Origin of the sequence: Ponticoccus litoralis, assembly GCF_039769985.1 — a bacterium.
GTDB lineage: Bacteria > Pseudomonadota > Alphaproteobacteria > Rhodobacterales > Rhodobacteraceae > Ponticoccus > Ponticoccus litoralis.
This window is the reverse complement of the sequence record NZ_JBDNCH010000002.1, coordinates 3,818,286-3,874,965: the sequence shown is the minus strand read 5'-3', so window position 1 is coordinate 3,874,965 and position 56,680 is coordinate 3,818,286. Positions and strand designations below refer to the sequence as shown.

The 56,680-nt window shown below is 68.1% G+C and carries 45 protein-coding genes, 1 tRNA gene, 1 other RNA gene and 10 pseudogenes (2 of these 57 only partly in view); 30 read left to right on the top strand and 27 right to left on the bottom strand.

The features are described 5' to 3' along the window. Positions 1-614, bottom strand: a pseudogene (locus ABFB10_RS20275) (cache domain-containing protein) (it extends 806 nt beyond the left edge of the window). Positions 615-1,145: 531 nt separating this feature from the next. On the opposite strand from ABFB10_RS20275, the gene ABFB10_RS20270 reads away from it, so the two are divergent. The 3 genes from ABFB10_RS20270 to ABFB10_RS20260 all read left to right on the top strand — a co-directional run bounded on the left by ABFB10_RS20270 (position 1,146) and on the right by ABFB10_RS20260 (position 5,638). Then, positions 1,146-2,234 carry a TRAP transporter substrate-binding protein gene (locus ABFB10_RS20270; protein WP_347167891.1) on the top strand — a complete coding sequence of 363 codons (1,089 nt, stop codon included), beginning with the start codon at positions 1,146-1,148 and terminating at the stop codon, positions 2,232-2,234. A gap of 95 nt (positions 2,235-2,329) precedes the next feature. After that, a complete protein-coding gene (locus ABFB10_RS20265; protein ID WP_418593964.1) occupies positions 2,330-3,268 on the top strand; it encodes a TRAP transporter small permease subunit in 939 nt (312 codons plus the stop codon). A 12-nt stretch (positions 3,269-3,280) separates the two neighbouring features. Next, positions 3,281-5,638: a TRAP transporter large permease gene (locus ABFB10_RS20260; protein ID WP_347167890.1), complete on the top strand. Its 2,358-nt coding sequence runs from the start codon at positions 3,281-3,283 to the stop codon at positions 5,636-5,638. Positions 5,639-5,937: 299 nt separating this feature from the next. Here the strand turns inward: ABFB10_RS20260 and ABFB10_RS20255 are convergent, their stop codons facing one another. The 5 genes from ABFB10_RS20255 to ABFB10_RS20235 all read right to left on the bottom strand — a co-directional run bounded on the left by ABFB10_RS20255 (position 5,938) and on the right by ABFB10_RS20235 (position 9,212). Continuing rightward, positions 5,938-6,750 (bottom strand): arginyltransferase, encoded by an 813-nt coding sequence (locus ABFB10_RS20255; RefSeq protein WP_347167889.1) that lies wholly within the window; start codon positions 6,748-6,750, stop codon positions 5,938-5,940. 151 nt (positions 6,751-6,901) lie between these two features. Then, positions 6,902-7,354, bottom strand: a complete 453-nt coding sequence (locus ABFB10_RS20250; protein WP_347167888.1) for an RDD family protein — start codon at positions 7,352-7,354, stop codon at positions 6,902-6,904. A gap of 161 nt (positions 7,355-7,515) precedes the next feature. Further along, positions 7,516-7,944, bottom strand: coding sequence for a DUF2852 domain-containing protein (locus tag ABFB10_RS20245; protein ID WP_347167887.1), 429 nt, complete (start codon positions 7,942-7,944; stop codon positions 7,516-7,518). A 169-nt stretch (positions 7,945-8,113) separates the two neighbouring features. Beyond that, positions 8,114-8,623: a YbaK/EbsC family protein gene (locus tag ABFB10_RS20240; RefSeq protein WP_347167886.1), complete on the bottom strand. Its 510-nt coding sequence runs from the start codon at positions 8,621-8,623 to the stop codon at positions 8,114-8,116. Between the two features lie 10 nt (positions 8,624-8,633). Continuing rightward, on the bottom strand, positions 8,634-9,212 hold the full coding sequence (locus ABFB10_RS20235) for an NAD(P)H-dependent oxidoreductase (protein ID WP_347167885.1): 579 nt from the start codon (positions 9,210-9,212) through the stop codon (positions 8,634-8,636). A gap of 63 nt (positions 9,213-9,275) precedes the next feature. Between ABFB10_RS20235 and ABFB10_RS20230 the strand changes: the two are divergent. Together ABFB10_RS20230 and ABFB10_RS20225 are read left to right on the top strand one after the other, a co-directional pair. Next, positions 9,276-12,061 (top strand): annotated as a pseudogene (locus tag ABFB10_RS20230) ([protein-PII] uridylyltransferase family protein). Next, on the top strand, positions 12,051-12,317 hold the full coding sequence (locus tag ABFB10_RS20225; RefSeq protein WP_347167884.1) for a hypothetical protein: 267 nt from the start codon (positions 12,051-12,053) through the stop codon (positions 12,315-12,317). The pseudogene ABFB10_RS20230 and the gene ABFB10_RS20225 overlap by 11 nt, the downstream one beginning before the upstream one ends. A 70-nt stretch (positions 12,318-12,387) precedes the next feature. Here ABFB10_RS20225 and eda read toward each other — a convergent pair. Both eda and edd read right to left on the bottom strand, forming a co-directional pair. Next, positions 12,388-13,036: pseudogene (gene eda / locus ABFB10_RS20220) on the bottom strand (bifunctional 4-hydroxy-2-oxoglutarate aldolase/2-dehydro-3-deoxy-phosphogluconate aldolase). Between the two features lie 94 nt (positions 13,037-13,130). After that, positions 13,131-14,938, bottom strand: a pseudogene (gene edd / locus ABFB10_RS20215) (phosphogluconate dehydratase). A 180-nt stretch (positions 14,939-15,118) separates the two neighbouring features. Between edd and ABFB10_RS20210 the strand changes: the two are divergent. From ABFB10_RS20210 to ABFB10_RS20200, 3 genes and pseudogenes are all read left to right on the top strand, one after another. Continuing rightward, entirely contained in the window at positions 15,119-16,315 is a 1,197-nt protein-coding gene (locus tag ABFB10_RS20210; protein WP_347167883.1) for an RSP_2647 family RNA methyltransferase, read from the top strand. After that, positions 16,312-16,855 (top strand): annotated as a pseudogene (locus ABFB10_RS20205) (RSP_2648 family PIN domain-containing protein). Before ABFB10_RS20210 ends, ABFB10_RS20205 begins: the two are co-directional and overlap by 4 nt. A gap of 136 nt (positions 16,856-16,991) precedes the next feature. Next, positions 16,992-18,104: an ABC transporter ATP-binding protein gene (locus ABFB10_RS20200; protein ID WP_347168077.1), complete on the top strand. Its 1,113-nt coding sequence runs from the start codon at positions 16,992-16,994 to the stop codon at positions 18,102-18,104. Here the strand turns inward: ABFB10_RS20200 and ABFB10_RS20195 are convergent. The 16 genes and pseudogenes from ABFB10_RS20195 to ABFB10_RS20115 all read right to left on the bottom strand — a co-directional run bounded on the left by ABFB10_RS20195 (position 18,101) and on the right by ABFB10_RS20115 (position 29,130). Further along, the gene (locus tag ABFB10_RS20195; RefSeq protein WP_347167882.1) at positions 18,101-18,337 is read right to left on the bottom strand and encodes a ribbon-helix-helix domain-containing protein; all 237 of its coding nucleotides are present in this window, start codon (positions 18,335-18,337) and stop codon (positions 18,101-18,103) included. The two genes, ABFB10_RS20200 and ABFB10_RS20195, sit on opposite strands and share 4 nt — an antisense overlap. Next, the gene (locus ABFB10_RS20190; RefSeq protein ID WP_347167881.1) at positions 18,334-18,507 is read right to left on the bottom strand and encodes a DUF4169 family protein; all 174 of its coding nucleotides are present in this window, start codon (positions 18,505-18,507) and stop codon (positions 18,334-18,336) included. Before ABFB10_RS20190 ends, ABFB10_RS20195 begins: the two co-directional genes overlap by 4 nt. Before the next feature lie 175 nt (positions 18,508-18,682). Then, positions 18,683-20,083 carry a class II fumarate hydratase gene (gene fumC / locus ABFB10_RS20185; RefSeq protein ID WP_347167880.1) on the bottom strand — a complete coding sequence of 467 codons (1,401 nt, stop codon included), beginning with the start codon at positions 20,081-20,083 and terminating at the stop codon, positions 18,683-18,685. A gap of 265 nt (positions 20,084-20,348) precedes the next feature. Then, positions 20,349-20,822 carry an SspB family protein gene (locus tag ABFB10_RS20180; RefSeq protein WP_347167879.1) on the bottom strand — a complete coding sequence of 158 codons (474 nt, stop codon included), beginning with the start codon at positions 20,820-20,822 and terminating at the stop codon, positions 20,349-20,351. Positions 20,823-20,886: 64 nt separating this feature from the next. Continuing rightward, positions 20,887-22,127 (bottom strand): annotated as a pseudogene (chrA, locus tag ABFB10_RS24285) (chromate efflux transporter). A 62-nt stretch (positions 22,128-22,189) separates the two neighbouring features. Continuing rightward, positions 22,190-22,540, bottom strand: a complete 351-nt coding sequence (locus tag ABFB10_RS20165) for a DUF4345 family protein (RefSeq protein WP_206564812.1) — start codon at positions 22,538-22,540, stop codon at positions 22,190-22,192. Between the two features lie 222 nt (positions 22,541-22,762). After that, positions 22,763-23,111: a transfer-messenger RNA gene (ssrA, locus tag ABFB10_RS20160) on the bottom strand. 73 nt (positions 23,112-23,184) lie between these two features. Then, positions 23,185-23,412 (bottom strand): N-(5'-phosphoribosyl)anthranilate isomerase, encoded by a 228-nt coding sequence (locus ABFB10_RS20155; protein WP_347167876.1) that lies wholly within the window; start codon positions 23,410-23,412, stop codon positions 23,185-23,187. Positions 23,413-23,446: 34 nt separating this feature from the next. Further along, entirely contained in the window at positions 23,447-24,211 is a 765-nt protein-coding gene (locus ABFB10_RS20150; RefSeq protein WP_347167875.1) for a Phenylacetic acid catabolic protein, read from the bottom strand. Continuing rightward, the gene (locus ABFB10_RS20145; protein ID WP_347167874.1) at positions 24,208-24,393 is read right to left on the bottom strand and encodes a hypothetical protein; all 186 of its coding nucleotides are present in this window, start codon (positions 24,391-24,393) and stop codon (positions 24,208-24,210) included. Before ABFB10_RS20145 ends, ABFB10_RS20150 begins: the two co-directional genes overlap by 4 nt. Beyond that, the gene (gene paaE, locus ABFB10_RS20140) at positions 24,383-25,459 is read right to left on the bottom strand and encodes a 1,2-phenylacetyl-CoA epoxidase subunit PaaE (RefSeq protein ID WP_347167873.1); all 1,077 of its coding nucleotides are present in this window, start codon (positions 25,457-25,459) and stop codon (positions 24,383-24,385) included. Before paaE ends, ABFB10_RS20145 begins: the two co-directional genes overlap by 11 nt. A 13-nt stretch (positions 25,460-25,472) precedes the next feature. After that, complete coding sequence (gene paaD, locus ABFB10_RS20135; RefSeq protein WP_347167872.1) at positions 25,473-25,994, bottom strand: 1,2-phenylacetyl-CoA epoxidase subunit PaaD; 522 nt, start codon at positions 25,992-25,994, stop codon at positions 25,473-25,475. Then, positions 25,988-26,836, bottom strand: coding sequence for a 1,2-phenylacetyl-CoA epoxidase subunit PaaC (paaC, locus tag ABFB10_RS20130; protein ID WP_347167871.1), 849 nt, complete (start codon positions 26,834-26,836; stop codon positions 25,988-25,990). Before paaC ends, paaD begins: the two co-directional genes overlap by 7 nt. Further along, complete coding sequence (gene paaB / locus ABFB10_RS20125; RefSeq protein ID WP_347167870.1) at positions 26,836-27,120, bottom strand: 1,2-phenylacetyl-CoA epoxidase subunit PaaB; 285 nt, start codon at positions 27,118-27,120, stop codon at positions 26,836-26,838. Before paaB ends, paaC begins: the two co-directional genes overlap by 1 nt. A 132-nt stretch (positions 27,121-27,252) precedes the next feature. Next, a pseudogene (paaA, locus tag ABFB10_RS20120) lies at positions 27,253-28,258 on the bottom strand (1,2-phenylacetyl-CoA epoxidase subunit PaaA). Positions 28,259-28,527: 269 nt separating this feature from the next. Beyond that, positions 28,528-29,130: a TetR/AcrR family transcriptional regulator gene (locus ABFB10_RS20115; protein WP_347167869.1), complete on the bottom strand. Its 603-nt coding sequence runs from the start codon at positions 29,128-29,130 to the stop codon at positions 28,528-28,530. An 87-nt stretch (positions 29,131-29,217) separates the two neighbouring features. On the opposite strand from ABFB10_RS20115, the pseudogene paaZ reads away from it, so the two are divergent. The 12 genes and pseudogenes from paaZ (at position 29,218) to ABFB10_RS20055 (ending at position 44,020) form a co-directional block, all read left to right on the top strand. Then, positions 29,218-31,243: pseudogene (gene paaZ / locus ABFB10_RS20110) on the top strand (phenylacetic acid degradation bifunctional protein PaaZ). A gap of 192 nt (positions 31,244-31,435) precedes the next feature. Beyond that, positions 31,436-33,013: a benzoate-CoA ligase family protein gene (locus ABFB10_RS20105; RefSeq protein ID WP_347167868.1), complete on the top strand. Its 1,578-nt coding sequence runs from the start codon at positions 31,436-31,438 to the stop codon at positions 33,011-33,013. 190 nt (positions 33,014-33,203) lie between these two features. Then, positions 33,204-33,983, top strand: coding sequence for an alpha/beta fold hydrolase (locus tag ABFB10_RS20100; RefSeq protein ID WP_347167867.1), 780 nt, complete (start codon positions 33,204-33,206; stop codon positions 33,981-33,983). Beyond that, a complete protein-coding gene (locus tag ABFB10_RS20095) occupies positions 33,980-34,411 on the top strand; it encodes a DUF309 domain-containing protein (protein WP_347167866.1) in 432 nt (143 codons plus the stop codon). Before ABFB10_RS20100 ends, ABFB10_RS20095 begins: the two co-directional genes overlap by 4 nt. Positions 34,412-34,560: 149 nt before the next feature. Continuing rightward, positions 34,561-36,219, top strand: a complete 1,659-nt coding sequence (gene boxC, locus ABFB10_RS20090) for a 2,3-epoxybenzoyl-CoA dihydrolase (protein WP_347167865.1) — start codon at positions 34,561-34,563, stop codon at positions 36,217-36,219. Positions 36,220-36,288: 69 nt separating this feature from the next. After that, positions 36,289-37,740 (top strand): benzoyl-CoA 2,3-epoxidase subunit BoxB, encoded by a 1,452-nt coding sequence (boxB, locus tag ABFB10_RS20085; RefSeq protein ID WP_347167864.1) that lies wholly within the window; start codon positions 36,289-36,291, stop codon positions 37,738-37,740. A gap of 129 nt (positions 37,741-37,869) precedes the next feature. Then, a complete protein-coding gene (locus ABFB10_RS20080) occupies positions 37,870-38,037 on the top strand; it encodes a hypothetical protein (RefSeq protein ID WP_347167863.1) in 168 nt (55 codons plus the stop codon). Further along, positions 38,034-39,215: a benzoyl-CoA 2,3-epoxidase subunit BoxA gene (boxA, locus tag ABFB10_RS20075; RefSeq protein ID WP_347167862.1), complete on the top strand. Its 1,182-nt coding sequence runs from the start codon at positions 38,034-38,036 to the stop codon at positions 39,213-39,215. Before ABFB10_RS20080 ends, boxA begins: the two co-directional genes overlap by 4 nt. Before the next feature lie 118 nt (positions 39,216-39,333). Next, entirely contained in the window at positions 39,334-39,771 is a 438-nt protein-coding gene (locus tag ABFB10_RS20070; RefSeq protein ID WP_347167861.1) for an acyl-CoA thioesterase, read from the top strand. Positions 39,772-39,832: 61 nt separating this feature from the next. After that, positions 39,833-40,285 (top strand): annotated as a pseudogene (locus ABFB10_RS20065) (enoyl-CoA hydratase/isomerase family protein); the annotation flags it as partial. 268 nt (positions 40,286-40,553) lie between these two features. Then, positions 40,554-41,984 (top strand): 3-hydroxyacyl-CoA dehydrogenase, encoded by a 1,431-nt coding sequence (locus ABFB10_RS20060; protein ID WP_347167860.1) that lies wholly within the window; start codon positions 40,554-40,556, stop codon positions 41,982-41,984. A gap of 119 nt (positions 41,985-42,103) precedes the next feature. Then, positions 42,104-44,020 carry a putative bifunctional diguanylate cyclase/phosphodiesterase gene (locus ABFB10_RS20055; RefSeq protein WP_347167859.1) on the top strand — a complete coding sequence of 639 codons (1,917 nt, stop codon included), beginning with the start codon at positions 42,104-42,106 and terminating at the stop codon, positions 44,018-44,020. Here the strand turns inward: ABFB10_RS20055 and ABFB10_RS20050 are convergent. Beyond that, positions 44,004-46,238, bottom strand: a complete 2,235-nt coding sequence (locus ABFB10_RS20050) for an ATP-binding protein (RefSeq protein WP_347167858.1) — start codon at positions 46,236-46,238, stop codon at positions 44,004-44,006. The genes ABFB10_RS20055 and ABFB10_RS20050 overlap by 17 nt on opposite strands. Positions 46,239-46,320: 82 nt before the next feature. Further along, complete coding sequence (locus ABFB10_RS20045) at positions 46,321-46,683, bottom strand: response regulator (RefSeq protein ID WP_347167857.1); 363 nt, start codon at positions 46,681-46,683, stop codon at positions 46,321-46,323. Positions 46,684-46,760: 77 nt separating this feature from the next. Here ABFB10_RS20045 and ABFB10_RS20040 point away from each other — a divergent pair, with 77 nt between their 5' ends. Further along, positions 46,761-48,734 (top strand): CheR family methyltransferase, encoded by a 1,974-nt coding sequence (locus tag ABFB10_RS20040; RefSeq protein ID WP_347167856.1) that lies wholly within the window; start codon positions 46,761-46,763, stop codon positions 48,732-48,734. Beyond that, positions 48,722-49,312, top strand: coding sequence for a PAS domain-containing protein (locus tag ABFB10_RS20035; RefSeq protein ID WP_347167855.1), 591 nt, complete (start codon positions 48,722-48,724; stop codon positions 49,310-49,312). The genes ABFB10_RS20040 and ABFB10_RS20035 overlap by 13 nt, the downstream gene beginning before the upstream one ends. A gap of 706 nt (positions 49,313-50,018) precedes the next feature. Here ABFB10_RS20035 and ABFB10_RS20030 read toward each other — a convergent pair. After that, positions 50,019-50,108: transfer RNA gene (locus tag ABFB10_RS20030), tRNA-Ser, on the bottom strand. Between the two features lie 273 nt (positions 50,109-50,381). Here ABFB10_RS20030 and ABFB10_RS20025 point away from each other — a divergent pair. The 8 genes and pseudogenes from ABFB10_RS20025 to ABFB10_RS19990 form a co-directional block, all read left to right on the top strand. Continuing rightward, a complete protein-coding gene (locus tag ABFB10_RS20025) occupies positions 50,382-51,188 on the top strand; it encodes a hypothetical protein (RefSeq protein WP_347167854.1) in 807 nt (268 codons plus the stop codon). Between the two features lie 204 nt (positions 51,189-51,392). Beyond that, complete coding sequence (locus ABFB10_RS20020; RefSeq protein ID WP_347167853.1) at positions 51,393-51,986, top strand: 50S ribosomal protein L21; 594 nt, start codon at positions 51,393-51,395, stop codon at positions 51,984-51,986. A 25-nt stretch (positions 51,987-52,011) separates the two neighbouring features. Further along, entirely contained in the window at positions 52,012-52,281 is a 270-nt protein-coding gene (rpmA, locus tag ABFB10_RS20015; RefSeq protein ID WP_023850923.1) for a 50S ribosomal protein L27, read from the top strand. Positions 52,282-52,444: 163 nt separating this feature from the next. Further along, entirely contained in the window at positions 52,445-52,981 is a 537-nt protein-coding gene (locus ABFB10_RS20010) for a GNAT family N-acetyltransferase (RefSeq protein WP_347167852.1), read from the top strand. 10 nt (positions 52,982-52,991) lie between these two features. Continuing rightward, the gene (locus ABFB10_RS20005) at positions 52,992-53,516 is read left to right on the top strand and encodes a GNAT family N-acetyltransferase (protein ID WP_347167851.1); all 525 of its coding nucleotides are present in this window, start codon (positions 52,992-52,994) and stop codon (positions 53,514-53,516) included. Positions 53,517-53,585: 69 nt separating this feature from the next. Beyond that, positions 53,586-54,632, top strand: coding sequence for a GTPase ObgE (obgE, locus tag ABFB10_RS20000; protein WP_347167850.1), 1,047 nt, complete (start codon positions 53,586-53,588; stop codon positions 54,630-54,632). Next, positions 54,620-55,727: pseudogene (gene proB, locus ABFB10_RS19995) on the top strand (glutamate 5-kinase). The gene obgE and the pseudogene proB overlap by 13 nt, the downstream one beginning before the upstream one ends. A 74-nt stretch (positions 55,728-55,801) precedes the next feature. Continuing rightward, on the top strand, positions 55,802-56,680 hold the 5' portion of the coding sequence (locus ABFB10_RS19990) for a glutamate-5-semialdehyde dehydrogenase (RefSeq protein WP_347167849.1). Its footprint extends 387 nt past the window's final position; only the first 879 of its 1,266 coding nucleotides appear in the window; its start codon is at positions 55,802-55,804; its stop codon lies beyond the right edge, outside the window.

Genomic DNA, 56,680 nt, shown 5'->3' with positions numbered 1-56,680 from the left:
GCTTTCACCTCGGCGCGGCTGGCGGCGACGGTTTCCAGCACGTCGTCGATGAAGACCCCGGTGCCCACCGCCCACCGCCACGAGGGGAAGGAGGTCGCGTAGGTGATCATCCGGGCCTCTTCCCCGGTCGAGGGCTTGGGCCAGAGGTGTTCCACGTAGCCCGCGCCCATGCGCCCGGTCTGGATGAACTCCTGCACGACCTTGGTGCCTTCGCTGTCGGTCAGGTCCCAGAGATTGTGGTTGATCAGTTCGGTCTGGCGCGGCGAGACGAGGTTGGTGCCGTCGTAGTCGTAGACGAAGAAGAACCCTTCCTCGCCGTAGATCATCGCGGCGAGGATCTGCAGGACCTGCCGCTTGGCGTCCTCGTCGTCGGGCGCGGCGGAACCGTAGACGAAGTAGAAGCCGTTGCGGGCCTGTTCGACGTAGTTGCGCAGTTCGCGCTTCTTGGCCTCGATCAGCTCATGCTCCAGCGCGGCGATCTCGCGTTCGGCGGCGCCACGGGATTCCACCGCGACCAGCACCGAGATGGCCGTCGCTGCCAGGATCAGCGGAACGGAGGCGAGCAGAAAGAGCTTCTGCCGGTAGGAAAGGCGCGGGCGGGCGAACAGGGGCATTGCGCACAGAAAAGCACGGGTCGGGGCAGAGGGAAAGAGGAGGCGTCAGCCGGTGGACACGCCGTCTCGGGTGCCATGCGCCCCATCGCCGGGCTGCGGCGCGGCGATCCGCCGAAATCGGACCGGCGTCCACCCGATCCGGAACCGCAAGACCCTGCTCAGGTCGCGCCGGTTGCCGCCAAATCGCTTGCGCCCCGGGACGGACCGGCGACGGCGCCGTGGCTGCGTCGCGAGACCGCGAGCGATTGGCGGATCGCGCTACCCCGACGGCGGTGGCGTCACGCCACAGCCTTGGACGGACCGCCCCTCTGCACGGCGATACAGCGCCAGGCGAAGGAGGTCTTTGCGGGAAAATCTTCACGCAAATGCACGTTATGCGTGTTTTCGACGCTGCGTCAGGGCGCAAAAACCCGGGGCCGCTCCGTATCTGTGGGTATTTCTTTGAGCGGAAACCCGCCCTAACCTGCGATCACTTCTTAAAGGCGCCCCACAGGGGAGGGAGGCGCCAAAATTTGATCTGGGAGGATCACAATGGATCGTCGTTCATTTCTTCGGGCATCGACCGTCGGTGCCGGCGCCGCCGCCGCGTCCGGGCTTGCCGCTCCGGCCTACGCGCAGGGCGCCCGCACCCTGACCATGGTCACCTCGGTGCCGCATGGCTTTGCCGTCTTCGATGACGCCGCCGTCTATTTCAACGAGGTCGTCAGCGCGATGACCGATGGCCAGATCACCATCGACAAGAAGGCCGCAGGCGAACTGGTCGGCGGCTTCGAGGTCTTCGATGCCGTGTCCTCGGGGCAGGCCGACATGTACCATTCCGCCGATTACTACTTCGGCAACCAGCACCCGGGTTACTACTATTACACCGCCGTGCCCTTCGGTGCCACGGCGGAGGAGCTGTCGACCTGGATGTACCACGGCGGCGGTCAGGAGCTGTACGACGGTCTGGGCCAGATCTTCGGCCTGAAGTCCTTCCACGCGGGCTCGACCGGCATGCAGCCCGGCGGCTGGTTCCGCAAGGAAATCAACTCTGCCGACGACCTCAAGGGCCTGAAGTTCCGCATGCCCGGCATCGGCGGCAAGGCGCTGGGCCTGACCGGCGCTTCGGTGCAGGCGATCCCCGGCGGAGAGATCTACCAGGCGCTGTCCTCGGGTGCCATCGACGGCGCCGAGTGGATCGGCCCCTTCGCGGACGAGCGCCTGGGCTTCCAGGAAGTCTGCGACTACTACTACACCTCGGGCTTCCACGAGCCGGGCTCGGCCCTGTCCGTGGCCTTCAACCTGGATATCTGGGAAAGCCTGACGCCCGCGCAGCAGGCGATCATGGAACAGGCGGCCAAGGCGGCCACCACGCACTCGCTGACGCAGGGCATCGCCAACAACGCCGCCGCGCTGCGCCGCATCCAGAGCCAGGGCATCAAGCTGATGGAATTCGACGACACGGTCTGGGATGCCTTCGGCACCGCCTCGCTGACCGCGATGGACGAGTTCATGGGCGACGACATGTATGCCGAGATCCGCACCAGCTTCGAGGAAAGCATGAGGGCCTCGTCCGACTGGCTGCAGCGCGCTGACCGGGCCTATGTCCAGCAGCGGGATCGCGTCCTGAACCGCGGCTGACCCGCCGGACAACCTGACACGGAATAGGGGGCCTCGCATCCGCGTGGCCCCCGTTCGGCCCGGTCCGGACGGGCGGGCCCAAACCTGGGGGCAGAATGGAAACTACCGAAGCGGCCAGCTTTGGCGACATCATGGGGGCCTTGGGGCAGGGGATCGTCTGGGTCCTTCAGAACCTCGCCCTGTCGTTCTACAATTTCGGATATGCGGTGACCCATCCCGCCAGTTGGCTGGACTGGACCGACAAGACCGCGATCATGCGGGTCGTCTATTACGGCGCCTCGGTCGAGTTCTTCTTCGTCTGCATCATGATCTTCCTGGTGATCTTCGCGATCGGCCTTTGGAAACGCAGGTTCCTCTGGGGCACCGTCGCGGTGCTGGAAGGCTTTGCCAATACCATCGGGCGCGTCTTTGCCTGGGCGGGCCTTCTGATGGTGCTGCAACAGGTGATCATCGTCTTCCTGCAACGGATCTTCGCCCGGCCCGACATCGTGCTGGGCTTTGGTATTCCCATGCAGTTCGACATCTCGTGGTGGTCCGAAGAGCTGAAGCTGTACAACGCCATGGTCGTCTGCCTGTGCCTGACCTACACCTTCGTGCAGCGCGGCCACGTGCGCGTCGACCTTGTCTATGCCGCCGTGTCCTTCCGGACCAAGCGCATCATCGACATGTTCGGGTCGCTGTTCTTCATGATCCCCATGGCGGTCGTGATCTGGATGTATTCGTGGTACTTCATGTGGCGCTCGCTGATCGTGCCGCCGGTGGCGCCGACCGATGCGCTCGACCGGCTGGAGATGAAGGCCCGCGCGCTGCGCTGGAACGTCGAGACCGTGGGCTTCTCGGCCAATGGCTTCACCGGGTATTTCCTGTTCAAGATGCTCATGGTCATCATGGTCGGTCTGATTTTCGTGCAGGCCTGGGCCTTCTTCTACCGCTCGTATCTCGAGTTCGTCGAAGGCCCCGAGGCAGAGGGCAAGCTGCTGGACCTGGACAAGGTCGAAACGGGCGAAGAGCCCTACGACCACGCAGAATTCTGAGGGTAGACCACCATGCTATTCGGACTAGACGGCGTCGAGATCGGCCTGATCATCGTCTTTCTCACGCTCTTCGCCTCGATCCTGTCGGGCTTCCCGGTGGCCTTTGCCATCGGCGGTGCCGGGGTCATCTCCTTCGGGATCATCGCCGCGCTCGACAGTGCGGGCTACCTGATTCACCAGGCCATCGACACCAGTTCAGAGGCCTATGCCGCGCTGCGCGCCTCGGGCGTGCCGGACAGCGCGATCTCGATCTTCCGCTACCCGGACCTGCCGCGCATGGCGACCGAGTCGATCTTTCCGGCGGGCGACTGGGAAACCGCGCTGACCCGCAACGTGGGCTTCATCACCAACCGCATCAATGAACGTGTCATCGCGGGCCAGTCCATCGAGACGCTGCTGGCGGTGCTGATGTTCGTGCTGATGGGCATCGTGCTGGAACGTTCGAAGATCGCCAACGACCTTCTGACCACCATGGCGCGGGTCTTCGGCCCGCTTCCGGGCGGTCTGGCGGTGTCCATCGTGGTTGTCGGCGCCTTCCTCGCCGCCTCGACCGGCATCGTGGGCGCGACGGTGGTGACCATGGGGCTTCTGGCCCTGCCGACCATGCTGCGCAACAACTACTCGCCGGAACTGGCGACCGGGGTGATCGCGGCCTCGGGCACCCCGGGGCAGATCATCCCGCCCTCCATCGTCATCGTCCTGCTGGGCACGCTGGCGGGCGACCTCTACTCCACCGCGCAAGAGACCCGCGCCACCGAGGCGGGCTGCAGCGACGCGCTGACCTTCCTGGGAGAGCCTGCGGTGGTATCCGTGGGCACGCTGTTCCAGGCGGCGCTGGTGCCGGGCATCCTGCTGGCGGGGCTTTATGCGGCCTATGCCTTTGGCTACGCGATGCTCAACCCGTCCAAGGCGCCCGCCGTGGAAATGGGCGCGGCAAACGGTGAACCGGTCACCCGCGGCGAAGCCTTCACCTGGCTCCTGGGCGTGCCGGTGCTGCTGATCGTCGGCACCATGATCCTGAGCCAGATGAACGTCGTCGGCAGCCAGTCGACGCAGGTCGACAGCTTCTCGGACGCCGGTCAGGTCGCTTCGCTGCGCACCAATGTCGGGCCGGAATGCCAGGCCTCGATGATCGCGCTGCACGGGCAAGAGGCCTGGGACGCGGCGGTCGAGGAACAGCGGGTCATCGACGAGGCCGGCGGCGTGCAGGCCAGCGAACGCCTCACACCCGAACAGATGGAGGCCGCCCGCACCAGCCTGATCGCCAATGCCGCGCCCATCGGCACCGGCATCGCGATCCTCGCCGTCATGGCGGGGCTGGTGCTGGCCATGGCGCGGGGCGTCTCGCCCTCGGCCGAGCCGCGTCCGCTGCTGATCGGCATGGGGGGGATCCTGCTGGGCCTCGTCGTGGACTGGCTGCTGATCAAGCCCACCACCTCGGCGGGATTGACGGTGATCCTGATGCTGCTGCCATGGGCGATCACGCTTTACGGCTGCGCCATCGCGATGAAACGCCTTGCGGGCAACGAACTGTTGCGCGTGGTCTTCCCGCCGCTGGTGCTGATCGTCGCCGTTCTGGGGTCGATCCTTGGCGGCATCACCAACCCGACGCCCGCCGCGGCGCTGGGCGCGGCCGGTGCCATCATGCTGGCCGCCTACCGCAAGCTGGGGGACGAGAACCGTTCTCCGCGGATCATCCTGCTGTCGACGCTGGCGGTGATCGTGATGATCCTGATCGGCATCAACTTCGATCTGCGCATCAACACGGAATCCGTATCGGTCGAAAGCTGGATCGCCTTCGTCTTTGCCTATGCGGCCTATCTCTACGCGCTCTTCGGGCTGTTGTTCTCGTGCTGGGTGCTGTTCCGCTCGGGCGTGCTGACCCCGGCGGTGCGGGAGACGGCGAAGGTGACCTCGATGGTCTTTACCATCCTGATCGCCTCGCAACTGCTGAACCTCGTGGTGATCTCCTTCGGGGGCGAACACTACATCCAGCAGTTCCTGAAAAGCTTCGACGACGTGCGGACGGTCTTCCTGATCGTGATGCTGGTGCTCTTCGTGCTGGGCTTCGTGCTCGACTTCCTCGAGATCATCTACATCGTCGTGCCGATCGTCGGGCCGGTGATCTACGGCGCGCATTTCGATCCGAAGTGGGTGACGATCATGATCGCGGTGAACCTGCAGACCTCCTTCCTGACGCCGCCCTTCGGTTTTGCGCTGTTCTACCTGCGCGGCGTGGCCCCCAAGGAGGTCACGACGGGCCACATCTATCGCGGCGTGATCCCCTTCGTGCTGATCCAGGTGGTCGGGCTGGCGCTGCTGGCGAGCTTCCCGAGCATCGTGACCTTCGTGCCGGCCCTGCTGAACTGAGGCAGGCCAGCCATTGAATGCGACGACGCGCGCCGGAGAGATCCGGCGCGCGTTTCGCGTTTCGGCAGAGGGGGCAGGGGTGGCTCAGGGGCGGCGACGCTTTCGTGTAGCCGCGCCGAACGGCACCAGCGCGGACGGGCGGTTCTCCGGGAACCATGCCGGGAGGAAGGCCGAAGGCGAGCCGCATGGCCGCCGGGTTGGCGGTCCGGCCCATCACCAACAGCCCCGGGCGGCGGTATCGCCCGCTTGCGGGGGTGGACCGCTGCGGCAGGGCTGGGGTCTGTCCGGAAGGGGGGCGGTCAGCCGTGGCCGTCGGGAAAGGTGATATTGGCGACCTGTTCGGCAATCGGATCCGTCGACAGCGGATGCGTCCCGGTCGAGAACGCCTCGGGGTTCTGCAGGCTTTCCCAGACGCCCTTGCGGTAGATTTCCAGCCCCGAGAACTGCGCCTTGTAGCCCATCTTGTCGCTGCCCGGCACCCAGTAGCCCAAGTAGACATAGGGCAGACCGGCCTCGCGCGCGATCTGCACGTGGTCGAGGATCATCCATGTCCCAAGCGACCGCGAGGCGAGCTCGGGCTCGTAGAAGGAATAGACCATCGACAGCCCGTCATCGAGCATGTCGGTCAGGCAGACCGCGATCAGGTCGTCGCTTTCGCGGTCGAGGTATTCGATGACCCGGCTGCGGATCGGGGTTTCCTCGATCATGGCCGCGAATTCGAAGACATCCATATCCGCCATGCCGCCATCCGCGTGGCGCCTGTCGAGGTAGCGGCGGAACAGGCTGTATTGTTCCTCCGTGGCCCATGGGCTGGTGGCGCGCCGCTCGAACCGGGCGTTGCGCTTCATGGCGCGGCGCTGCGAGCGAGTGGGGTCGAACCGCGACACGTCGATCCGGGCGGACAGGCAGGCGGCGCAATCGGCGCAGGAGGGCCGGTAAAGCACGTTCTGCGACCGGCGGAAGCCCTGCTTGGAAAGCGAGTCGTTCAGCCTTTGCGCGCCGTCGCCCTGCAGGGCGGTGAAGAGCTTCCGTTCCATCCGGCCCTCGAGGTAGGGACAGGGCTGTGGGGCCGTCACGTAGAACTGCGGGGCAAGAGGCAGCGAATGGCGCATGGGGGAGGATACTCGCGGGCGATTTAACGAAAAGGTAACAACGTTGCCGCCACCCGCCAAGCCCTCGAATCATGACACCGGCGCCTTGGCGCCGGTTTTCATGGGCTGTGGTGAAGGGATGCCCCGGGTCGGGCGGTCTTGGGTCGGGCGGTCAGGAGGTCGACCGGCGGTTGAGCATCACGGTGCCCAGCACCATGTCCGTCAGGCCCTGGCCGCGCTCTGACAGGGCCATGAAGCCCATGGAGACGACCTGCAGGATGAAGACCGACATCGAGAGGTAGTAACCCAGCACATGCAGGGCCGCCTGGCCGCCGTCCAGTTTCTGGCCCCATGCGTCGCGCAGCTCGATCGACATCAGGCGCATGCCCCATGTGGCAGAGCCCCGCGAGATGGTCAGCCAGCGATACAGGAACCCCACGGCGAGGAGGATCATCGGCATGAAGAAGACGCCGACAATCGAGATCAGCGTGAGGAAGGTGCCGATGGTCCAGACGACCGCGATATCGATGACCCAAGCAACGGCGCGCTTGACGGTCACGCCCGAGTAGAAATCCGCCTGCCGGTCGGGGCAGGGCAGGTGGTCGATGGCGGGGTCGCTGAACATGCGTCGGGTCCTTCGGGTTCGCGGCGGGGGCCGCGGCAATCGGTCTGGCGGTGAATGGCGGGATTTTAGCATCCCGGAGCCTGTCCGGGAAAGCCCCGGCCCTGGCGCCGGCGGGCGCGCGGGCCGGGGACCGCCGCCCCGAGGGGCGGCGGCAGCGGGCGTCAGGCCCCGGCGGGTTCCGAGACGTCCTTCATCCGCTTTTCGCGGTCGTCCATGAACTGGTCGAACTCGGCCTTGTCCTTGGCTTCGCGCAGGCGCCTGAGGAAGTCCTCGAAGGCGCCCTGTTCTTCCTCGAGGCGGCGCAGGGTTTCGGCCTTGTAGGCGTCGAAGGCCATGTTGCCCGAGGGCTTCATCGCCGCCCAGGCGGCATGGGTGTTGTGGCGCGTTTGGCTGCGGCAGGATTTTCCGAACATGCGTTTGCTCCAGATCATGTAGGCCAGAAGGCCAAGGCCGATCGGCCAGAAGAGGATGAACCCGAGGACCGTGGCCGCGATCCGGGCACCCTTGCCCTTGTGATCCAGCCAAGCCTCGGCCCGGGTCAGCCAGCCGGCATTGGCGGGCAGGTGGGACGTGTAAGCGGCGGTGGTCATGTGTCTCTCTCTCCGTTGAGGGTGGTATGTGAATGCTCTTCACATTGCAGGAGATCGGGATTGCCCGGGTGCCTTTCAAGGGTCGATGTGAAGGTTTTTCACATTTTCCGGAAAGGGCGTTTTGCGTCAGGCGTTTGCGCGTCTTTTCGCGGCCTGTGCAGAGGTATTTTTACCAAGAAGAAGCCGCAGGAAGGCGCATGTCGGCGTGGCCTAGAGGGTGAAATCGGTACGGTTTGGCGCCGGTCAGGGCGGGCAGGACGGCGGGATCCAGCGGGAAGACGTGGCGGGGGGTGCCCGCGGCGGCCCAGACCCGGTCGAACTCCAGCAGGCGCGGGTCGAGCCATGCGCGGATCGGGTTCAGGTGGCCGACCGGAGAGACCCCGCCGATGGCAAAGCCGGTCTGGGCGCGGATCAGGTCGGCGTCGGCCTTGCCCAGCGGCTCGCCCGCGAGCGCCGTGGCCTTGTCGGCGCAGACCATGTTGCCGCCCGCGGTTAGGAAGAGCACCGCGTCGCCGGTGTTCTCTGCGCGGAAGATGATCGACTTGGCGATCTGGTCGAGGTGACAGCCGACGCTGTCGGCGGCCTCCTGCGCGGTGCGGGCCTGGCCGACTTCGCGGATCTCGGCGGGCAGGCTGGCGGTTTCGAGGGCGGCGCGCACGCGCTTGAGGCTTTTGGACATCGGGTCTTTCCTAGCTGAAGTGACGGGTGAGGCGCCGTGAAAGGCGGCTCTCGAAACCTGCGATGCGGGGCTCGGTCGCGGTCTCGGCCCGGTGGAGCGCGGCCATGGCAAAGCGGGCGCGTGGGGCGACGGGGCGGATCACGCCCCATTTCAGCGCCTTGTGTACCGGCCGGCGGGCAATGAGGCGGTCGTACCACCAGGGCGCGCCCAGGGTGGTGATCGCCATGACGCGGGTCAGGTTGGTCAGGCGCGGCACCATGGCACCGCCCCCGGGCGCGTGGTCATAGGCCACGCCGGGCAGAAAGCTGCGGTCGATCCAGCCCTTGAGGATCGCGGGCAGGCCGAACCACCATGTCGGGAAGACCAGCACGAGGCCCTCAACCCCGGCCAGCCCGGCGCGATCCTCGAACGGCGCGCCGTAATAGCGCGCGCGCTCGCTGGCGGTCAGCACCGGCGCGAAGCCCTCGGCATAGAGGTCCGTCACAGCGAGGTCGTGGCCCATCGCCCTCAGCCGCGCGCCGACATGGGCTGCGAGGCGGGCGTTCAGGCTGTCTTGCAGCGGGTGCGCAAGGATCAGGCGGATCTTCATGCCGCTTTGTGGCAGAGCCCTGCGGGCTTGCCAAGCGGGCGGTCGCATGGCCATCTGCGCGCCATGAGACTGACCGATCACATCACCCGCACGCCCTTTGCCTTCGACACCGACCGGGGGGCAGAGGCGCGGGCCGCCGCGCCCTTCGCCTCTGGCCCGCTGGCCGACCTGCTGGAGGGGACGGGCGGCTCCAGCCCCTATCTGCTTGGGTTGATCCAGCGCGAGGCGGATTGGCTGGAAGGCGCGGTCGAGGACATGGACGGCGCGCTTGCGGCGCTGTTCGAGGGGCTGGAGGGTACCGGCGATCTGCCCGTGGCGCTGCGGCAGGCCAAGCGGCGGGTGGCGCTGCTGACCGCGCTTGGCGACCTTGGCGGCGCCTGGCCGCTGGAGCGGGTGACCGCCACGCTGACGGATTTCGCCGACGTGGCCGTGGGCCTGGCGCTGCGCGCCGCCGTCGCGCAGGAGGTGAAGCGCGGCAAGCTGCCGGGCGCCGACGACAGCGCGGTGGAGCAGGCCGGGGGCATCGCCGTCTTCGCCATGGGCAAGATGGGCGCGCATGAGCTGAACTACAGCAGCGACATCGACCTGATCTGCCTTTTCGACGAAACCCGCTACGACCGCGACGATTATCACGATGCGCGCGCCAGTCTTGTCCGGGCGACGCGCCGGATGGCCGCCACGCTGAACGACCTGACCGGCGAGGGCTATGTCTTCCGCACCGACCTGCGGCTGCGCCCGGATCCCGCCGTCACGCCGGTCTGCATGGCGATGGAGGCGGCGGAACGCTACTACGAAAGCCTTGGCCGGACCTCGGGAGCGGGCGGCCTACATCAAGGCCCGGGTCTGCGCCGGGGATTTCGCCGCCGGAGACCGCTTCCTGCAGGCGCTGCGCCCCTTCGTCTGGCGGCGGCATCTGGACTTCGCCGCCATCCAGGACGCCCATGACATGCGGCTGAAGATCCGCGAGCACAAGGGGCGCCACGGGCGCATTGCCCTGCCGGGCCACAACATGAAGCTGGGCCGCGGCGGCATCCGCGAAATCGAGTTCTTCACCCAGACCCGCCAGTTGATCGCGGGTGGACGCGACCCGGACCTGCGGGCGCGCGGCACCGTCGAGGGGCTGGCGCGGCTGACCGAGAAGGGCTGGCTTCCCGCCGGGGTCTCGGAGAAGCTGGCCGAGCATTACCGGGCGCACCGCGAGGTGGAGCACCGGGTGCAGATGGTCAACGACGCGCAGACCCATACGCTGCCCGAGGCGCCCGAGGGCATGGCGCGGCTGGCCTGCCTGATGGGGGTGGAGCTGGACCCCTGGCAGAAGGAGCTGCGCGCGCGGCTGACCGAGGTGCATGAGCTGACCGAGGGCTTCTTCGCCCCCGATGCGCGCGGCAGCGTCGAGACGCCCGAGGTCTTCGAGAACAGCGAGTTGCCCTCGCGCTGGCCGACCTATCCCTGTCTGCGTTCGTCGCGCGCGGTGGAGATCTTCAAGCGGTTGAAGCCCGAGATCCTGCGCCGTCTGGCAGAGGCGGCGCGGCCCGAAGAGGCGCTGACCGCCTTCGACGGCTTCCTGTCGCGGCTGCCCGCCGGGGTGCAGGTCTTTTCGCTGCTGGATCTCGAACGCGCAGCTGCTGGATCTGCTGGCGGATATCGCCGGGACGTCGCCGGATCTGGCGCATTACCTTGCGCGCAATGCCTCGGTCTTCGATGCGGTGATCGCGGGGGATTTCTTCGCGCCCTGGCCGGGCCGGGTGGCGCTGACGGAGGCGCTGCGCGACAGGTTGGCGCAGGAGACCGATTACGAGACCCGGCTGGACCAGGCGCGGCGCTGGCAGAAGGACTGGCACTTCCGCATCGGCGTGCACCTGCTGCGCGGCCTGATGGAGACCGAGGAGGCGGGCGCCGCCTATGCCGATCTGGCCGAGGCGGTTCTGGCGGCGCTCTGGCCCGTGGTGCAGGAGGAATTCGCGACCAAGCACGGTGCGGCGCCGGGGCGCGGGGCGGTGGTGCTGGGGATGGGCTCGCTGGGCTCTGCCCGGCTGCACGCCCGGTCGGACCTCGATCTGATCGTGATCTACGATCCCGACGGGGTCGAGGCCTCGGAGGGGCGGCGTCCCTTGCCTGCGCGCACCTATTATGCGCGGCTGACGCAGGCGTTGATCACCGCGATGACGGCGCCCATGGCCGAGGGGCGGCTTTACGAGGTCGATATGCGGCTGCGGCCCTCGGGCAACCAGGGGCCGGTCGCGACATCGCTGGAGGCCTTCACCAGCTACCAGCGCACCGAGGCCTGGGTCTGGGAGCATCTGGCCCTGACGCGGGCCCGGGTGCTGGCGGGACCGCCGGCGCTTGGCGAGGAGGTCGAGGCCTTCCGGCGCGAGATCCTGGGCCAGCCGCGGGACCGGGTCGAGATCCTCACGGCGCTGGCTGGGATGCGGCGGCGGATCGCCGCGGCGAAGGGCAAGGGCGATCCACGGGATGCCAAGATCGGACGCGGACGGATGCAGGAGATCGAGTTGCTGGCGCAAAGCGCATCCCTGCTGTCGGGCAAGGCGGTGCGGCAGGTGCCGCGGGCGCTGCGCGGGGCGGCGTGGATCGACCCGCAGGACCGCGAAACGCTGGTCGCGGCCTATGCGTTGTGCACCTCCGTGCAGACCGGGGCGCAGCTTCTGAGCGATGCGGCGCTGGACCCGGAGCGGCTGGGCGCCGGGGGGCGGGCCCTGATGGAGCGGCTGGGCGGCGTGTCGCGCTTCGACGGCCTTCTGCCGGAACTGGAGCAGCGCACGGCGGCGGCGGCGGCGATCCTCGACAGGATTTTGCCGGAGGAACGGGGGGCGGACGCGCATGAAGGGTGATGGCTTCGATGCCAAGGGGCTGATCGCAGAGGCCTACCGGATCGAGGGGATCGGGCCGGGGGAATGCCGGTCGATCTTCCTCGACTGGGCGCTGTCGCTGCCCGCCGATGTCGATCAGGCCGCGGCGCTGCGTGCGCTTTTGGACCGCCACGGGGTCGAGGGGCACCCGATGACGGCGGTGCTGCGCGAGGCGGGGCAGCCGATACAGGGCGGGCGCCGCGGCGGCTGGCGCGGGCGCCGACCGCCGGAGCACTGAGGCGGCATCCGGCGGGGGCGGAAATTTCCAAAATTTCCGGGCCGTTTCCCGGTCGGAAAACGCGCGGGCCTCAGGGGCGGGGCAGGGCGGCGGCCTCGGCGGCCAGTCTCTCGATGGCACCCCAGTCGCCGGCGGCCACCCGGTCCTTGGGGGCGACCCAGCTGCCGCCGCAGCACAGCACGTTGGACAGCGACAGGTAGTCGGCCACGTTGGCCATGCTGACGCCGCCGGTGGGGCAGAATGTCACCTGCGGGATCGGCGCGCCGATGGCCTTGAGCGCGGGCGCGCCGCCATTGGCCTCGGCGGGAAAGAACTTCTGCACGGTATAGCCGCGTTCCAGCAGGCGCATGACCTCGGAGGAGGTGGCGGCGCCGGGCAGCAGCGGCAGGCCTGCCTCTTCGCAGGCCGAGAGGACGGTGTCGGTGGCGCCCGGCGAGACGCCGAACTGCGCGCCCGCGTCGACGGCGTTCTGCACGTCCTTCGGCGTCAGCAGGGTCCCCGCGCCGACGACGCCGCCCGCGACCACGGCCATCTCGCGGATCACGTCGAGCGCGGCGGGGGTGCGTAGCGTCACCTCGAGCACCGGCAGGCCGCCCCTGACCAGCGCCCCGGCCAGGCCTTCGGCCTGCGCGGCGTCATCGACGACAAGGACGGGGATCACCGGGGCGAGGCGGCAGGAGTTTCTCGGCCTCGGCGGAGGCGGCTTCGGGGGTGATCATGGGCGGGCCTTTGCGTTGCTTGGCCGGGGGCGGGAGCCTCCGGCGGGGATATTTAGGGACAGAAGAAACCGGGCGGGGTGCACGGGATTCGGGGTCACACCACCACGGCGGCGCCATTGGAGGCAAGGCCCACGTTCTGGCGGAAGGCGGCAAAGAGCTCGCGCCCGACGCCATGGCCATTGCCGGAGAGGTCGGCGGTGGCGGGGTCGCGGCTGTCGAAGTCCGGCGCGAGGCAGTCGATGGTGCCCGTCGTGGCGTCGACGCGGATCACGTCCCCGTCGCGGACCCGGGCGAGAGGGCCGCCATGCGCCGCCTCTGGCGAGACGTGGATGGCGGCGGGAACCTTTCCCGAGGCACCGGACATGCGGTAGCGTCGGTGACCAGCGCGACCTTCAGCCCGCGGTCCTGCAGCACGGCGAGGGTGGGGGTCAGGCCGTGCAGTTCCGGCATGCCGTTGGAGCTTGGCCCCTGGAAGCGGACGACAACCACCGTGTCCTCGGTGAATTCCCCGGCCTTGAAGGCGGTCTTGACGGCCTCCTGGTCCTGGAAGACGCGGGCCTTTGCCTCGATCACGTGGCGTTCGGGGGCGACGGCTGAGACCTTGATCATGCCCTGTCCGAGGTTGCCGGAGAGCTGCTTCAGCCCGCCGGTCTTCTGGAAGGGATCGCAGGCGGGGCGCAGGATGCGGTCGTTCTGGGTGTTGCGGTCGGCCTCGACCCAGGTCAGGCGGCCGTCCAGCACCTTGGGTTCCTGCGTGTAGCGGCTGAGGCCGTCGCCCGCCACGGTGCTGACGTCGTCGTGCAGCAGGCCCGCGTCCAGCAGGTGGGCCATCATGTATTGCAGTCCGCCCGCCGCGTGGAAGTGGTTCACGTCCGCCAGCCCGTTCGGGTAGACCTTGGCCATCAGCGGCGTCACCGAGGAGATCTCGTCGAAATCCTCCAGTTCCAGCGCGATCCCGGCGGCGCGGGCCATGGCGGGCATGTGCAGCACGAGGTTGGTCGAGCCGCCCGTCGCCATCAGCCCGACCATGCCGTTCACGAAGGCCACGGCGTCGAGGATCTCGGAAACCGGGCGGTAATCGTTGCCGAGGTTGGTGATCTGCAGCGCGCGTTCGGTGCCCGCCACGGTCAGCGCGTCGCGCAGGGGTGTGTTGGGGTTCACGAAGGAGGCGCCGGGCAGGTGCAGGCCCATGAATTCCATCAGCATCTGGTTGGAATTCGCGGTGCCGTAGAAGGTGCAGGTGCCGGGCGCGTGATACGAGGCCATCTCGGCCTTCATCAACTCATCGCGGCCCACGTCTCCGGTGGCGAACTGCTGGCGGACCTTGGCCTTTTCGTCGTTGGGCAGGCCCGAGGGCATGGGGCCAGCGGGCAGGAAGATGCCCGGAATGTAGCCGAAGGTGGCCGCCGCGATCACCAGCCCCGGCACGATCTTGTCGCAGACGCCAAGGTAGAGGGCTGCGTCGAAGGTGTTGTGGGACAGCGAGACCCCGGCGGCCAGCGCGATCACGTCGCGGGAGAAGAGCGACAGCTCCATCCCGACCTGACCCTGCGTGACGCCGTCGCACATGGCCGGCACGCCGCCCGCCACCTGAGCCGTACCGCCTGCGGCGCGCGCCGCGTCGCGGATCAGCTGCGGGAACCGCTCGAAGGGCTGGTGGGCCGAGAGCATGTCGTTGTAGGCTGTGACGATGCCGATGTTGGGCGCCTGCCCGGTGGCGAGCGCGTCCTGATCGGCACCCATGGCGGCATAGGCATGGGCCTGGTTGCCGCAGGTCAGATGGGCGCGGCGCGGGCCTTCCTCGGCGGCGCGGCGCATCCGGTCGAGGTAGGTGTCGCGCATCTGGCGCGACCGCTCTTCGATGCGGTCCGTCACGCGGGCGATGGTGTCGTTCAGCGCCATGGGAGCCTCCGATCCTGCAAGCTGGCTTGGCGGCACCCTAGTCCTGTTAGCGTTAACAGTAAAGAGGCCGACCGGTCGCACTGGGCGGAAAAGCCCCGCCGCCCGGATGTCCTGCGCGGAAAGCGGGCCGGGCGCGCGTGGGTGCTTTCCGCCGCGCGCGTTTGCGGCTATGGCGGGGCCATGAGCACCCTGACCGACCGCCCCGTCCTGCGACTCCTTCCCAAGGCCAATGCCCGCGCGATCCGCCGCGGCGCGCCATGGGTCTTCGACAACGAACTGGTGATGGACCGCCGCACGCGCGGCATCGCCCCCGGCACCATCGCCACGCTGGTGGACCACGAGCGCGCCGAGCTGGCGACCGTGGCCGTGAACCCGGCGTCCAAGATCGTGGCGCGGGTTCTGGACCGCGCGCAGGTCGAGATCGACACCGACTGGATGAGCGCCCGGGTCGAAAAGGCGCTGTCCCTGCGCGAGCGGGTCTACGGCGCGCCCTTCTACCGGCTGATCCACGCCGAGGCCGACGGCTTCCCGGGGCTGATCGTGGACCGCTTCGGCGACACTCTGGTGGTGCAGCCCAACGCGGCGTGGATCGACGCGCTGCTGGACCCGCTGACCGCCGTTCTGGCGGCGGTGACGCGCTGCACGGTGGTGCTGAAGAACGCCTCGGGCCGGGGCCGCACGCTGGAAGGGCTGGACGATGCCGATACCGTTCTGCTGGGGCAGGCGCCCACCGCGCCGGTGCCGGTCGAGATGAACGGCGCGACCTACATGGCCGACGTCGTGGGCGGCCAGAAGACCGGGCTGTTTTACGATCAGCGCGAGAACCAGGCCTTTGCGGCGCGGCTGGCGCAGGGGGCCTCGGTCGTCGACATCTTCAGCCATGTCGGCGGCTTCGGCCTTGCGGCGGCGGCGGGCGGCGCGAAAAGCGTGCTCTGCGTCGACAGTTCCGCCCCGGCGCTGGAGCTTGCGACCAAGGGCGCCGGGGCCATGGCGCTGGGGGATCGCTTCGCCACGCGGCAGGGCGACGCCTTCGCCACGATGGAGGCGCTGGCTCAGGAGAACAGGCGCTTCGACCTCGTGGTCTGCGACCCGCCCGCCTTCGCCCCGGCAAAACCGGCGCTGGAGAAGGGGCTGCGGGCCTATGAACGGGTCGCACGGCTGGGGGCGGCGCTGGTCAAGGAGGACGGATACCTCGTGCTGTGCTCCTGTTCGCATGCCGCCGATCTGGCCAGCTTCACCGGCGCCTGCCTGCGCGGCATGGGGCGCGCGGGGCGGCGGGCGACGCTGATCCACACGGGCTTTGCCGGCGCCGATCACCCGCAGCTGCCGCAACTGGCGGAATCGGGCTACCTGAAGGCGCTGTTCTTCCGCCTGTGAAGGTCCTGCTGGACACCTGCGTCCTGTACCCGACGGTGATGCGCGAGATGCTGCTGGGCGCGGCGGGGCAGGGGCTGTTCACACCGCTCTGGTCCGCCCGCATCCTCGAGGAATGGGCGCTGGCGGCCCGCAAGATCGGCCCGGGCGGCGAGGCGCAGGCCCGGGCCGAGATCGCCATGACCGGCGCCAACTGGCCCAAGGCGCAGGTGACATGGCCGCCCTCTCTGGAATCGCGGCTCTGGCTGCCGGATGCCAATGACGTGCATGTGCTGGCGGCGGCGGTGGCGGGCTCGGCGGATGTGATCGTGACGATGAACGCCAAGGATTTCCCGCGCAACCTGCTTGCCGAGGAAGGCCTGTCGCGCGTCGATCCCGACGCCTTCCTGCAGGGCCTGTTCGAGGCCAACCCCGAGGCCACTGGCCCATGTCGCCACCCGCGTGCTGGGGGAGGCCCGGCGCCTGTCGGGCGAGGACTGGACCCTGCGCGCGCTGATGAAGAAGGCCCGGCTGCCACGCCTCGGCAAGGCGCTGGACCGGTAGCGGCGGGGCGCCAACCGTCCAGCGAAATGCCTGCCCAGGGACAGTTCGCGCTGCCCGCGGCGCGGCAGCGGGTTGTCGGCGCCGCCCGGGACGTCTATCACGAAGAAAATCTGATGAATTCGGTCGGACTCCGTGACTGCAGCAAAGACCTCACCGCGCACTGGAAATCCGCGACATCACCCGCAGCTTCGACGGCAAGCGGGTGGTGGATCGCGTCTCGCTGAGCATCGCGCCCGGCCAGGTGACCTGCCTGCTGGGGCCCTCCGGCTGCGGCAAATCCACGACGCTGCGCATGATCGCGGGCGTCGAGATGCAGGACAGCGGCACCATCCATGTCGACGGCCAGCTGGTCTGCGACACGGTCTTCCGGGTGCCGCCGGAACGGCGCTCGATCGGGCTGATGTTTCAGGACTTCGCCCTCTTCCCGCACCTCAGCGTGGGCGAGAACGTGGCCTTCGGGCTGAAGGGGGGCGGTGCCGAGCGCAAGGCGCGGGCGCACAGGCTGCTCGACCGCGTCGGTCTGGCACATTTCATCGACGAGTTCCCGCACCAGCTTTCGGGCGGCGAGCAGCAGCGCGTGGCGCTGGCCCGCGCGCTGGCGCCCAGCCCGCAGATCATGCTGATGGACGAGCCCTTCTCGGGCCTCGACAACCGGTTGCGCGACGGCATCCGGGACGAGACGCTGGACCTGCTGAAGGAAGAGGGCGCGGGCGTCCTGCTGGTCACCCACGAACCCGAAGAGGCCATGCGCATGGCCGACGAGATCGCCCTGATGCGCGCGGGCCGGATCGTGCAGCGCGGCGCGCCCTATACGATCTACAACGCCCCCGCCGACCGTGACGCCATGGCCTTCTTCAGCGATATCAACATCGTGCGGGCCACGGCGCGGGGGGCGCTGGCGGATACGCCCTTCGGCCCCTTCCTCGCGCCCGGCGTGGCCGACGGCACCGAGGTCGAGATCGTCTTTCGCCCGCAGCACGTGGGCATCGACTTCGACCGCGGCGGCAGCGGTCCGCTGCCCACCGAACGGGCCGGAACCCCCGCCCGCGGTATTGTCGAACGCGCCCGTTTCATGGGGTCGGAAAGCCTGATCGAGTTCCGCATGGACCACGACGGCCAGATGCTGCGGGCCACGGTGCCCAATGTCTTCCTGCCCGAAAAGGGCCGTCCGCTTTGGCTGACCGTGCGGCGGGACCGCTGCTTCATCTTCCCGACGGACGGGGATAATCCTTCCAGAACAGTGTCCTAAGGCGCGTTCTTCACCCTGTCCGACAGCGCGCGCTCCAGCACGAAGACCCGGATCGCAGAGGCCAGCCCGACCCCGGGATCGCGGCCCGCGTCGATCTCGGCTGCCAGCGCGTTCAGCGGCTTGCCGTCCTCGGCGGCGATGCGCCGGAAGGCCCGCCAGAAGGCATCTTCCAGAGAGACCGAGGTCCGGTGCCCCTGCAGCGTCAGCGAGTGCTTGACCGGCCGCGCGGTCATTCCTGCCGGTGCCCGTCGAGATCGCGCCGCGCCTTCTCGGCCCGCGCCGCGTCCAGCGCGCGCTCGGCCTTGCTGCGCCCATGCTTCGCGGCATTCTCGTCGCCCGCGCGGCGCTTCTCGGCGCGGGCCTTCTCCTTGCGGAATCGGTTCAGGTTCACGGGCTGGGTCATGGGCTGAAATCTAGCCGAGGCCCGGTGGCAATTGCCATCCCCAAGAGACCCGCCGCCCCATTCATCAATGGAAAAGGGGCGCCCCCTCTGCCGGCAGGGCGCCCCTTTCCTCTTCTCTGGTCTGAAAATACCTCGGGGGCGCGCGCAGCGCGTGGGGGCAGAGCCCCCTCCCGCCTCAGTCCCGGGCCTTGGGTCCGATCATCTCCTCGGGCCGCACCACGCGGTCGAAGGTCTCGGCGTCGACGAAGCCAAGCGCGATGGCCTCTTCCTTCAGCGTCGTGCCGTTCTTGTGCGCGGTCTTGGCGACCTTGGTGGCATTGTCATAGCCGATGGTCGGCGCCAGCGCCGTGACCAGCATCAGGCTTTCTTCCATCAGCTTCTGGATGCGCGGGCGATTGGCCTCGATGCCGTTCAGCATCCGCTGGGTGAAGCTGTCGGCCACGTCGCCCAGCAGCTGCATCGACTGCAGCAGGTTGTAGGCCATCATCGGGTTGTAGACGTTCAGCTCGAAATGGCCCTGCGAACCGGCGAACTTGATTGCCGCGTCATTGCCCATGACATGGGCCGCGACCTGGGTCATCGCCTCGGCCTGCGTCGGGTTGACCTTGCCCGGCATGATCGACGAACCCGGCTCGTTCTCCGGCAGGATCAGCTCGCCAAGGCCCGAGCGCGGGCCCGATCCGAGGAAGCGGATGTCGTTGGCGATCTTGTACATGGCCCCCGCCACGGTCGCCAGCGCGCCGGACATGAAGACCATGGCGTCATGCGCCGCCAGCGCCTCGAACTTGTTCGGCGCGGTGACGAAGGGCAGGCCGGTGATCTCGGCCATATGCGCGGCCACGGCCTCGCCCCAGCCCTCGACCGTGTTCAGACCGGTGCCGACGGCGGTGCCGCCCTGTGCCAGCTCGTAGATGCCCGGCAGGGCCTGCTCGATGCGCTTGATGCCGTTGCGGATCTGGCAGGCGTAGCCCGAGAACTCCTGCCCCAGCGTCAGCGGGGTGGCGTCCTGCGTGTGGGTGCGGTAGATCTTGATGATGTCCTTGAACTCGGCGGCCTTGGCCTCCAGCCCCTCGGCCAGTACGGTCAGTCCCGGCAGCAGCACGTCGCGCGCCATCATGGCGGCGGCGATATGCATGGCGGTGGGGAAGGTGTCGTTGGACGACTGGCCCATGTTGCAGTGGTCGTTCGGGTGCACCGGGTCCTTCGATCCGATGGTGCCGCCCAGCATCTCGATCGCGCGATTGGCGATGACCTCGTTGGCGTTCATGTTCGACTGGGTGCCCGACCCGGTCTGCCAGACCACCAGCGGGAAGTTGTCGTCGAACTTGCCCGCGACGACCTCTGCGGCGGCGGCGATGATCGCATCGGCCAGCACGGCATCCAGCGCGCCGGTGGCCTTGTTCTCCATCGCGCAGGCCTGCTTGATCACACCCAGCGCGCGGACGACGGCCACAGGCTGCTTTTCCCAGCCGATGGGGAAGTTCATGATCGAGCGCTGCGTCTGCGCGCCCCAATACTTGTCAGAGGGAACCTCGAGCGGGCCGAAGCTGTCGGTTTCGGTGCGGGTGTCGGTCATGCCTGTCTCCTCGGATGCGTTTGGATCCCGTCATACTCACCCGCCCGGAAAAGGCAATGTGTATGCGGTGGTATACGGGCGCTAACAGGCCCTCGCGGGGCCGGTTTCAGAAGCCATCCTGGGCAGGGCGCAACGTCTTGAAGCCGGGGATCTGGTGCAGGTCGTGCGGACCAAGGGCGCCCCGTCGCGCCGCAGGCCCGCCGCCGGGGGCGGCGGCAGGGGCGCCTTTGCCTTGCACCGAAGCGGGTGTCCCCGCCGCCGGTGGCTACTTGCGGAAGCGGTCGAGACTGACCACCTCGGCGTCGCGGTGCTGCGGCTCGGGCTTGCCGCCCTCGGGACCGTCCGGCGGCTCGGGGCCGTCGTCATCCTCGTCCTCGTCCTCATCCTCCTGCGATTCGAAGCGCAGGCCGAATTCGACAGAGGGGTCCACGAAGGTCTTGATGGCGTCGTAGGGGATATACAGACGCTCGGGCGCGTCGCCGAAATTCAGCGTGATGCCAAAGCCTTCGTCCGTGACCTCGAGCCCGTCGAACCAGTGCTGCATGACCACCGTCATCTCGCCGGGATAGCGATCCGACAGCCAGTCCGCCAGTTCGCTGTCCGGGTGGGCGGTGTCGAAGGTGATGAAGAAATGGTGATCGCCGGGAAGGCCATTGTCCTGAACGCCTGTCAGGACCTCCTGAATAAGGCCGCGCATGGCACGATGCATCAGTTTGCCATAGTCGATCCCGTCGGACATCTCGTCTTTCCTTGTTTCTCGGCGCCAGCATATTGGTTTTGGCGGCGAGGAAAAGGGCGGATTGTCAGAGGCCTCCGATTGCCCAGCCCGCCGCCGCGCAAAGCGGCAGCACCGAGGGGCACGCCGCGCTTCAGCGGCCCCAGAAGCCCCAGGCCAGCGCGATCAGCGGCAGGGCCTGCCAGCGCAGGCTGGCGAGGACGGGCCAGTCCGGGCCAAGGGGCTGTGCGCGTGTTTCGGCAAAAAGCGTGTGCAGCGCGAACCACAGCGACAGGTTGGCGATGACCCCCACGACGGCGGCGGTGATCGCCGCCAGCGCGGCGCGCAGGCGCGGACGGGCGGTCAGCGCCTCGACATGGGGCGCGCCCGCGAAGATCCACAGGAAGCAGGGCACGAAGGTCATCCAGAGCGTCAGCGCCCCGGCGGCCAGCTCGAACCACAGCCCGCCGGCCTGGTGCCCCGCCAGCTGTCCGACGAATTGCGTCACGAGGATCAGCGGCCCGGGCGTCGTCTCGGCCAGACCCAGCGCGTCGATCATCTGCGCCGCGTCCAGCCAGTGGCGTGTCTCGACCACCTCCTGGGCCATCCAGGCCAGCACCGCGTAGGCGCCGCCGAAAGTCAGAACCGCCAGCTTGGCAAAGAAGGCGGCAAGGTCGAACAGCAGCGCCTGCCCGGTCAGATGCAGGATCGGCAGGGGGGCCAGCCACAGCGCGGCCCAAAAGAGCAGCGTGGTGGGTTTCGTGGGGGTGCCGTGATGCGGCTCTGGCGCCACGTCCTGCGCGGGCGGTGGACGCAGGGCACCCCAGAGCGCCGCAAACCCGATGATCAGCGGAAAGGGCAGCCCGGCCAGGAAAAGCGCGGCGAAGGACAGCGCCGCAAGGGCAAGGTCGGTACCGGACCCTTCAGGGCCTTTGCGGAGAGCCGCAGCAGCGCCTGCGCGACGATGACGATGACCGCCGCCTTGACCCCCAGAAGAAGCGATGCGGTCTCGGGCCGCGTGCCATGCGCGGCATAAAGCGCCGCAAGGACGGCAATGACCAGCGCGCCGGGCAGGGTGAAGAGCGTGCCGGCGATCAGCCCGCCGGGGATGCCGCGCAGGCGCCAGCCGATGTAGGTGGCCAGCTGCATGGCCTCTGGCCCGGGCAGCAGCATGCAGAAGCTGAGGCCGCGCAGGAACTGCTCTTCACTCAGCCAGCCGCGTCGTTCCACCGTCTCGCGGTGCATCAGGGCAATCTGCGCCGCCGGGCCACCGAAGGACAGAAGGCCGGTGCGCAGGAAGACGCGGACTAGGAGGGTGCGGTCGGTCATGCTGCCGGATTAGGGGGCTTTGTGACGGCGGCAAGACGGTCGGGGCCGGGCGGCGGGGGCTGTCAGCGGTCCGGCCAATGGTTGAGGATCAGCCAGGCGGCGGGCAGGGCCTCGAGCAGGAACCAGACGGCGGCCTTGGGTTGCGGCGGTTTGTCCAGGATCATCGAGATCCCGCGCCCGGTCGCGGCCCCGGCATAGGCCACGCCCAGCATGGCATAGGCGAAGCCCGCGCCGCTGATCAGGCAGGTCAGCGCCATGGCGACAAAGAGCCCGCCGGCAGAGGCGCGCAGTTCGGACAGTCCCATGGTCGATTGCGTCGGCGCCAGATCCAGCGCCTTGGCGGCATAGCGGGGCGCGACAAAGCCGATGGCGCCGAAGGCCAGGGTGAGCAGGGCGATGAGGATGTCGATCATGGGGGCTCCGGGCCGGTTTCCGCAGAGCTAGCGGGCGGTCGGACCGGGTCAACGACGGTGGGGCGCGGCGGTTGCGGCCGGTTGTGGCCCATGGCGCGGCATGGGCGCCCTCTGCGCGGCTTGACGGGAGGGGCCAAGGCAAGGGGCGCGGCGGCCCTGATCTCGCGCAGGGATATGTCTCGCGGGATGGTTGAGCGGGGAGGCCTGACAGGGGGGAGTAGTAGTGCAGGCTTCTGTTGCCAGGTGCCTGCGAACCCCGCCTTACGCTGCTAGGCGCAAGGACTTAGATTTCGGTATTCCCAACTGCTTACGCAGCGAGGGCAACCGGAGCACGATTGTTGTTGGCAATTGTACTTTGTGAACCGATAACGGTGGTATCTCACCGGGACAAAGCCACGTCTTTACACGTTCGTCGATCCTGTTTCGGCCCCATGATCCCCCAACAAGAGATATATGGTGGAGCCGCCGGGTACCGCCCCGGGTCCGATCCGCTTATTTCACGCACGTTTATGCCCATAGTCCCTTGCGGGACATTTCCAATATAGGGGCGCGGCGGCGGCTTGCAAAGGGGCGAAGTGCTCCCGGCGGGTCCGAAATCTTTCAAAGATTTCGGACCGGTTTCTTTGTAAGAAACCGGCGCCCCCTCAGCCGATGCGGCGGATCGGCGCGGCGTTGCAGAAGATCACCACCTGACCGGCGTTCTCATAGGCGCGATAGCCGCGCCGCGCCACTTCCTGCCGGAAGGCCTCGATCCCGACGAAACGCTCGATATCGCGCAGCTTGCGGCGGATCACCGCGCCGTCGCGCGCGGCCTTCGAGGCAAAGAGATCGTTCAGCCAGTGTTCCGGCGTCAGGGGCGACAGGGGGGGCATGCCGCAATCCTGCCTCATCACGGTTAAGCCCGGGTTAAGGGGCGCCGAGGCCCAGCCCTTGCAGGTGGCTTTCCACGGCGCTTTGCCACCGCTGCCGCAGGTCCGCGTTCGGGTGGTGCCGCAGACCCATGGCGCGCAGGCGGTCGTAGCGCTCCGAGGTCTCGGGGCCGAAGGTCTGCGACACTTTCGGATGCCAGTAGGCGAGCGCCGCCCCGACCGCGCCCCGCGCGGTCCCGACCAGCCGCTCCAGCCCTTCGAGCCCAAGTTCGAGGTGGCGCCTTTCGCGCGGCAGCAGCTCGCGCAGGACCTCTGCCAGCGGCGAATAGGACGCAAGGGCCATCTCTTCGAGGTGGATCACCGAGGCTGTGCCCATCAGCACGTTCATGGTCACCGCGTCGGCCCAGCCCTGCAGCGGGTAGTGGAAGACCGAGAGCCGCATGTCGCCGCCGTGGCGCCGCGCGCCGATATCCTCGTCCCGCCCCACGCGCGCGGCCCAGTCATGCGCGGCGTTGTAGCGGCTGACGTCGGTGCCGAACTCAGCCATCAGGGCCAGCACGCGCTCGGCGTGGTCGGCCTTTTCCAGCGTGATGCGGCTGGCGGCGATGCGCTCCTTGATGCCGGGGGCCTTGTTGATCGCATCCGCGAAACCCGCCGACCCGGCCAGCGCACTGTCCACGAAAGAGGACATCAGCCGCATCAGCTCGGCCCGGTAGCGCGGCGGGACGTTCTCGGGCGAGGTCAGCTTGCCGCCCTGCGCGAGGTAGTCGGCCAGCGCCATGGTGTCGGTCTCCGTCGTCATGGCGTGATCCCCACGGCTGCGGGGCGGGCAGGTCGGCAACCGCGTTCCGCCCGCCTCGCGCCCTTGGCGCGGTCATGCGTCGACTTGCCCGTGGCGCCGTCCTGCAACGCAGCGCCCGTGGCACGGTCCTGCGTCGACATACCCTGATGTGTCGTCATGCCCGTGGCGGCGTCATTCGTCATAGCTGAGCACCACCCTGTCCGAGACCGGCACCGCCTGACAGGAGAGCACGTAGCCCGCGCGCACCTCGTAGTCTTCCAGCGCGTGGTTGGTTTCCATCTCCATCTCGCCCTCCAGCACCTTGGCGCGGCAGGTCGAGCAGACCCCGGCCTTGCAGGAAAAGGGCGCGTCCATATGGGCCGCGATGGCAGCATCCAGCACCGCGGTTCCGTCCTTGGCCATGCGGAAGTTGCGGGTCGTGCCGTCCAGCGTGACCGAGACCGCGCAGCTGTTCGCCCCCGCCGCCTCTTGCCGCGACACCGCTTTCTTCTTCGCGCGGCCCGGCTGGGACGAGGCGAAAAGCTCGAACTTGATCTGACCGTCTTGCAGCCCCTGCTTGCGCAGGCCCTCGGCGATGGTCAGCATCATCGGTTCCGGCCCGCAGATGAAGACCGTGTCGAAGCTGTCGGCGTCGATCCAGTGGCGAAACAGCGCGTCCATCTTTTCGGCGTCGATGCGCCCGGTGAAGAGGTCGATGTCCTGCGCCTCTGTCTCCAGCACATGGATGACCGAGAAACGGCCCAGATGCTCGTTCTTCAGATCCTCCAGCGCCTCGCGGAACATGATCGAGCCGGTCTGCCGGTTGGCATAGACCAGCGTGAAGCGGCTGTACGGCTCGCGCGACAGCGTGGTCTTGATGATCGACAGAAGTGGCGTGATGCCCGAGCCGCCCGCGAAGCCCAGGTAGCCGCGCGCGGTGGAGGCGTCGAGCGCGGTATGGAACTTGCCCATGGGCGTCATGGCCTCGAGGACGTCGCCCGGGGCCAGCGTCTCGTTCGCCCATGTGCTGAAGGCACCGCCGTCGACGCGCTTGATCCCGACCTTCAGGCAGCCCTCGTCGAGGCCCGCGCAGATCGAATAGCTGCGCCGCAACTCCTCGCCGTCGAAGGCGCGGCGGAAGGTCAGGTATTGTCCACGGGTGAAGGCAAAGGCGTCCCGGTCCTCGTCCCGGGGGCGCAGGGTCACCACGACGGCGTCGCGGGTCTCGCGCTGGACATCGGTGACGTCGAGGGGGTGGAAACGAGGCATTGGCGGTCTTCCCTCAGTGGCACTTGAAGTAGTCGAAGGGTTCAAGGCAATCCGTGCAACGGTAGGCCGCCTTGCAGGGGGTAGAGCCGTGCTGGCTGATCTTCTCGGTCGCGCCCGAGCCGCAGCGCGGGCAGGGGACCGTCAGGTTGGACTGCCCCGACAGGCGGCGGGCGCGGGCGGCCGTCGGCCCGTCCGGCGCGGTGCCGTCGATGGGCGGGGCGATGCCATAGGCGCGCAGCTTGTCGCGGCCTTCGGGGGTGATCCAGTCCGAGGTCCAGGGCGGCGAAAGGCGGCGTTCGAGACGCAGCACCTCGACCCCCTCGGCGCGCAGCTTGTCCGTGATCATCAGGTCGATCACGGCGGTCGCCGGACAGCCCGAGTAGGTTGGTGTGACGGCGACAACCAGCGTCTCGCCCTGATAGGAAACGTCGCGCACGATGCCGAGATCGGTGACGGAAATCACCGGGATCTCGGGGTCCGGGACCTCTGCCAGCCAGTCCCAGACCTGTCGCAGGGGGGCAAGGGCCGTCACCATGTGGCGTCCGGGTAGGCGCGCTGCAGGAACTGCATCTCGGCCAGCAGGAAGCCCAGATGTTCCGTGTGCCGCCCGGTCTTGCCGCCGGTGTGCACGTCCATGCGGGTCTCGGGCGGGGTCAATGTCGCCTCGTCCAGCACGTCGCCCACAAGCGCCTGCCAGTCGGGCAGGATGGCCTCGGGCAGGGGGGCGATGCCCGCCTCGGCCAGGGCCTTGTCGATGCCGTCGGTGACGAACAACTCGCCCGCGTAGGGCCAGAGCGCGTCCAGCGCCGCCTGCATCCGGGCATGGCTTTCACCGGTCCCGTCGCCCAGCCGCACCACGAGGTCCGAGGTCCGCTCCACCTGATAGGACACCTCTTTCAGCGCCTTTGCGGCGATCTCGGCCACGCGCGGGCTGGAGGAGCCGGTCAGTGCCTTCAGCACCAGCCAGTGCCATGCGTCGAAGAGAAAGGCGCGCATCAGCGTGTGGCCGATGTCGCCATTGGGCAGTTCCACCAGCTTGGGGTTGCGGTACTTCAGCGCGTCACGGCGGAACGCCAGCCTGTCTGCATCGCGGTCCGCGTCCTCGACCTCGGCGGCCAGCGCCAGCCACATCTGCGCGTGGCCGATCAGGTCCAGCGCGGTGTTGGCGACGGCGATGTCCTCTTCGAGGATCGGCGCATGGCCGCACCATTCCGACAGCCGGTGGCCCTGGATCAGCGTGGCGTCGCCCATGCGGCAGAGCCAGTCGAAGAAGGCGGGCTTCAGGTCCACGTCCGTCAGATGCGGGTCCGAGGGGCGGGCCTGCTCGGCGGCGAGGCGCTGGGCATCGGGGGTCATGACATCGGGCAGCGAGGGCATCACATGTGGCCCACTTCGTCGGGGATGTCGTAGAAGGTCGGGTGGCGGTAGACCTTGCTTTCGACCGGATCGAAGAGCGGCCCCTTGTCCGAGGGTTTCGAAGCGGTGATCTGCGACGAGGGGACGACCCAGATGGAAACGCCCTCCTTTCGGCGGGTATAGACGTCGCGGGCATTGTTGATCGCCATCTCGGCGTCGGGCGCATGCAGCGAGCCGACGTGGCGGTGGTTCAGCCCGTGGCTGCCCCGGATGAAGACCTCCCAGAGGGGCCATTCCTTGGACATGTGATCCTCCCTGACGGGGCCTCTGCCCCCATGAGTGTGCGTCCGGTACCGGCGCGTGCCCCTGTGCCCTGGGGCGTCCCGGCGGGAAGGGTGGCGATCCGGGGCGGGCCGCCGCCCCGACCCGTCAATGCCTCATTCTGCGGCCTGGCCGACCCCGGCCCGGCGCCTGGCGGATTTCTCCGCATAGGCGGTGAGGCCGTCGCGGAACCATGCGCCGTCGTTCCACGCCTTCTGGCGCGCGGCGATGCGTTCGGCGTTGCAGGGGCCGTTGCCCTTGAGGACCTCGAAGAACTCATTCCAGTCGGGCTCGGCGAAGTCCCAGCCTTCCTTGTCCTCGTTCCACTTCAGCGTCTCGTCGGGCACGGTCAGCCCGAGGTACTGCGCCTGCGGCACGGTCTCGTTGACGAAGCGCTGGCGCAGCTCGTCATTGGTGTTGATCTTGATCTTCCACGCCATGGACTGGGCAGAATGCACGGATTCCTTGTCGGAGGGGCCGAACATCATCAGCGCAGGACCCCAGAAGCGGTTGAGCGCGTCCTGCGCCATTTCCTTCTGCTCGGGCGTGCCCTGCGCCATCTTCATCATGATGTGGTAACCCTGCCGCTGGTGGAAGCTCTCTTCCTTGCAGATCCGCACCATGGCGCGGGCATAGGGGCCGTAAGAGGTGCGCTGCAGCGGCACCTGGTTCATGATCGCGGCACCGTCGACCAGCCAGCCCACCGCGCCGATGTCGGCCCATGTCAGGGTGGGGTAGTTGAAGATCGAGGAATACTTCATCCGCCCGTCCAGCAGCATCCGGGTCAGCTCGTCGCGGCTGACGCCCGAGGGTCTCGGCGGCACTGTAGAGATAAAGGCCATGGCCCGCCTCGTCCTGCACCTTGGCCAGCAGGATCTGCTTGCGCTCCAGCGTGGGGGCGCGGGTGATCCAGTTGCCCTCGGGCAACTGGCCGACGATCTCGGAATGGGCGTGCTGGCCGATCTGGCGGATCAGGGTCTTGCGGTAGCCCTCGGGCATCCACTCCTTGGGCTCGATACGCTCGCCCGCGTCGATGCGCTGCTGAAAGGTGCGCTCTTCGGGGGACATCTCGTCGAGGCTCTGGACGGCCTTGCCGGTGGACTGGACGTTCTGGGCGTACATGCGCGTGCTCCTCGGGTTGGGGCCTTGGGTCCGTAACGCGAGAGGCAGGCCCCCTCCGCCCATTGGGGCGCGCGGGGCGGGCATCGGTCAAGTCTTTCCTCCCGGTCCGGCGACTCGGGTGGTCAGCCAACCGGACGGTCGATTAATAGCACGGAACGTGTCACGAGAAAAGAAATTCTGAACCCAATTTGTAACACGTCAGTCCGGGGCGGCGGAAGGATCGTCGACGATCCTTGCAAATTCCATCCATGGAACTTCGCCGCCCGGGGCTAGCCACCGACCCGTGGCATGCCGCCCAGCAGCAGGTCGCAGATCGTCTCTGCATAGCCCGCGCGCCCGGCTTCGTCCGCCTGACCGTCCCACTGGAAGTGCCAGTTGACCATGGCGAAATAGGACATGGTCAGCGCCCGCATTGCGCTGCGGTCGGCGGCCAGCGCCGGCGGGGCAAGGCGGGCCAGCCGGTTGCGGACCTGGGCCACCAGGTCGCGCTGGTAAGCTTTCAGCAGGGACTGCTGGGTATCGGGCAGGGCACGGATGGCGTTCAGCTGCACCCCGTGCTCGGCATCGCGCCCCTTGTAGGCGACGAGGATCTCGCGGGTGATGGTCCGCAACTGCGTCTCAGGGTCCGCGCTGGCGTGCTCCAGTCCCGCGATGTGGTCGCGCAGGCCCGAGAGATGCACGTCGAGGATGTCGAAGAGCAGCGCCTCCTTGCTGTTGTAGTAGTGGTAGATATTGGCCTTGGAGATGCCGCAGGCCTGTGCCACCTGCGCCATCGAGGCACGCCCGTACCCCTCGTCCGCAAAGAGGCGGGCGGCGCCTTTCAGGATCGCTTCACGCTTGTCGTCGTGGTCCTTGGCGATGGTGCGCGCCACGGCTCTTCCTTCTGCTGCTCGCCGCAATCCTTGCGCAAAACCAACCGGTCGGTCAATAATAAACCCGGACCAGAGGGAGGGGACGCCATGCAGAAGATTGCCAGCCACGTCGCCGGGGCGTGGATCCCGGCAGGCGGAGGCGCCCGGCCCATCGCCGACGCCGTGACCGGCGCGGTCTATGCCGAGGCCGGGGATGGCGCGATCGACGTCGGCGCCATGCTGGACTACGCGCGGGAGCGGGGCGGCGCGGCCCTGCGGGCCATGACCTTCCACCAGCGCGCGAAGATGCTCAAGGCGCTGGCGGGCCACCTGCACGAACGGCGCGACGCGCTTTACGAGATTTCGTACCGCACCGGCGGCACGCTCGCCGACCACAGGATCGACGTCGACGGAGGCATCGGCACGGTCTTCGTCTATGCCGCGAAGGGGCGGCGCGAGATGCCCGACGACGTGATCCTGCTGGATGGCCCGGTCGAGCAGCTGGGCCGCAGCGGCGCCTTCCTCGGGCCAGCACGTCTATACATCCAGACGGGGCGTGGCGGTGCATATCAACGCCTTCAACTTCCCGGTCTGGGGGATGCTGGAAAAGCTGGCGCCCGCGCTGCTGGCGGGGGTGCCCTCGGTGGTCAAGCCCGCGACGGTCACCTGCCCGGTGACCGAGCTTTGCGTGCGCATGATGCTCGACAGCGGCATCCTGCCCGAGGGCGCGCTGCAACTGGTAACGGGCGGGCTGGGCGACACGCTGGACCAGCTCGATTGTCAGGATTGCGTCACCTTCACCGGCTCCGCCGAGACCGCCCTGATGCTGAAGCAGACGCCCGCGCTGGTGCGCAACGGGGTGCCCTTCACCGCCGAGCAGGACAGCCTGAACGCCTCGATCCTCGGGCCGGACGCGGGGCCGGACAGCCCGGAATTCGAGGCCTTCATCAAGGAGGTCTGCCGCGAGATGACCGCGAAGGCGGGACAGAAATGCACCGCCATCCGCCGCATCATGGCCCCCGAGGGCCGCGTCGATGCGCTGATCGCGGCGCTCTCGGCGCGGCTGGGCAAGACGGTGGTCGGCGATCCGCGCCTTGATGGTGTGCGCATGGGGGCGCTGGTGTCACTGGACCAGCGCGCCGACGTGCTGGAGAAAGCCGCGCGCATCGGTGCCGAGGCAGAGCTGGTCCATGGCGGGCCGGAGGGCTTCGCCCCGCAGGGGGTGGACGCGGCCAAAGGCGCCTTCATGGCCCCCATGCTGTTCCACTGCGCCGACCCCGACAGCGCGACGGCGGTGCATGAGACAGAGGCCTTTGGTCCCGTCTCCACCGTCATGCCCTATCGCGACCTCGCGCACGCGCTGGCACTGGCGAACCGGGGGCAGGGCAGCCTCGTCGCCTCTGTCGTCACCCATGACCCGCAGGTCGCGCGCGAGGCGGTGCTGGCGGCGGGGGCCTTCCACGGCAGGCTCTATTTCACCGACCGCGACGCCATGGCAGAGGCCACCGGCCACGGCGCGCCCATGCCGCATATGGTCCACGGCGGGCCGGGCCGGGCGGGTGGCGGCGAGGAACTGGGCGGCATCCGGGGCGTGAAGCACTTCATGCAGCGTACTGCCGTGCAGGGCAGCCCGGCGCATCTGGCCGCCGTGACCGGGCGCTACATCCCCGGCGCGCCGCAGCGCGAGACGCAGACGCATCCCTTCACCCGCCGCTTCGGCGACCTTGCCCCCGGCGACGTGCTGCACAGCGTCGCCCGCGCGGTCACGCTGGAGGATATCGAGCACTTCGCCCGCTTCACCGGCGACACCTTCTATGCCCACATGGACGAGGCCGCGGCGCAGCGGAACCCCTTCTTCCCGGGGCGTGTGGCGCATGGCTACCTGCTGCTGTCCTTCGCCGCCGGGCTGTTCGTGGAGCCGAACGAGGGGCCGGTTCTGGCCAATACCGGGCTGGACGGGCTGCGCTTCATGAAGCCTGTCAGCCCCGGCGACAGCATCAAGGTGGCGCTGACCGTCCTGCACAAGACGCCGCGCACCGCCGATTATGGCGAGGTGCGCTGGCATGTGCGCATGACCAACCAGGACGACGCGCAGGTGGCGGAATACGAGCTGCTGACCATGGTGGCTATTTGATGCACTAAACTGCACTGATGAAGTGGTGTTGCAAAATCTTGCGTGCAACTGGTGCAGTATCTTGCACAATCCTCTGTCCGGTGCTACGGGTCGATCAGCCAGAGCCCGGGCTGCGCCGGGGTCCAGCCGGAAGAGGAGCCGGTTGGACCGATCCGCGCTTTCGGGGATGGACGGGAAGGGAGGCCCATCCGGATGAACGCTGACGCCGCCAGCCAGATCACCGCCGCCGAGGGCGCGGCCGCAAACGCCAATGCCGCGCTCTACTTCGTCGACCGCCACATCGCCGAAGGACGCGCCGACAAGCCCGCCTTCGTCGAGGCGGACGGCGCGAAACGCATCCTGACCTACGGCCAGCTTGCCACGGACTCCGGCCGGTTTGCCGGGGCGCTGATCCGCAGCGCCGTGCGTCGCGAAGAGCGCATCGCCATGGTCATCCGCGACCAGATCGAGTTCCCGGTGGTCTTCTGGGGCGCGATGAAGGCGGGCGCGATCCCGGTGCCGATCAACACGCTGCTGTCCTCGGCGGTCTACGAGCAGATCATCGCCGACAGCCGCGCGACGGTGCTGGTCGTCTCGGAAGAGCTTTGGGAGGTGGTCGAACCGGCGATCCGCGACAACACCGCGCTGCGGGCGGTTGTCGTGATCGGCGCGGCGCCCGGTGGCACGAAAAGCTTCCGTGCCTTCACCGAGGGCGCCCCGGTGCAGGAGGCGGTGACCTGCCACGAGGACGAGCTGGCCTTCTGGCTGTATTCCTCCGGTTCGACCGGGCAGCCCAAGGGGGTGCGCCACGTGCATTCCTCCCTGAAGGCGACCTCGGACACCTTTGGCGCGCAGGTGCTGGGCATCCGCGAAGAGGATACCGTCTATTCCGTGGCCAAGATGTTCTTCGCCTACGGGCTGGGGAACGCCATGTCCTTTCCCATGGCGGTGGGCGCGACCACGGTGATCTTCGGCGGCAGGCCCACGCCGGACGCGGCCTTCGGCATCCTGAAGGACCACCGCCCGACGATCTTCTGCGGGGTGCCGACGCTCTTCGCCGCCCTGCTGGCGGCGGCTGAACAGGGCGGCACGCCCGAACATGGCCTGCGCCTGTGCACCTCGGCGGGCGAGGCCCTGCCGCGCGAGGTCGGCGAACGCTGGTCGCGCCTGATCGGGGCCGAGATCGTCGACGGCGTCGGCTCGACCGAGATGCTGCACATCTTCCTGTCGAACGCGCCCGGCGACATCGTCTATGGCACCTCCGGCAGGCCGGTGCCGGGCTACGAGGTGCGCCTTGTGGACGAGCACGACGAGGATGTCGGGCCGGGCGAGGTGGGCGAATTGCTGGTGCGCGGGCCCTCTGCCGCCGAGGGCTACTGGAACCGCCGCGACAAGTCGCGCTCGACCTTCGAGGGGCACTGGACGCGCACCGGCGACAAATACGAGCGTACCGCCGAGGGGCGTTTCGTCTACTGCGGGCGCACCGACGACATGTTCAAGGTTTCGGGCATCTGGGTCTCTCCCTTCGAGGTCGAGCAGGCGCTGGTGGATCACCCGGCGGTGCTGGAGGCGGCGGTGGTGCCGCAGCGCGACGATCAGGATCTGGACAAGCCCAAGGCCTTCGTGGTGCTGAAAGAGGGCCAGTCGCTGGACCCCGACGCCCTGAAGGATTTCGTGAAAGAGAAGATCGGGATGTGGAAGTACCCGCGCTGGGTCGAGGTGGTGGAGGAGCTGCCGAAGACCGCGACGGGCAAGATCCAGCGGTTCAAGCTGCGCGAGGGGCGGTGCTGATCCGGGTTAGCTTTGTGCCGTATCTGGCTGAAAAGGTTATAAATTCACTGGCTCAGGAGTGGTGCTTCGGCGCTGGGAGTGCCGCGCAGGGCAATCCGCCCCGCGCCGACACTCTGCGGGCGACGGGATTGCTCCGGGCGTGGCGTGAACGGGAGAGTATGGCATGTGGGTTGAGGGTGGCACGTTAAATGTGGCTGGCAAGTCACTGGAATATGGTTGTTTCGGCCCGTCCCCGGATGAGGCGCCGACCATCGTTCTGCTGCACGAGGGGTTGGGGTGTCTTGCGCTCTGGCGCGACTTTCCGCAGCGCCTGTCGCAGGCCACGGGTTTCGGTGTCATGGCCTATTCGCGCGCGGGCTACGGCCAGTCCGACCGCGCCGACCTGCCACGCCCGCTGGACTACATGACCCGCGAGGCCACAGGGGTGCTGCCGCAGGTGCTGGATGCCGTGGGCTTTCGGCGCGGCGTGTTGATGGGGCATTCCGACGGCGCGACCATTGCCGCGATCTACGGGGGCACTGTGTCGGACATGCGGGTGCGCGGGCTGATCCTGATGGCGCCCCATTTCTTTACCGAGGGCATGGGTCTGGCCGAGATCGCCGTGGCGCGCGAGGGCTATGAGGATGGCCTGCGCGACCGCATGGCCCGGTATCACCGCGACCCGGACAACGCCTTTCGCGGCTGGAGCGAGGCCTGGCTCGATCCGGCGTTCCCTGCGTGGAGCGTGGCCGATGTCATCGACTACCTGCGGATTCCGACGCTGGCGGTTCAGGGGCGGCAGGACCAGTATGGCACGCTTGCGCAGGTGGACGAGATCGCGCGCCGCGCCTATGCGCCCGTCGATACGCTGATCCTCGACGATTGCCGCCATGCACCGCATCGGGACCAGCCCGAGGCGGTGCTGGAGGGGGTCGCCGATTTCTGTGCGCGGCTGGAGCGCATCGAGGCTGCCCAGCTTGTCGGCGCATGAGCTTTCCGCGCCCCGTGGCCTATATTCCCGGCCAGACGCCGCGTCACCCCGAAGGTCTCTTTGAGGCCCTGCGCGCCACCGTCCGCCCCGGCATGTCCGAGGGCGCGCTTGCCGATTGCGACGCCCTGCGGGCCGGGCTGTATTACCTCGATGAGGGGCTGTTCTGGGAGGCGCATGAGGTGCTGGAGCCGGTCTGGATGGCCTGTCCACCCAATTCCGCCGCGCGGCAGGTCGCTCAGGCGCTGATCCAGATTGCCAATGCGCGCCTGAAGCTGCGGATGGGGCGGCGGCAGGCTGCCGCGCGCATCGCCGCGCTGGCGGGTCGCCATGTCACGGAGGTGCGCCACGCGGGTGGGGAGGCGCCCCTTGGGCAATCGCTCGAGTCGCTGGAGCGACGGTTGGAGGCGCTGCGGCAGGATCTGCGGTAGTGCAATATAATGCATTAAATTAGGTGTGTTTTTTAAGATCATGAAATCGCTTTATTTGTCCGGATGTTTCGAGTGCATTAAAAGGCATAATCCTTGTTTACCGGCGCTGCGTGGTGCTCTATAGTGCATATTAAATGGAGGAGACGCGCATGGCCAGGGTCATCGATTTTCAGACCGATCCGTCGAAGTACCGCCACTGGAAGGTCGAATACGACGGCCCTGTGGCCCGCCTGATCATGGATGTGGACGAAAACGGCGGCCTCTTCGAGGGGTACCAGCTCAAGCTGAACTCTTACGATCTGGGCGTCGATATCGAATTGAACGACGTGGTGCAGCGCATGCGCTTCGAACACCCCGAGGTGAAGGTCGTGGTGATGATGTCCGGCAAGGAGAAGGTCTTCTGCGCCGGGGCCAATATCCGCATGCTGGGCGGCGCGGCGCATAGCCACAAGGTCAATTTCTGCAAGTTCACCAACGAGACGCGCAACGCTTTCGAGGCCGCCGAGGCGGACTCGGGGCAGAAATACATCGCGGCGGTCAAGGGGGCCTGCGCGGGCGGCGGCTACGAGCTGGCACTGGCCTGCAACCATATCATGCTGACGGACGACTCGCAGTCCTCCGTCGCCTTGCCCGAGGTGCCGCTGCTGGCGGTTCTGCCCGGCACCGGCGGGCTGACCCGCGTCACCGACAAGCGCAAGGTGCGCCGCGATCTGGCCGACATCTTCTGCTCGACCGAAGAGGGTGTGCGCGGCAAGCGGGCCCGCGACTGGCGGCTGGTGGACGAGGTGATCCCCAACTCGACGTTCGACGAGGCGGTTGCCGCGCGCGCACAGGAATTCGCCGCCGCCTCGGCCAAGGGCGACGCACAGGGCATCACGCTGGGGCCGCTTGACCGGACCATCGCCGAGGACGGCTCGGTCAGCTACAGCCTTGTCGAGGTCGCGGTGGACCGCGCCGCGCGCAGGGCCGTCATCACCCTGAAGGGCCCCGAAGAGGAGGCGCCCGCCGACATGGAGTCCTTTCAGGCGCAGGGCGATCAGGCCTACCTGTTGAAGCTGGCGCGCGAGTTCGAGGACGCGATCCTGCACCTGCGCCTGAACGAGATGGAGTGCGGCTTGTGGGTGATCCGCACGCAGGGCGACCCCGAGGCCTTGCTGGCGCACGAGGCGCTGCTGGCGGACAACGCCGGGCACTGGCTGGCCAACGAGGTGCGCCAGTACTGGAAGCGCACGCTGAAGCGTGTGGACGTGACCTCGCGCTCGCTGGTGGCGCTGGTCGAACACGGGTCGTGTTTTGCCGGGGTGCTGGCGGAACTGCTCTGGGCCGTCGACCGCAGCTACATGATGGAGGGTGAATTCGAGGGCGACAACCGGCCCATCGCCACCGTCACCCTGTCGCCCGACAACTTCGGCACCTACCCGATGGGCAACGCGCTGTCGCGGCTGCAGACCCGATTCCTTGCCACACCCGAGACGGTCGAGGCGCTGAAGGCCGGGATCGGCGAGCCGCTGGAGGCGGAAGAGGCCGATGCGGCGGGGCTGGTCACGATGATCCTCGACGACATCGACTGGGAGGACGAGATCCGCATCTTCATGGAAGAGCGCGCCAGCTTCAGCCCCGACGCCATGACCGGGATGGAGGCCAACCTGCGCTTCGCTGGCCCCGAGACGATGGAGACGCGCATCTTCGACCGCCTGACCGCCTGGCAGAACTGGATCTTCAACCGGCCCAACGCGGTGGGCGCCGACGGCGCCCTGCAACGCTACGGCACCGGGCTGCGCGGCGATTACGCCATGGAACGTGTCTGAAGAATTTTCGAAGAAAATTCATGAACGACAGAGCTTTCGGCGAAAGCTCTGAGACCCCGGAGGACCCCAATGCTCGACCTGATCAACGTCAGCTACGACACCCAGATCCCCAATAACGTCGGCCTCAGCGAGGACCGCAAGGTGCTGAAGGCGCTTGAAAAATGGCACCCCGGATATCTCGACTGGTGGAACCGGCTGATCCCGCAGAACTTTCAGGAGTCGATGGTCTACCTGCGCACCGCCGTTTCGGTCGACCCCAAGGGCTGGGCCAAGTTCGACTACGTCAAGATGCCCGAGTACCGATGGGGCGTGCTGCTGGCGCCGCAGGTCGAGGATCGCAGGATCCCCATGGGCGAACACGCCGGCCAGCCCGCCTGGCAGGAGGTGCCGGGTGAGTATCGCAACATGCTCAAGCGCCTGATCGTGATCCGGGGCGACACAGAGCCGGGTTCGGTTGAACAGCAGCGCTTCCTGGGCCTGACGGCGCCCTCGCTCTACGACATGCGCAACCTCTTTCAGGTCAATGTCGAAGAGGGCCGCCACCTCTGGGCCATGGTTTACCTGCTGCAGAAATACTTCGGCAAGGATGGGCGCGAAGAGGCCGACGCGCTGCTGGTGCGCTCGTCGGGCAGCGAAGAGGCGCCGCGCATGCTGGGCGCCTTCAACGAGGAAACGCCCGACTGGCTGTCGTTCTTCATGTTCACCTATTTCACCGACCGTGACGGCAAGATGCAGCTTGAATCGCTTGCGCAGTCCGGCTTCGACCCGCTGTCGCGCACCTGCCGCTTCATGCTGACCGAAGAGGCGCACCACATGTTCGTGGGCGAGACCGGTGTGGGCCGCGTCATCCAGAAGACCTGCGAGGTCATGACCGAAAACGGCATCACCGACCCCTATGACATCGACCGGGTGCGCAGCTACGACGTGATCGACCTGCCGACGATCCAGAAGAAGCTGAACCTGCACTACACGCTCTCGCTCGACCTCTTCGGGCAGGAGGTCTCGACCAATGCGGCCAATGCCTTCGCCGCCGGGATCAAGGGCCGGTACATGGAGCACCGGATCGACGACGACCACCAGCTGAAGGGCGACACCTACGTGGTCTGGGACTTCGAGAACGGCAAGGCCGTGCAGAAGGAGGTGCCCGCGCTGACCGCGATCAACATGCGCCTGCGCGACGACTACATCCGCGATGCGGCGGGCGGCGTGGGACGCTGGAACAAGGCGATCCAGAAGGCCGGCATCGACTTTGAACTGAAGCTGCCGCACGAGAGCTTCCACCGCCAGATCGGCGTCTTCGCGGGCAAGAATTTCGACCCCGAGGGCAATATGATCGGCCAGACCGACTGGGAGGCGCAGGTCAAGGACTGGCTGCCCACCAAGGGTGACGGCGACTACATCGCCTCGCTGATGAAGCCCTGCTACGAGCCCGGGAAATACGCGTCCTGGATCGCGCCGCCCAAGGTCGGGATCGACAACAAGCCGGGCGATTTCGAATACGTCAAGCTGCACATGGCTTGAATTGGGGGGCTGAGATCGGGGGCCTGCGCCTTCGGTCAGGGCCTTCAGGCCGGGGCGCATGACCCCGAAGACCGAACCGACAGGGCAGGGCGCCCGCGCGCCCGCCTGACCAAACAGGGAGGAAACGCGATGCAGACCAAACGTCTTTGCGGCCACGCGCCGCATGCCAGAGAGATGTCCCGAGAGATCCTGAACAGCGGCCCCTGTCTGGGCTGTCCCGGCTGCCGGGGCATCTGCGCCGCGCTGATCGAGGCGCTGAGTGTGCCGGAGGTGGTGCTGAACCGGGGCGGCTCATGAACAAGCCCCTGAAGCAGCACCTGATCGACCCGGAAATCTGCATCCGCTGCTACACCTGCGAGATGACCTGCCCGATCGAGGCGATCACCCACAACGACGACAACGTCGTGGTGGATGCGTCGAAGTGCAACTTCTGCATGGACTGCATCCCGGTCTGCCCCACAGGCTCCATCGACGAATGGCGCGTGGTGGCCGACCCCTACAGCCTCGAGGAGCAGTTCGAGTGGACCGAACTGCCCGAGCAGGAGGACATCGGCCAGTCCGAGGCCGAGACCGGGCTCGAGGCATTGGACGAGGCCATGGCAGCCCTGCTGGCAGAGGCGCACAGGGGCGCGGGCGGCAAGGCAAAGGCCCCGGCCAGCGCGGCCAAGCCCTCGGTCAACATGTACACGCCGGGCAAGCCCGCCACCGCCGAGGTGCAGGGCAACTACCGCCTCACCGACGACCCCGATCACGACGTCCGGCACATCATCCTCGACCTCGGCGGGCAGCCCTTCCCGGCGCTCGAAGGCCAAAGCATCGGCATCATCCCTCCCGGCACCGACGACAAGGGCCAGCCGCATCTGCCGCGGCTCTATTCCATCTCCAGCCCGCGCGACGGCGAGCGCCCGAACTACAACAATGTCTCGCTGACGGTGAAGCGCGAGGCGCAGGGCCTCTGCTCGAACCACCTCTGCGACCTGAAACAGGGCGACACGGTGCAGATCACCGGCCCCTTCGGCGCGACCTTCCTGATGCCCGACAACCCGGGGGCGCGGCTGCTGATGATCTGCACCGGCACCGGCGCCGCGCCCATGCGCGCCTTCACCATGCGGCGCCAGCGCACCACCGGCGGCAAGACCGGCGGCATGGTGATGTTCTTCGGCGCCCGCACGCAGAAATCGCTGCCCTACTTCGGCCCGCTCAAGAAGGTGCCCAAGGACCTGCTGGACCAGCACCTTGTCTTCTCGCGCGAGGGCGCGCGCGAATACGTGCAACAGGCCATCGCCCGCGAAGAGGACAAGGTCGCCGAACTCCTGAAGGACCCCGCCACGCATATCTATGTCTGCGGGCTGCGCGGCATGGAGGAGGGCGTCGAAAAGGCCATGACCAATATCGCCGAAAGCATCGGCGAGCCACAGCACACCCTGCGCGACCGCATGCGCGAGGAAGGCCGATACCACGTCGAAACCTACTAGGCCCCCCTTGCCCCCGGGCACATCCCCTGCTTCTCTGGTCCTCCAAATACCCTCGGGGGAGGCCCGCAAGGGCCGGGGGCAGAGCCCCGCGACGCCCCAGCAAACGAATGACGCCGCCATGACAGACCGCCCCGCCAACGCCCATGCCCATGAGATCCGCGTCACATGGGGCGACTGCGACCCGGCGCGCATCGCCTATACCGCGCGGCTGCCGTGGTTTGCGCTCGACGCCATCAATGCATGGTGGGAAGAACACCTCGGCGACGGCTGGTTCCAGATGGAGATCGACCGCAATCTCGGCACGCCCTTCGTGCGGCTGGAGATGGGCTTCCGCGCGCCGGTCACGCCGCGCCACAGGCTGATCTGTCACGTCTGGCCCTCGCGGCTGGGTGAGACCTCGATTTCCTTCCGGGTCGATGGCGAACAGGACGGCAAGCTCTGCTTTTCCACCCATACGACCAGCGTCTTCATCACCGCCGACAAGTTTGCCAAGCAGAAACCGCCGCAAGAGATCCGCGACCTGATCGCGCCGTACCTGCCGACCGCGGCGGGCTGATCCGGCAGGCTGCGCGCGGGCCGGGTATCCATCACAGAACCAGCAGGAAAGGGAGGAGACCATGCCCGTCACGCGCCGCCGCGAAGGCAACACCGGATATGTCACCCTCGACAATCCGCCCGTCAACGCCATCGGTCGGGCCGAACGCGCGGACCTGCTCGACGCCGTCGGATGGGCCGAGGCCGAATGGCTCGACCGGGTGATCGTCACCGGCGCGGGCCGCGCCTTTGCCGCCGGGGCCGACGCGCGCGAATTCGACGGCCCGCCCGCCGAGCCGCATCTGCCCGAGGTGCTGGATGCCATCGAACGCAGCCCGGTGCCCTGGGTCGCGGCGATCAACGGGGTCGCGCTTGGCGGCGGTGCCGAGATCGCCATGGCCTGCCGGATGCGCGTCGCCGCGCCCCAGGCGCAGATCGGCCTGCCCGAGGTGACGCTGGGGGTGATCCCCGGCGCGGGCGGCACGCAGCGCCTGCCACGCATCGTCGGGCTGGAAAAGGCGCTCGAGATGATCACCCTCGGCAAGCCCGTCTCTGCCGCCGCGGCGCAGGCCGCCGGTCTGGTGGATGACGTGGACGAAGACCCGCTGGACGCGGCCTTCATGATCAACACCGAGGACATGGGCTGCCGCGTGCCGGTCTGGGAATTGCCCCCGCCGCCCCATGACCCCGCCGCGCTGGCAGCGGCCCGCGAGCGGCTGGCCGCCAGAAGCCCCGGCCAGATTGCCCCGCTGCGCGCCGTCGATGTGATCGAAGAGGGGATGACCGAGGCCCTTCCACGAGGCCATGCGGTCCGAACGCGCCGCCTTCCTCGCGTTGCGGCAGGGCGATCAGGCCCGCGCCCTGCGGCACATCTTCTTTGCCGAGCGTGCCGCCAAGGCGCCCACGGACCTTGCGGCAGCGCCCCATTCGCTCGATACCGTCGCCGTGGTCGGTGGCGGCACCATGGGCGCGGGCATCGCCTATGCGCTTCTGAACGCCGGCCTCTCGGTCGCGCTGCTGGAAACCGACGCCGAGGGCGTCGCGCGGGCGGGCGCCAATATCGACAAGATCGTTTCGGCCAGCCTGAAGCGCGGGCTGATCGACGAAGCGGGCGCCGAGGCGCGCCGCGACCGCCTGACCCTGACCAGCGATTATGCCGCCGCCGGCAAGGCGACGCTTGCCATAGAGGCCGCCTTCGAGGCGATGGAGGTCAAGAAACAGGTGCTGTCGGCGTTGCAGGCTGCGCTGCCCGCCGAGGCGGTGCTTGCCACCAATACCTCTTACCTCGACATCGACGAGATGGCCGCCGTGCTCGACGATCCCGCGCGCCTCGTGGGCCTGCATTTCTTCGCCCCCGCCCATATCATGAAGCTGCTGGAGATCGTGCGCGGGGCGCAGACCTCCGACGCGGCGCTTGCCACCGGCTTTGCGCTGGCCAAGCGGCTGCGCAAGGTGCCGGTGCTGGCGGGCGTCTGCGACGGCTTCATCGGCAACCGCATCCTCGCCCGCTACCGCGAGGCGGCGGACACGGTCTTCATGGATGCGGCAACCCCGTGGGAGGTGGACGAGGCCATGGTGGCTTTCGGCTACGCCATGGGCCCCTACGAGGCGCAGGACCTTTCCGGCCTCGACATCGCCCATGCCAACCGCCGCCGTCAGGACGCCACCCGCGATCCGGCGCGGCGCTACATTCCCATCGCCGACCGCATGGTCGAACTGGGCAAGCTGGGCCGCAAGACCGGCGCGGGCTGGTATCGCTACCCGGGCGGCGGCGGCAAGGTCGAAGACCCGATCGTCGCCGATCTGGCGCTGGAAGAGGCGCATCTGGCGGGCATCACCCGCACCGAGATGACCGAGGCCGAGATCGCCGAGCGCCTGGTGCTGGCGATGATCAACGAGGGCGCCGACATCCTGCACGAAGGCATTGCGCAATCGGCGCGCGACATCGACCTCGTGACGGTTTTCGGCTACGGCTTTCCACGCTGGCGCGGCGGGCTGATGTGGCACGCCGACAGGCTGGGCGTCGCCCATGTGGTGCAGCGGCTTGAAGCACTGGCCGCCGAGGATCCGGTGGTCTGGACACCCAGCCCCCATTGCTGCAGTGCCGCGACACCGGGTGTGCGCTGTCGGACTATCGCAAGGCCTGACCGGGGCAGGGGCCGTCTGACTCCCTTGGATTTTAACGGATTGTTAACGACTGATCTTGCCATATGGTGGAAAGATACGGATCGCTGACAACCAACGGGGGCATTGCCCCAGCGGTCGGAGGTCACAAAAGCCGCAATATGGGCATGGATTTTGAAACAGTATTCCCGTCGGGTCCGGGGGGCTCCCGATCACGGGGGGACAGCGCTTTGAGCGGGTCCGCCCTTCCCGGGCGCGACGACCGCGCGGCGGCCCTGCTGCATCTCGTGCGGCAGGGGGTGAGCACGGCGGGCTCCATGATGCGCGCCCTTGTCCCGGTAGAGGACGTGGTGATCGTGACATGGCTGGAGGTCGCGCGGGACGACGTGCCAGGGGCCCGGTCGGAAGACGGGGTGGCTGACGGATCGGATGAGGGGGCGGATGACGCGCCGGGCCGGGGCCCCGGCAGGGCGGCGCTGCACCGGCTGGCCTGCAGGCACCTGCTGGCGGCGATTGCCGGCACCCAACCGCCGGGAATGGCCCCGGGACCGGATGGCTCCATGGCCTGTACCGCGCCGCTGGGCGGGGATACGGCGTTTCTGTGCTCCTTCGACACCGAGGGCGGCGAGATCATGGGCGTCGTCGCGCTGCGCGCCCCGGCGGCGGTCCGACCCGCCGACACCGGCCCGTTGCTGGAAAAGATGGCCCGCGCGGCGCGGCTGGTGGGGCTGCATCTCGGCGGGGTCATCAGCAAGGTCGAGCTGGAGCTGGACCTGATCGCCGCCCGGCAGCAGATCAACCGGCTGGAACGCCTGAACCGCACCGATCCCCTGACCGGGCTGCAGAACAAGACCGCCTTCGAGGCGGGCTATCAGGCGCGGATCGGCGCGGCGCAGGACCCCCTTGCGCTGATCATCCTCGACGTCGACCATTTCAAATCCGTGAATGACCTCTACGGGCACCAGTTCGGTGATTCCTACCTGCGCACCCTGTCGCTGGCGCTTGGCTTCGCGCTGCCCGAAAGCGCCGAAATCGGGCGGATCGGCGGCGATGAATTCGCGATCCTGCTCGATATCCCGAAACGCGGCGCCGGCTACCTCGAGGCGGTGATGAAGCGCTGCCGCACCGCGATCCTGCGCGCCACGGCAACCCTGGGCAAACCGGACCTTGGCAAGGTCAGCATGGGGGCCGCGATCTTTCCCGACCACGCCCGCGACGGCACCACGCTGTACGAACTGGCGGACAGCGCGCTCTATATCTCGAAAAGCGACGGGCGCGGGGCCCAGACGGTCTTTGATCCGGCGCGGCATCAGGCCTTCAACCCCCGGGCCATCGGACGGCGGTTCCGGCAGGCCGCGCATGACGGGCTGATCCGGCCTTATTACCAGCCGATCTACGATCTTCGGACGGGTGCCTGCCATGGCGTCGAAATGCTGGCGCGCTGGGGCGATGCCGACTTCGGGCTGATGACGCCCGAGCAATTCCCGGGCATCTTCCTCGATCACGAGAATGCCGAGCTTCTGACCCATGTGCTGACCGCCCGCGCGCTGTCGGACCTGTCGGACCTGCGGCAGCGCAACCCCGCGCGACCGACCCTGTCGATCAATGTCACCAGCTTCGACCTGATCAACCCGGAGTTCGTCTTCGACCTTCAGGCGCTGCTGTCCGACAACCCCGGCATCGACTGGGACAGCATCGTCATAGAGGTGACGGAAACCATCATGATGGGCGCGCCGAACGGCCAGATCTTCCGGTCGCTCGAGGAACTGCGCCGCCGCGGTGCGCGGGTGGCGCTGGACGACTTCGGCACCGGCTACGGCGGGCTGCGCCACCTCAGCGGCTGGCCCATCGACTGCATCAAGATCGACCGCAGTTTCGTGAACCGGATGAGCGAGAGCGAGACCGACGCCGCCATCGTCGAGGCGCTGCTGACCCTTGCGGGCCGGTCCGGGCTGACGGTGGTCGCCGAGGGGGTGGAAACAGAGGCCCAGCTGCAGCGGCTTCAGGCCATGGGCTGCCGCCTTGTGCAGGGCTACCTGCTGTCCGCACCGGCCCCCGCCGACCGGCTGGATGCGCTGATCCGCCCGCTGGACCTTGGCGCCTTCGCGGCGGCGGGGGCGCCGACCCTTGTCAGGCGCGAAGGGTGACGGAGACCGCGCGGCGCAGGGCGTCGATCGAGGAAGGCTTGCGCAGCATCACCCCGGGCACGATCCGTTCCGGCGGGACCTGCGTTTCGGCATAGCCCGACAGGTACAGCACCGGCAGGCCGGGCTGGCGGTCAAGGGCAAGCGCGGCAAGGCGGTGGCCGTCGACCGGGCCGCCCAGCCGGATATCGGTGATCAGAAGGTCGAAGCGCGGTCCCCGGTCGAGGGCGTCGAGCGCCGCGTCGGGCTGCCCGACCGGCGTCACCTCCAGCCCCATGAGCCGCAGGGCCTCGACCAGCATGGCGCGGAACTGGGGATCGTCCTCGACCACCAGCGCGCGGCGGTCGGACAGCCCGTCCGCCGGGGCGGGGGTGGTGTCGCAGTCTTCCGGGGTGGGGGCTGCCGGGCCCATCGGCAGGCGCAGCACCGCCTCCGTGCCATGGCCAAGGCGCGAGGACAGCCGCAGGCTGCCGCCCATCTCGCGGGCGAAGGCGGCGGTCAGCGACAGGCCAAGGCCGCTGCCGTCCTGCATCTGGCGGCTGCCGAAGACGGGATCCTGCGCCTGTTCGAGCGCCTCGGCGGACATGCCGGGGCCATCGTCGCGCACCGTCAGGACCAGCGTGTCGCCCTCGCGCCGGACAAGAACCGCGATGCGCCCTTCGGCGCGCGCGGCCTGTGACAGCGCGCTGCGGGCGTTCAGCACGAGGTTCAGCAGGGCGGTTTGCAGGTCGATCCCGCGCCGGATCGCGCCGATGCTCTCTTCCGGAAGGCTGGCGTCCAGCCGGTACTCGGCAGGCAGCGACGGGCGGATCAGCCGAAGCGCGCCGCCGATCAGGGCAAGCGCATCGTCCGGCGGTGCCTCATGTGAGGGATCGCTGCCGAAGGCCATCATGCGCCGGGTCAGGTCGCTGCCGCGCGCGCAGGCGTCGCGGGCGGTTTCCAGCGCCTGCCGCATCGGCGCCGCCTCGGTCTGCATCAGGCCGGTGTCGGTGGCCAGGCGCACCACGCCCAGCACGTTGGACAGCTCGTGCGCGACGCCGCCGGCCAGTTGGCCAAGCGCCTCGCGGCGCTGCACGCCGGACAGGCGGTCCTGCAGGGTGACGCTGTCGGTCTGGTCGGTGACGGTCAGCACCAGCGATCCGGCATCGGGGCCCGCGGGGCGCAGGGTCTCGCAGTGAAACCGCAGGACCCGCATGCGCGCGGTGTCATCGAACAGCCCCACCAGCCTGCCGGTCTCGCGCCGCGCCACAACAAGCGCCTCCACCGGGCGCTGCGCGGCGGCCAGCGGCTTGCGGGTCTCGGGGTCGAGGAAGCGGGCCTCGCGCAGCCAGGCGGCGACCGAGCGTTCCGCTCCGGCAAGGTCGCACGCGGCCCGGTTCGAGGCGGTGATCTCGGCCTTGGCGTCGAAGACGACGACCGCCATGGGAATGGCGTCCAGCAGCTGTGCGACGCGGCGGCCCTGTTCGAGCGCGGCGCGCTCTTCGCGGTTCTGCGCCCGCGCCAGCCTGAGGACCAGCGCGGCAGAGACCAGCCCCAGCAGGGCCGCGCCCGCGGTCAGGCCGAGCGTGGTGGGAAACAGCCCCTGGCGCGTGGCCATGATTGTCAGCCAGGCGCCGAGGACGGGCAGAAGGATTGCAAGCGGCAGCACCGTGCGCGCGGTCCGGCTGCCGGTGCCCTCTGCGGTGGCCAGCGCGACCCAGCCCCGGTCCGGCGCGCGCAGCAGCGTGGCGGCGAAGATCAGCGCGAGGCTGATGGCGGTGGGCAGCGAGAGGCCGGTCAGCACGCCGACGCTTTGCGTTGCCGTGAGATCCAGCAGCCAGCTTTCCAGAGCGAAGAGGGCCAGCACCGGGCCCGCCGTCGACAGGCCGACCCATCCCGGGCGGCCCGGCGGCATCAGCGAGACCAGCGCCGCCAGCGTCAGCAGCAGGGCCGTGGCCGGTGACATGCGGTCCCCGGCGGCGGTGACAGCGCCGCTGGCCACCGCCCAGCCGCAGATCGCAAGGACCGCAGCCGCGCAGAGCCGCCGCACCAGCCCGGCGCGGGGGTGGTCGGCGGGCAGGACGAGGGACAGCGCCAGCAGCACGACCGCACCGGCGGTCGAAGGCACCATGACCGGCAGATCGGGCGCCTGACGCAACACCCGGTCGATGCGGATCCCCCATCCCAGCAGCAGCGTGACAAGGGCGATGGCCGGGGCCATCCCCGCGGCGATGCGCGACACGCGCATCAGCCGCGCGCGGCGCAGCCGGGTCGGGGCCGGGGGCGGTCGGTTTCGGCAGGCGCCGGGGCGGCGTGGCGTCCGGTCATGCGGTCAGGCGGCGCACGGTCCGGTCGAAGGACGACAGCGGCTCTGTCTTGTGGAACCGGGCCGAGGCCAGCCGCAACCCTTCGGTGAACAGCGGCGAAAGCACAAGCTCCATGTGGCCGGTCACGATGACGACGGGCAGCGCGGGGTCGTGCGCGTGCAGGCTGTGCAGCGTGGACAGCGCGCCGCCGCCCTCCATCAGGACGTCGAGAAAGACGATGTCCGCCGGGCAGCGGGCCAGCGCCGGAAGCACCTCCTGACCGGAGGCCACCCCGGTGACCGCGTGGCCCAGTGCCTGCATCGCGGTGATGAAGGCGGCACGATAGTCGGCATCGTCGTCCGCGATCAGGATACGCGCCATGCTTCGCCTCCGGATTGAAGAATTCACGCAAATGTGTGATATTAGTGTGCAAAGGGAAAAGATACGGGCTGTAGGGGGTGCATGGCACAACAGGAACCCGCCGCACAGGGAATACCGCTCGTTGTCATCGGTGCGTCGGTACCGGCGGGCTTGAGCCGCTCGAGGCCTTCTTCGAGGCCGCGCCGCTGTCCGCGGGCTGGGCCTTTGTCGTGGTCCAGCATCTGTCGCCCGAGTACCGGTCGCGCATGGATGAGCTTCTGGCCCGGCGCTCGCGCCTTGCGATCCGGCCGGTCGAGGACGGGCTGGCGATCGAGCCGGACACGATCTACCTCAACCGTCCGAACGCCTATGTCGAGATCGTCGACGACCGCTTCCGCGAAACCGCCTATTCCGACGAGGCCACGCGTCCGCATCTGCCCGTCGACGCGGTGTTTCAGTCGCTGGCCGGGCGAAGCGGTGGCTTCAGCCTTGGCGTCGTGCTCTCCGGTTCGGGCCGCGACGGGGCCAAGGGCGCGCGGATCCTGAAGGCCGGGGGCATTCCCGTCCTCGCCCAGACCCCGACAGAGGCGCGTTTCGATTCCATGCCGCTTGCGGCGATCGGCGAAGGCGCGGCCACGCGCGTCCTGTCCGCCGGTGACATGCCACGGGCCATCGCCGAGCTTCTGCGCGAGGCCAGCGGCGCCCGCAGCGGCGCCGAGGCCGAGGAGGGGGCGCTGGCGCGGATCATGCGCCTGCTCGAGGAAAACCGCAAAATCGACTTCACCGCCTATCGCCACGCCAATGTGCAGCGCCGCATCCAGCGCCGCCAGCAGCTGCGCGGCTTTGAGCGGCTGGAGGACTACGCGGCCTTTCTTGCCAGCGACAAGACCGCCCTCGACCAGCTGTATCAGGACCTGCTGATCGGCGTGACCCAGTTCTACCGCGACCCAGAGGCGGTTGTGGCGCTGCGGCAAAAGCTGCTGGACCCGCTGGCCGGGGCCGAACACGACGGCACGCCGATCCGCATCTGGGTGCCCGCCTGCGCCAGCGGTGAAGAGGCCTATACCATCGCCATCGAACTGACCGAGGCGCTTGAGAAGGCCAAGTCGAACCGCAAGTTCCGCATCATCGCCACGGATGTGCATCGCGGTTCGCTGGAGCGCGCCTCGCTGGGCATCTACACCCCCTCCGCGCTGGCCAATATGCCGTCCGGGCACCTGTCGCGATACTTCGAAAGGCAGGGCAACCTCTTCGTCGTTGATCCGGTGCTGCGGCAGAAGATGATCTTCTCGACCCATGATGTGCTGCGCGATCCGCCCTTCATGAACCTCGACCTGATTTCCTGCCGCAACCTGTTCATCTACCTGCGCGAAGAGCCGCAGGCGCAGGTGCTGTCGATGTTCCTGTTCGGCCTGCGCCATGACGGGCACCTGATGCTGGGCGGCTCGGAAAGCGTCGGGCGCTTTACCGAGGAATTCGCCACTGTCGACGCGCGCTGGCGGTTGTATCGCAAGACCACCGACAGGCGTTTCGTCGACCCCGCCGCGATGCACCAGCAAAGCCTGCCGCAGTCCCGGACAGAGCCGATCGTCAACCGCAGCCGTTCGGTGGCGCAGGATCGCACGATGATCGCCGATATCGCGGATATCCGGAACCGCGACGTCCTGATCAAAAGCTACAACCTGCTGCTGCGCCGCTACGCGCCCTCTTCGATTCTGGTGACAGGGGAAGGCACGGTGCTGGGCTGGTTCGGCGCCGCCGCCGCCTTCGTCGACACGATGAACAACCTCGCGGACTGGACCGTCGAGGACATCGTTCACCCGGATCTTCATTTCCCGATCAAGGTCGGCATGGAAAAGCTGCGGCAGGGCGCACTGGAGGTCTTTACCCGCAGCGTGACGGTGACGCTTGTGGCGGGCCGCCAGCAGCAATGCACGGTGCGGATCGAGGCGCTGGAGCAAAGCGCCCGGGTCAAGATCATGCTAGTGGCGGTCACGATGGAGGGCGGCGAAGAGGTCCTGCCGCCCCCGCCGGGGCCAGCCCGGTCAGCAGCGACGACATGTCCCTTGTGACGGGGCGGGTCCGCGAGCTGGAGCGCGACCTGCGCCTGAGCGAACAGACCCTGAAGCAGGTGACCGAGCGACTGGAGGCCAGCGGCGAGGAGTTGCAGGCCTCGAACGAGGAGTTGCAGGCCTCGAACGAAGAGTTGCAGGCCTCGAACGAGGAACTGCAGGCCTCGAACGAAGAGCTGCACGCGGTCAACGAAGAGCTCGTCTCTGTCAGCTCCGAGCACGAGCGCAAGATCCAGCAGTTGTCCGAGCTGAACGACAGCACAGAATTCGTGATGGACCTGATGAGGATGGGGGTGATCCAGGTGGACCCCGAGGGCCGCATCCAGCGCTTCAGCCGCCTGATGTCGCGCGACTTCGGCATGGTCGCCCATGATACCGACCGCCCTCTGTCCGTGATCAGCCCGCGGCTGGGGTTTGTCGACCTGCCCGATCTCGTCGCCCGGGTTGCGGAAAGCGGCGAACCGCAAGAGGCGGAGGGCGAGGTCGAGGGCCGCCGGACGGCGGTTCTGGTTTCGCCGCTGCGCCCGTCCGACGGCAATTCCTTTCCGGGCGCGGTGATCGTGATCCGCTACCTGTAGGGGCGCCGGACTGTCCCGGTCGCGCCGAGACCCCCGGCGCGGCCAGAAGCGCGCACCGGACATATCCGTCTGGCCGATCCGCCTGACGGATCCCCTTGGCAGGCCGATCGGCAATGCGCAGGCCGTGGCAAGACGCGCCGCGAGAGCCATCCGCTGTGTCTGCGAAGACGGGGGTGATGTCGCCTGCGGGAGGTCGGGGGCGGCAAGGGGCTGGGTGCGGAGGGCAGCACCTGTGGGCCAGAGAAATCGAAACCGGCGGCACACGCGGGCATCGCGCGGGCGCGCCGCCGGGGATGGCTGCCGGCGGCAGGGGGCTTTGCGCCGGAGGGAAAGCAGGTCCGCCAGTATCAACCGGGGGGTGCCGATGTCAGGGATCGCAGCGTCACCGGCTGCGGCGCGCGCGCCCTGCGACCGGCACAGGGCACAGGGCGCGGGGCCTATTCCAAGGCCGGGCTGGACAGAGAGGCCGGGGCTGAACATCCAAGCCCGCTCTCGATTTCATTGTCGAAAAATCTGGCGACCCAAGGCGTGACCTTCCCGACCAGGTCCATGGGGGCGGCCATGCAGAGAAACCGGACGGTTCCCGGCTTACTGGTTTGGCTGAAAGCGGGCATGTTCCAGCCGTACCCTTGTGGTCCGTGATGGACAGGGCGGATTTATGGGGATCGCTTGCTTTTCCCCCTTGGCATCAAGGCCTTGGGGGAAGTGGCGGAGAGACAGGGATTCGAACCCCGGGTCCCCGTGAAGGGACAACGGTTTTCGAGACCGCCCCGTTCGACCACTCCGGCACCTCTCCGCGGGGGTCTTGGTAGCGGGGCGTTTAGCCAATTCGGATTCCGCTTGCAACAGCATTTGCAAAGAAAGTTTGCGGGATCCCCGGGCGCCCCCTGCCGGAGCGGGGCCGACCGGCCCGGGATGGGCGTGCTCTTGCGCAAAACCGACAGGGGCGCTTGTTGCCGGACACCGCCTGCTCTAGGTCATCGAGATATCAGCAGGCACAGGCAGGAGCATGACGGATATGTCGGCAAGGCTTCGGAACAATGGCAGGACTCAGGGCGGGCCTTCCGCGATGGGGGCACTGACGTCCTTCGGACTGTCCGCGCTCTGGGCGCTGCCCGCCGGGGCCGAACCGGTCGACGACCTGTTCGAGGCCCTGCGGCTGCCCGAGATGATCGGGATCATGCGCGAAGAGGGCATGGCATACGGCGACGAGCTGGGGCGGGACATGTTCGCCGACAGCGCCTCGGCGCGCTGGACCGGGATGCTGGACGATGTCTACGACACCACCCGGATGGAAGCCGCCGTCCGCGAGGATTTTGCCGAGGCCATCGCGGGCACCGATCTCGACCCGCTGCTGAGCTTCTTCGAGGGCGAGACCGGGCAGCGCATCGTCGGGCTGGAGCTGGAAGCGCGCCGGGCCCTGATCGACGACGACGTCGAGCAGGCCGCGCGCGACGGCTTCCGTGCCGCGCAGGTCGACGAGGATCCGCGGCTTGACCAGCTGGGGCGGTTCATCGCGGTCAACGACCTGCTGGAGGCGAACGTGGCGGGGGCGCTCAATGCCTCGTTCCAGTTCTACAGCGGCCTCGTCGACGGCGGCGCGATGCAACTGTCCGAGGGCGACATCATCAGCGACGTCTGGGCGCAGGAGGAAGAGACCCGCTTCGACACCGAGGAATGGCTGCACGCCTTCCTGCTGATGGCCTATGATCCGCTCGACGACGAGACGCTGGACACCTATATCGAGGTCTCGGCCTCGGAAGAGGGCAGGGCGCTGAACCAGGCCCTGTTTGCCGCCTTCAATGCCATGTACGACGATCTGTCCTATGCGCTTGGCCCGGTGGCGGCGCAGCAGATGCAGGGGCAGGATCTCTAGGCGGACCGGCGGGGCGAAGGGCTTGACAACGCAAGCGCGCCGGGGATAGAGAAAGGCACACAAGACGGGGCTTCGGCCCCGCCTTTTGTTTTTGGTCAATCGATGCCCCGATGGGGCACGCTGTTCGAGGCGGCACGGTAGCCCGGCCCGAAACGCCCGGAACCCCGGGGGCCGCAGAACGCGGGAGAGAAAAGGAAGACGCGCATGTTCGCGGTGATGAAAACCGGTGGCAAGCAGTACAAGGTTGCAGCCGGCGATACGCTCCGGGTGGAAAAGCTGGCAGCCGATGCCGGTGAAACCGTCCAGTTCAACGACATCCTGATGATCGGTGGCGACAGCCCCGTCGTCGGTGCGCCGCTCGTGGCCGGTGCTGCCGTTCAGGCCGAGGTCGTGGATCAGGTCAAGGGTGACAAGCTCATCCACTTCGTGAAGCGCCGCCGCAAGCACAGCTCGCAGCGCACCAAGGGCCACCGCCAGCAGCTGACCCTTCTGCGGATCACCGAGATCCTGTCCGAAGGCGGCGACAAGACCGGCGTGAAGGCCGCCGTTGGTGCGGGTTCCGCGCCGAAGGCCGCTGCTGACGCCGCCCCGGCGAAGGCAAAGGCCGCCAAGGCAGCCGCCCCCGCAGCCGAGGGCGACGACCTGACGCAGATCACCGGTGTCGGCCCCGCCGCCGCCAAGAAGCTGAACGAAGCCGGCGTCACCACCTTCGCCGCCCTCGCCGCAGTCGACCCCGAGACCTTCGAGGGCGCCAAGGTGAAGGCCGAGTGGGTCGAACAGGCAAAGACGCTGGCGTAAGCCGCGATAGCAAGGAGAGAGACACATGGCACATAAAAAGGCAGGCGGTTCCTCCCGCAACGGTCGCGACTCCGCCGGACGCCGTCTTGGCGTGAAACTGTACGGTGGCCAGGCTGCGATTCCGGGCAACATCATCGTGCGCCAGCGCGGCACGAAGTTCTGGCCGGGCGAAGGCGTTGGCATGGGCAAGGATCACACGATCTTCGCAACCGCCGAAGGCGCCGTGAACTTCCGCAAGGGCCTCAAGGGCCGCACCTTCATTTCGGTGCTGCCGGTGGCCGAGGCCGCGGAGTAAACCGACCGACGACGTCGCAGGATATTCGGGGGATCGGTCTGATGGCCGGTCCCCTGTGCCGTTTGTTCGGCACGGATCGGTCACATTCTGAACAGAAACGACTTGTATCCGCAGGGCCTGCAAAGGCCCGAATTACAGGCGGTTGCACGAGAGGAGAGTGCAGATGGGCCTTCATAACGTCATGGATCAGCCGACGGTTGAAACGGATCGTTTCGACCTGCGCCCGCTGCGTCGGTCCGACATGGGCCTGCTGGAGCATTATTCCGGCGACAAACGCGTGGCGACCATGACCACCTCTATTCCGCATCCGCTGCCGCCCGGCGCGACCGAGGCCTATGTCACCCGCGCCATCGCGCCGGAACGGGTCGAGGATATCTGGGCCATGGATGCGACCAAGTCCGGCGGTGCCGAACTGATGGGCGTGATCGCGCTGGAACGGATGGAGGGCAACCAGTCCGAGGTCGGCTACTGGGTCGCGCCGCCGTTCTGGAACACCGGCCTCGCCTCGGAAGCGGTGCGCGCGCTGGTCGAGGCCAACCCGATGAAGAACGCCACGATGTTCGCCAGTGTCTTTCAGGACAACCCGGCCTCGGCCCGGGTGCTGGTGAACTGCGGCTTCGAATACATCGGCGATGCCGAAGCCTATTCCGTCTCGCGCGCCGCCAAGGTGCCAACCTGGACCTACCTGCGCAAACTCTGAGGATACGCCCATGCTCCGGACAGAGCGGCTGGTCCTCCGGCCTGTTCGGGCCGGAGACGCGGACTGGATCGCGACAGAAATCGCACGGCTCGAGGTGCAGCAATGGCTCACCTCGCCGCCGCACCCCTACAGGCTGGCCCATGCACGGGATTTCGTCGCGCGCTTCGGCAGCGGCCCCGGCACGCGCGTCATCGACGCGGGCGGGACATCCTGCGGCGTGATCACCATCGAGGCGGCGAACAGCTTTGCCGATGACCGGTCCGAGGGCTGGGAACTGGGCTACTGGCTGCGCGTCGATGCCTGGGGCCGCGGCTTGATGACAGAGGCGGCGCGGGCCATGCTGACCGATCACCGCGCACGCCACCGGGCCACGATCCACTCCGGCTGGATCACCGGAAACGCCGGCTCCGCGCGGGTGCTGGCCAAGCTGGGCTTCCTCGGCCCGACCGAAACGCTGCGCCGCCATGCGCATTTCCGGGGCGGTCCGGTGCCGGTCGAACGGGTCCATCTGCCCGCCGATGCGCCGCTGCCGTGATGCGGCCTCGCTTGTTCCCCTGACCAAAACCCGTTAAGCGCGGGCCAGCCCTGACGAAAGCCACCACCCATGAAATTCCTCGATCTCTGCAAGGTCTACATCCGCTCCGGTTCGGGCGGCAACGGCTGCATCTCTTTCCGGCGCGAGAAGTTTATCGAATTCGGCGGCCCGGACGGCGGCGACGGCGGCACCGGCGGCTCTGTCTGGGTCGAGGCGGTGGATGGGCTGAACACGCTCATCGACTTCCGCTACCAGCAGCACTGGTTCGCGCAGAACGGGCAGGGCGGCATGGGCCGCAACCGCACCGGCAAGGATGGCGACGACATCGTGCTGCGCGTGCCCGTGGGCACCGAGATCCTCGAAGAGGACGAGGAAACCGTGGTGGCCGATCTCGCCACGCTGGGCGACCGCGTGCTTCTGGCCAAGGGCGGCAACGGCGGCTGGGGCAACCTGCGCTTCAAGACCTCGACCAACCGGGGGCCGCGCCGCGCCAACCCGGGGCAAGAGGGCGTCGAGCGCACGCTCTGGCTGCGGCTGAAGCTGATCGCCGACGTCGGATTGGTGGGGCTGCCCAACGCGGGCAAGTCCACCTTCCTCGCCGCGACATCGAACGCGCGGCCCAAGATTGCCGATTATCCCTTTACCACGCTGCACCCGAACCTCGGCGTCGTCTCGGCGGACGGGCGCGAATTCGTCGTGGCCGACATCCCCGGCCTGATCGAGGGCGCGCATGAAGGTCGGGGCCTGGGCGACATCTTCCTCGGCCATGTGGAACGCTCCGCCGTGCTGCTGCACCTGATCGACGGCACCTCGGGCACGCTGATCGAGGACTGGCAGACCATCTGCGACGAGCTTGACGCCTATGGCGCGGGCCTGTCGGACAAGCCCCGCGTGACGGTGCTGAACAAGATCGACGCGCTGGACGACGAGGAACGCGCCTTCCTCAAGGAAGAACTCGAAGCGGCGGGCGCCGGGGACGTCATGCTGATGTCGGGCGCCACCAACGAGGGTGTGACAGAGGTGCTGCGCGCCCTTGCGCCCCATGTTCAGGCCCGCCGCGCCGCCGATCGCCCCGCCGACCCCGACGCGGAGGAGGACGGCTCGTGGCAACCCTGACCGACGCGCGCTGCGTCACGGTCAAGATCGGCTCCGCCCTGCTGGTGGACCGGGAAACGCGCGGGCTGCGCGCGGGCTGGCTGGCCGCCATCGCCGAGGACGTGGCGGCGCTGAAGGCGCGCGGCGCCGAGGTGATCCTCGTGTCCTCGGGCTCCATCGCGCTGGGGCGGCAGGTACTGGGCCTGACCGAACCCGACCTGCCGCTGGAACAAAGCCAGGCGGCGGCGGCGGTGGGGCAGATCCGCCTCGCCCGGGCACTGGGAGGACGCGCTGGCGCCGCACGGGCTGACCGCCGCGCAACTGCTGCTGACCCTCGAAGACACCGCCGACCGGCGCCGCTACCTGAATGCGCGCGCGACGCTGGCGACGCTGCTGTCCCATGGCATCGTGCCCATCGTGAACGAGAACGACACGGTGGCCACCGATGAAATCCGTTACGGCGACAACGACCGGCTCGCGGCGCAGATCGCCGTCACCGCAGGCTCGGACCTGCTGGTGCTGCTCTCGGATGTCGACGGGCTTTACACCGGCAATCCCGCCAGCGATCCCGCCGCGCAGCACCTCGCCGTGGTCGACCAGATCACACCCGAGATCGAGGCCATGGCGGGCGACGCCGGGTCCGGCCTGTCCAAGGGCGGCATGAAGACCAAGGTCATGGCGGCCAAGACCGCCACCGCCTCGGGCTGTGCCATGCTGATCGCCCACGGCGCCGCGCCGCACCCGCTGCGGCGGATCATGGAGGGCGAGCGCACCACGCTTTTCACCCCGCAGCTGGACCCGCATGCCGCCCGCAAGCGCTGGATCGCCGCGATGAAACCGCAGGGCACGCTGGTCATCGACGCGGGCGCCAGCCGCGCGCTGGCCTCGGGCAAATCGCTGCTGCCGGCGGGGCTGACCCAGGTCGAAGGCGGCTTTGGCCGTGGCGATCCGGTGACGATCCGCGCGCAGGACGGCACCGGTCTGGGGCAGGGGCTGACACGCTATACCGCCGCCGAAGCCCGCGCCATCGCCGGCCACCAAAGCGCCGAGATCGAGACCATCCTCGGCTATCCGGGCCGGGCCGTGCTGATCCACCGCGACGACATGGCGCTCTGACCGAAGCGCTTTGCGCCCTCTGCTTCTTCTTGGTAAAAATACCTCACTGAACGCTCTCCAAAAAGGCCAGACCGATGAAGGATCTCACCGACATTCCCGCCCTGATGCATGACATCGGCGCGCGCGCGCGTGCGGCTGCTGCGGATCTTGCCTTTGCCCCATCCGAGGCCAAGCAAAAGGCGCTGGAGGCCGCCGCTGATGCGGTCTGGGCGCGCCGGGCCGAGATCGTCGCGGCCAATGCCAAGGATCTCGACTTCGGCTGCGAAAAGGGCCTGACCGAGGCCATGATGGACCGGCTCACCCTGACCGAGGACCGCATCAAGGGCATCTGCGACAGCCTGCGCACGGTGGCGGCGCAGGACGATCCGGTCGGCGCCGTGACCTCTGAATGGGACCGGCCCTCGGGCCTGCACATCCAGCGCGTGCGCACCCCGCTGGGCGTTGTCGGCGTGATCTACGAATCGCGCCCCAACGTGACGGCGGATGCGGGCGCCCTGTGCCTGAAGGCGGGCAATGCGGTGATCCTGCGCGGCGGCTCGGAAAGCTTCCATTCCTCCGGCGCCATCCACGCCTGCCTTGTGGAAGGGCTGAAGGCGGCGGGCCTGCCCGAGGACGCGATCCAGCTGGTGCCGACGCGCGACCGGGCCGCCGTCTCCGAGATGCTGACCATGACCGATTTTATCGACGTCATCGTGCCGCGCGGCGGCAAGGGCCTCGTCGGGCTGGTCCAGCGCGAGGCGCGGGTGCCGGTCTTTGCCCACCTCGAAGGCATCGTGCACATCTACCTCGACAAGGAGGCCGACCCGGTCAAGGCGCTGGCGGTGGTCCGCAACGCCAAGACCCGGCGCACCGGCATCTGCGGCGCCGCCGAATGCCTGCTGATCCACCGCGACGTGGTGGATACCATCGGGCAGGGCGTGATCCGCGCGCTGCTCGAGGCCGGGGTCGAAGTG

What these genes read in the sequence shown, in the direction of transcription:
- paaC (WP_347167871.1), bottom strand. Translation starts at nt 26,836, where the DNA reads ATGCCCTCGCTGCCCGATGTCATGACCCCCGATGCCCAGCGCCTCGCC.
- ABFB10_RS20255 (WP_347167889.1), bottom strand. Translation starts at nt 6,750, where the DNA reads ATGCGCCATTCGCTGCCTCTTGCCCCGCAGTTCTACGTGACGGCCCCA.
- ABFB10_RS20020 (WP_347167853.1), top strand. Translation starts at nt 51,393, where the DNA reads ATGTTCGCGGTGATGAAAACCGGTGGCAAGCAGTACAAGGTTGCAGCC.
- ABFB10_RS20095 (WP_347167866.1), top strand. Translation starts at nt 33,980, where the DNA reads ATGAGCTTTCCGCGCCCCGTGGCCTATATTCCCGGCCAGACGCCGCGT.
- ABFB10_RS20165 (WP_206564812.1), bottom strand. Translation starts at nt 22,540, where the DNA reads ATGATCGACATCCTCATCGCCCTGCTCACCCTGGCCTTCGGCGCCATC.
- ABFB10_RS20190 (WP_347167881.1), bottom strand. Translation starts at nt 18,507, where the DNA reads ATGACCCAGCCCGTGAACCTGAACCGATTCCGCAAGGAGAAGGCCCGC.
- ABFB10_RS20195 (WP_347167882.1), bottom strand. Translation starts at nt 18,337, where the DNA reads ATGACCGCGCGGCCGGTCAAGCACTCGCTGACGCTGCAGGGGCACCGG.
- ABFB10_RS20210 (WP_347167883.1), top strand. Translation starts at nt 15,119, where the DNA reads ATGAGCACCCTGACCGACCGCCCCGTCCTGCGACTCCTTCCCAAGGCC.
- ABFB10_RS20070 (WP_347167861.1), top strand. Translation starts at nt 39,334, where the DNA reads ATGACAGACCGCCCCGCCAACGCCCATGCCCATGAGATCCGCGTCACA.
- boxB (WP_347167864.1), top strand. Translation starts at nt 36,289, where the DNA reads ATGCTCGACCTGATCAACGTCAGCTACGACACCCAGATCCCCAATAAC.
- ABFB10_RS20250 (WP_347167888.1), bottom strand. Translation starts at nt 7,354, where the DNA reads ATGTTCAGCGACCCCGCCATCGACCACCTGCCCTGCCCCGACCGGCAG.
- ABFB10_RS20080 (WP_347167863.1), top strand. Translation starts at nt 37,870, where the DNA reads ATGCAGACCAAACGTCTTTGCGGCCACGCGCCGCATGCCAGAGAGATG.
- ABFB10_RS20155 (WP_347167876.1), bottom strand. Translation starts at nt 23,412, where the DNA reads ATGCCCCCCCTGTCGCCCCTGACGCCGGAACACTGGCTGAACGATCTC.
- paaB (WP_347167870.1), bottom strand. Translation starts at nt 27,120, where the DNA reads ATGTCCAAGGAATGGCCCCTCTGGGAGGTCTTCATCCGGGGCAGCCAC.
- paaE (WP_347167873.1), bottom strand. Translation starts at nt 25,459, where the DNA reads ATGCCTCGTTTCCACCCCCTCGACGTCACCGATGTCCAGCGCGAGACC.
- ABFB10_RS20060 (WP_347167860.1), top strand. Translation starts at nt 40,554, where the DNA reads ATGCGGTCCGAACGCGCCGCCTTCCTCGCGTTGCGGCAGGGCGATCAG.
- ABFB10_RS20180 (WP_347167879.1), bottom strand. Translation starts at nt 20,822, where the DNA reads ATGTCCGACGGGATCGACTATGGCAAACTGATGCATCGTGCCATGCGC.
- obgE (WP_347167850.1), top strand. Translation starts at nt 53,586, where the DNA reads ATGAAATTCCTCGATCTCTGCAAGGTCTACATCCGCTCCGGTTCGGGC.
- ABFB10_RS20270 (WP_347167891.1), top strand. Translation starts at nt 1,146, where the DNA reads ATGGATCGTCGTTCATTTCTTCGGGCATCGACCGTCGGTGCCGGCGCC.
- ABFB10_RS20010 (WP_347167852.1), top strand. Translation starts at nt 52,445, where the DNA reads ATGGGCCTTCATAACGTCATGGATCAGCCGACGGTTGAAACGGATCGT.
- ABFB10_RS20105 (WP_347167868.1), top strand. Translation starts at nt 31,436, where the DNA reads ATGAACGCTGACGCCGCCAGCCAGATCACCGCCGCCGAGGGCGCGGCC.
- paaD (WP_347167872.1), bottom strand. Translation starts at nt 25,994, where the DNA reads ATGGTGACGGCCCTTGCCCCCCTGCGACAGGTCTGGGACTGGCTGGCA.
- ABFB10_RS20235 (WP_347167885.1), bottom strand. Translation starts at nt 9,212, where the DNA reads ATGAAGATCCGCCTGATCCTTGCGCACCCGCTGCAAGACAGCCTGAAC.
- ABFB10_RS20240 (WP_347167886.1), bottom strand. Translation starts at nt 8,623, where the DNA reads ATGTCCAAAAGCCTCAAGCGCGTGCGCGCCGCCCTCGAAACCGCCAGC.
- ABFB10_RS20005 (WP_347167851.1), top strand. Translation starts at nt 52,992, where the DNA reads ATGCTCCGGACAGAGCGGCTGGTCCTCCGGCCTGTTCGGGCCGGAGAC.
- ABFB10_RS20145 (WP_347167874.1), bottom strand. Translation starts at nt 24,393, where the DNA reads ATGACGAATGACGCCGCCACGGGCATGACGACACATCAGGGTATGTCG.
- ABFB10_RS20260 (WP_347167890.1), top strand. Translation starts at nt 3,281, where the DNA reads ATGCTATTCGGACTAGACGGCGTCGAGATCGGCCTGATCATCGTCTTT.
- ABFB10_RS20025 (WP_347167854.1), top strand. Translation starts at nt 50,382, where the DNA reads ATGGGGGCACTGACGTCCTTCGGACTGTCCGCGCTCTGGGCGCTGCCC.
- boxC (WP_347167865.1), top strand. Translation starts at nt 34,561, where the DNA reads ATGGCCAGGGTCATCGATTTTCAGACCGATCCGTCGAAGTACCGCCAC.
- ABFB10_RS20035 (WP_347167855.1), top strand. Translation starts at nt 48,722, where the DNA reads ATGTCCCTTGTGACGGGGCGGGTCCGCGAGCTGGAGCGCGACCTGCGC.
- ABFB10_RS20150 (WP_347167875.1), bottom strand. Translation starts at nt 24,211, where the DNA reads ATGACGACGGAGACCGACACCATGGCGCTGGCCGACTACCTCGCGCAG.
- fumC (WP_347167880.1), bottom strand. Translation starts at nt 20,083, where the DNA reads ATGACCGACACCCGCACCGAAACCGACAGCTTCGGCCCGCTCGAGGTT.
- rpmA (WP_023850923.1), top strand. Translation starts at nt 52,012, where the DNA reads ATGGCACATAAAAAGGCAGGCGGTTCCTCCCGCAACGGTCGCGACTCC.
- boxA (WP_347167862.1), top strand. Translation starts at nt 38,034, where the DNA reads ATGAACAAGCCCCTGAAGCAGCACCTGATCGACCCGGAAATCTGCATC.
- ABFB10_RS20245 (WP_347167887.1), bottom strand. Translation starts at nt 7,944, where the DNA reads ATGACCACCGCCGCTTACACGTCCCACCTGCCCGCCAATGCCGGCTGG.
- ABFB10_RS20225 (WP_347167884.1), top strand. Translation starts at nt 12,051, where the DNA reads ATGAAGGGTGATGGCTTCGATGCCAAGGGGCTGATCGCAGAGGCCTAC.
- ABFB10_RS20045 (WP_347167857.1), bottom strand. Translation starts at nt 46,683, where the DNA reads ATGGCGCGTATCCTGATCGCGGACGACGATGCCGACTATCGTGCCGCC.
- ABFB10_RS20265 (WP_418593964.1), top strand. Translation starts at nt 2,330, where the DNA reads ATGGAAACTACCGAAGCGGCCAGCTTTGGCGACATCATGGGGGCCTTG.